Annotated in this window: 52 protein-coding genes (1 of these 52 only partly in view); 33 read left to right on the forward strand and 19 right to left on the reverse strand. The window is 70.9% G+C overall.

Going from position 1 to position 55,002, the window contains the following annotated elements:
• Positions 1–123: 123 nt before the first annotated feature.
• Entirely contained in the window at positions 124–1,626 is a 1,503-nt protein-coding gene (locus HHL10_RS25275) for a Ppx/GppA phosphatase family protein (RefSeq protein WP_169163186.1), read from the reverse strand.
• A 272-nt stretch (positions 1,627–1,898) separates the two neighbouring features.
• On the opposite strand from HHL10_RS25275, the gene pstS reads away from it, so the two are divergent.
• The 8 genes from pstS to HHL10_RS25315 all read left to right on the forward strand — a co-directional run bounded on the left by pstS (position 1,899) and on the right by HHL10_RS25315 (position 10,002).
• On the forward strand, positions 1,899–2,939 hold the full coding sequence (pstS, locus tag HHL10_RS25280; RefSeq protein WP_169163187.1) for a phosphate ABC transporter substrate-binding protein PstS: 1,041 nt from the start codon (positions 1,899–1,901) through the stop codon (positions 2,937–2,939).
• A 70-nt stretch (positions 2,940–3,009) separates the two neighbouring features.
• The gene (pstC, locus tag HHL10_RS25285) at positions 3,010–4,035 is read left to right on the forward strand and encodes a phosphate ABC transporter permease subunit PstC (RefSeq protein ID WP_169163188.1); all 1,026 of its coding nucleotides are present in this window, start codon (positions 3,010–3,012) and stop codon (positions 4,033–4,035) included.
• Positions 4,032–4,916 carry a phosphate ABC transporter permease PstA gene (gene pstA / locus HHL10_RS25290; RefSeq protein WP_169163189.1) on the forward strand — a complete coding sequence of 295 codons (885 nt, stop codon included), beginning with the start codon at positions 4,032–4,034 and terminating at the stop codon, positions 4,914–4,916. Before pstC ends, pstA begins: the two co-directional genes overlap by 4 nt.
• Before the next feature lie 14 nt (positions 4,917–4,930).
• Positions 4,931–5,737, forward strand: a complete 807-nt coding sequence (pstB, locus tag HHL10_RS25295) for a phosphate ABC transporter ATP-binding protein PstB (RefSeq protein WP_169160309.1) — start codon at positions 4,931–4,933, stop codon at positions 5,735–5,737.
• A 38-nt stretch (positions 5,738–5,775) separates the two neighbouring features.
• A complete protein-coding gene (gene phoU, locus HHL10_RS25300) occupies positions 5,776–6,483 on the forward strand; it encodes a phosphate signaling complex protein PhoU (RefSeq protein WP_169163190.1) in 708 nt (235 codons plus the stop codon).
• Positions 6,484–6,615: 132 nt separating this feature from the next.
• On the forward strand, positions 6,616–7,332 hold the full coding sequence (phoB, locus tag HHL10_RS25305; protein ID WP_169163191.1) for a phosphate regulon transcriptional regulator PhoB: 717 nt from the start codon (positions 6,616–6,618) through the stop codon (positions 7,330–7,332).
• Positions 7,333–7,336: 4 nt separating this feature from the next.
• Positions 7,337–8,692: a phosphate regulon sensor histidine kinase PhoR gene (gene phoR / locus HHL10_RS25310; RefSeq protein ID WP_169163192.1), complete on the forward strand. Its 1,356-nt coding sequence runs from the start codon at positions 7,337–7,339 to the stop codon at positions 8,690–8,692.
• 332 nt (positions 8,693–9,024) lie between these two features.
• Positions 9,025–10,002 carry a sulfite exporter TauE/SafE family protein gene (locus HHL10_RS25315; RefSeq protein ID WP_169163193.1) on the forward strand — a complete coding sequence of 326 codons (978 nt, stop codon included), beginning with the start codon at positions 9,025–9,027 and terminating at the stop codon, positions 10,000–10,002.
• A gap of 15 nt (positions 10,003–10,017) precedes the next feature.
• Here the strand turns inward: HHL10_RS25315 and HHL10_RS25320 are convergent, their stop codons facing one another.
• Positions 10,018–10,734: a winged helix-turn-helix transcriptional regulator gene (locus HHL10_RS25320; RefSeq protein ID WP_169163194.1), complete on the reverse strand. Its 717-nt coding sequence runs from the start codon at positions 10,732–10,734 to the stop codon at positions 10,018–10,020.
• 257 nt (positions 10,735–10,991) lie between these two features.
• Between HHL10_RS25320 and ppk1 the strand changes: the two genes are divergently transcribed.
• From ppk1 to HHL10_RS25345, 5 genes are all read left to right on the forward strand, one after another.
• Complete coding sequence (ppk1, locus tag HHL10_RS25325) at positions 10,992–13,115, forward strand: polyphosphate kinase 1 (protein ID WP_169163195.1); 2,124 nt, start codon at positions 10,992–10,994, stop codon at positions 13,113–13,115.
• Positions 13,116–13,119: 4 nt separating this feature from the next.
• Entirely contained in the window at positions 13,120–13,584 is a 465-nt protein-coding gene (sixA, locus tag HHL10_RS25330; protein ID WP_169163196.1) for a phosphohistidine phosphatase SixA, read from the forward strand.
• 206 nt (positions 13,585–13,790) lie between these two features.
• Entirely contained in the window at positions 13,791–14,621 is an 831-nt protein-coding gene (locus tag HHL10_RS25335) for a PPK2 family polyphosphate kinase (RefSeq protein WP_169163197.1), read from the forward strand.
• 107 nt (positions 14,622–14,728) lie between these two features.
• Entirely contained in the window at positions 14,729–16,942 is a 2,214-nt protein-coding gene (locus HHL10_RS25340; RefSeq protein WP_169163198.1) for a PhoX family protein, read from the forward strand.
• Between the two features lie 70 nt (positions 16,943–17,012).
• The gene (locus tag HHL10_RS25345; RefSeq protein WP_169163199.1) at positions 17,013–18,227 is read left to right on the forward strand and encodes a patatin-like phospholipase family protein; all 1,215 of its coding nucleotides are present in this window, start codon (positions 17,013–17,015) and stop codon (positions 18,225–18,227) included.
• 63 nt (positions 18,228–18,290) lie between these two features.
• On the opposite strand, the gene HHL10_RS25350 is transcribed toward HHL10_RS25345, so the two are convergent.
• On the reverse strand, positions 18,291–19,829 hold the full coding sequence (locus HHL10_RS25350; RefSeq protein ID WP_235971792.1) for a methyl-accepting chemotaxis protein: 1,539 nt from the start codon (positions 19,827–19,829) through the stop codon (positions 18,291–18,293).
• A gap of 347 nt (positions 19,830–20,176) precedes the next feature.
• On the opposite strand from HHL10_RS25350, the gene HHL10_RS25355 reads away from it, so the two are divergent.
• A complete protein-coding gene (locus HHL10_RS25355; RefSeq protein WP_169163200.1) occupies positions 20,177–21,058 on the forward strand; it encodes a PhzF family protein in 882 nt (293 codons plus the stop codon).
• Positions 21,059–21,062: 4 nt separating this feature from the next.
• Here the strand turns inward: HHL10_RS25355 and HHL10_RS25360 are convergent, their stop codons facing one another.
• Entirely contained in the window at positions 21,063–21,872 is an 810-nt protein-coding gene (locus HHL10_RS25360; RefSeq protein ID WP_169163201.1) for a GNAT family N-acetyltransferase, read from the reverse strand.
• Positions 21,873–22,008: 136 nt separating this feature from the next.
• On the opposite strand from HHL10_RS25360, the gene HHL10_RS25365 reads away from it, so the two are divergent.
• Both HHL10_RS25365 and HHL10_RS25370 read left to right on the forward strand, forming a co-directional pair.
• Positions 22,009–22,548 (forward strand): hypothetical protein, encoded by a 540-nt coding sequence (locus tag HHL10_RS25365; protein WP_169163202.1) that lies wholly within the window; start codon positions 22,009–22,011, stop codon positions 22,546–22,548.
• A 22-nt stretch (positions 22,549–22,570) separates the two neighbouring features.
• Complete coding sequence (locus HHL10_RS25370) at positions 22,571–23,047, forward strand: hypothetical protein (protein WP_169163203.1); 477 nt, start codon at positions 22,571–22,573, stop codon at positions 23,045–23,047.
• 16 nt (positions 23,048–23,063) lie between these two features.
• Here the strand turns inward: HHL10_RS25370 and HHL10_RS25375 are convergent, their stop codons facing one another.
• From HHL10_RS25375 to HHL10_RS25385, 3 genes are all read right to left on the reverse strand, one after another.
• Complete coding sequence (locus HHL10_RS25375; RefSeq protein WP_169163204.1) at positions 23,064–23,903, reverse strand: alpha/beta fold hydrolase; 840 nt, start codon at positions 23,901–23,903, stop codon at positions 23,064–23,066.
• A complete protein-coding gene (locus HHL10_RS25380; protein WP_169163205.1) occupies positions 23,900–24,919 on the reverse strand; it encodes a M14 family zinc carboxypeptidase in 1,020 nt (339 codons plus the stop codon). The genes HHL10_RS25375 and HHL10_RS25380 overlap by 4 nt, the downstream gene beginning before the upstream one ends.
• An 86-nt stretch (positions 24,920–25,005) precedes the next feature.
• Positions 25,006–25,605 carry a hypothetical protein gene (locus tag HHL10_RS25385; RefSeq protein ID WP_169163206.1) on the reverse strand — a complete coding sequence of 200 codons (600 nt, stop codon included), beginning with the start codon at positions 25,603–25,605 and terminating at the stop codon, positions 25,006–25,008.
• Positions 25,606–25,964: 359 nt separating this feature from the next.
• On the opposite strand from HHL10_RS25385, the gene HHL10_RS25390 reads away from it, so the two are divergent.
• Positions 25,965–26,180, forward strand: coding sequence for a hypothetical protein (locus HHL10_RS25390; protein WP_169163207.1), 216 nt, complete (start codon positions 25,965–25,967; stop codon positions 26,178–26,180).
• Positions 26,181–26,219: 39 nt separating this feature from the next.
• Here HHL10_RS25390 and HHL10_RS25395 read toward each other — a convergent pair whose 3' ends face one another.
• Positions 26,220–26,705: a BON domain-containing protein gene (locus HHL10_RS25395; protein WP_169163208.1), complete on the reverse strand. Its 486-nt coding sequence runs from the start codon at positions 26,703–26,705 to the stop codon at positions 26,220–26,222.
• A gap of 384 nt (positions 26,706–27,089) precedes the next feature.
• On the opposite strand from HHL10_RS25395, the gene HHL10_RS25400 reads away from it, so the two are divergent.
• From HHL10_RS25400 to HHL10_RS25415, 4 genes are all read left to right on the forward strand, one after another.
• Positions 27,090–27,509, forward strand: a complete 420-nt coding sequence (locus HHL10_RS25400) for a dihydrofolate reductase (RefSeq protein ID WP_169163209.1) — start codon at positions 27,090–27,092, stop codon at positions 27,507–27,509.
• A 19-nt stretch (positions 27,510–27,528) separates the two neighbouring features.
• A complete protein-coding gene (locus HHL10_RS25405; RefSeq protein ID WP_169163210.1) occupies positions 27,529–27,966 on the forward strand; it encodes a hypothetical protein in 438 nt (145 codons plus the stop codon).
• A 236-nt stretch (positions 27,967–28,202) separates the two neighbouring features.
• Entirely contained in the window at positions 28,203–28,451 is a 249-nt protein-coding gene (locus HHL10_RS25410) for a hypothetical protein (RefSeq protein ID WP_169163211.1), read from the forward strand.
• Between the two features lie 234 nt (positions 28,452–28,685).
• Positions 28,686–28,916 (forward strand): hypothetical protein, encoded by a 231-nt coding sequence (locus tag HHL10_RS25415; RefSeq protein ID WP_169163212.1) that lies wholly within the window; start codon positions 28,686–28,688, stop codon positions 28,914–28,916.
• Between the two features lie 270 nt (positions 28,917–29,186).
• Here HHL10_RS25415 and recD read toward each other — a convergent pair whose 3' ends face one another.
• From recD to HHL10_RS25435, 4 genes are all read right to left on the reverse strand, one after another.
• Positions 29,187–31,235, reverse strand: coding sequence for an exodeoxyribonuclease V subunit alpha (recD, locus tag HHL10_RS25420; protein WP_169163213.1), 2,049 nt, complete (start codon positions 31,233–31,235; stop codon positions 29,187–29,189).
• On the reverse strand, positions 31,235–34,879 hold the full coding sequence (recB, locus tag HHL10_RS25425) for an exodeoxyribonuclease V subunit beta (protein WP_169163214.1): 3,645 nt from the start codon (positions 34,877–34,879) through the stop codon (positions 31,235–31,237). Before recB ends, recD begins: the two co-directional genes overlap by 1 nt.
• Complete coding sequence (gene recC / locus HHL10_RS25430) at positions 34,872–38,273, reverse strand: exodeoxyribonuclease V subunit gamma (RefSeq protein WP_169163215.1); 3,402 nt, start codon at positions 38,271–38,273, stop codon at positions 34,872–34,874. Before recC ends, recB begins: the two co-directional genes overlap by 8 nt.
• A gap of 359 nt (positions 38,274–38,632) precedes the next feature.
• Entirely contained in the window at positions 38,633–38,986 is a 354-nt protein-coding gene (locus HHL10_RS25435; RefSeq protein ID WP_235971793.1) for an H-NS histone family protein, read from the reverse strand.
• Positions 38,987–39,083: 97 nt separating this feature from the next.
• Between HHL10_RS25435 and HHL10_RS25440 the strand changes: the two genes are divergently transcribed.
• The 5 genes from HHL10_RS25440 (at position 39,084) to HHL10_RS25460 (ending at position 43,481) form a co-directional block, all read left to right on the forward strand.
• On the forward strand, positions 39,084–39,764 hold the full coding sequence (locus tag HHL10_RS25440; RefSeq protein WP_169163216.1) for an SOS response-associated peptidase: 681 nt from the start codon (positions 39,084–39,086) through the stop codon (positions 39,762–39,764).
• Between the two features lie 484 nt (positions 39,765–40,248).
• Positions 40,249–40,467 (forward strand): hypothetical protein, encoded by a 219-nt coding sequence (locus HHL10_RS25445; protein ID WP_169163217.1) that lies wholly within the window; start codon positions 40,249–40,251, stop codon positions 40,465–40,467.
• Between the two features lie 963 nt (positions 40,468–41,430).
• Positions 41,431–41,907, forward strand: coding sequence for a VOC family protein (locus HHL10_RS25450; RefSeq protein WP_169163218.1), 477 nt, complete (start codon positions 41,431–41,433; stop codon positions 41,905–41,907).
• A gap of 129 nt (positions 41,908–42,036) precedes the next feature.
• Positions 42,037–42,510: a GFA family protein gene (locus HHL10_RS25455; RefSeq protein WP_169163244.1), complete on the forward strand. Its 474-nt coding sequence runs from the start codon at positions 42,037–42,039 to the stop codon at positions 42,508–42,510.
• Positions 42,511–42,608: 98 nt separating this feature from the next.
• Complete coding sequence (locus HHL10_RS25460) at positions 42,609–43,481, forward strand: SHOCT domain-containing protein (RefSeq protein ID WP_169163219.1); 873 nt, start codon at positions 42,609–42,611, stop codon at positions 43,479–43,481.
• A gap of 150 nt (positions 43,482–43,631) precedes the next feature.
• On the opposite strand, the gene HHL10_RS25465 is transcribed toward HHL10_RS25460, so the two are convergent.
• From HHL10_RS25465 to HHL10_RS25485, 5 genes are all read right to left on the reverse strand, one after another.
• Entirely contained in the window at positions 43,632–44,042 is a 411-nt protein-coding gene (locus HHL10_RS25465; RefSeq protein WP_169163220.1) for an FKBP-type peptidyl-prolyl cis-trans isomerase, read from the reverse strand.
• A gap of 163 nt (positions 44,043–44,205) precedes the next feature.
• Complete coding sequence (locus tag HHL10_RS25470; RefSeq protein WP_169163221.1) at positions 44,206–44,517, reverse strand: hypothetical protein; 312 nt, start codon at positions 44,515–44,517, stop codon at positions 44,206–44,208.
• 150 nt (positions 44,518–44,667) lie between these two features.
• The gene (locus tag HHL10_RS25475; protein ID WP_169163222.1) at positions 44,668–44,982 is read right to left on the reverse strand and encodes a hypothetical protein; all 315 of its coding nucleotides are present in this window, start codon (positions 44,980–44,982) and stop codon (positions 44,668–44,670) included.
• Positions 44,983–45,011: 29 nt separating this feature from the next.
• Complete coding sequence (locus tag HHL10_RS25480) at positions 45,012–45,689, reverse strand: Bax inhibitor-1 family protein (protein WP_375138982.1); 678 nt, start codon at positions 45,687–45,689, stop codon at positions 45,012–45,014.
• Positions 45,690–45,880: 191 nt separating this feature from the next.
• Complete coding sequence (locus HHL10_RS25485; protein WP_169163224.1) at positions 45,881–46,954, reverse strand: NAD(P)-dependent alcohol dehydrogenase; 1,074 nt, start codon at positions 46,952–46,954, stop codon at positions 45,881–45,883.
• Between the two features lie 271 nt (positions 46,955–47,225).
• Here HHL10_RS25485 and HHL10_RS25490 point away from each other — a divergent pair, with 271 nt between their 5' ends.
• The 7 genes from HHL10_RS25490 to HHL10_RS25520 all read left to right on the forward strand — a co-directional run bounded on the left by HHL10_RS25490 (position 47,226) and on the right by HHL10_RS25520 (position 53,730).
• The gene (locus HHL10_RS25490) at positions 47,226–47,711 is read left to right on the forward strand and encodes a TerB family tellurite resistance protein (protein WP_169163225.1); all 486 of its coding nucleotides are present in this window, start codon (positions 47,226–47,228) and stop codon (positions 47,709–47,711) included.
• Between the two features lie 177 nt (positions 47,712–47,888).
• Positions 47,889–50,702, forward strand: coding sequence for a monovalent cation/H+ antiporter subunit A (locus HHL10_RS25495; RefSeq protein ID WP_169163226.1), 2,814 nt, complete (start codon positions 47,889–47,891; stop codon positions 50,700–50,702).
• Positions 50,703–50,710: 8 nt separating this feature from the next.
• Entirely contained in the window at positions 50,711–51,070 is a 360-nt protein-coding gene (locus tag HHL10_RS25500) for a Na+/H+ antiporter subunit C (RefSeq protein ID WP_205833215.1), read from the forward strand.
• The gene (locus HHL10_RS25505) at positions 51,067–52,638 is read left to right on the forward strand and encodes a monovalent cation/H+ antiporter subunit D (protein ID WP_169163228.1); all 1,572 of its coding nucleotides are present in this window, start codon (positions 51,067–51,069) and stop codon (positions 52,636–52,638) included. The genes HHL10_RS25500 and HHL10_RS25505 overlap by 4 nt, the downstream gene beginning before the upstream one ends.
• Positions 52,635–53,120: a Na+/H+ antiporter subunit E gene (locus HHL10_RS25510; protein WP_169163229.1), complete on the forward strand. Its 486-nt coding sequence runs from the start codon at positions 52,635–52,637 to the stop codon at positions 53,118–53,120. Before HHL10_RS25505 ends, HHL10_RS25510 begins: the two co-directional genes overlap by 4 nt.
• Entirely contained in the window at positions 53,120–53,389 is a 270-nt protein-coding gene (locus tag HHL10_RS25515) for a K+/H+ antiporter subunit F (protein WP_375138983.1), read from the forward strand. The genes HHL10_RS25510 and HHL10_RS25515 overlap by 1 nt, the downstream gene beginning before the upstream one ends.
• An 11-nt stretch (positions 53,390–53,400) precedes the next feature.
• Positions 53,401–53,730, forward strand: a complete 330-nt coding sequence (locus tag HHL10_RS25520; RefSeq protein WP_169163231.1) for a Na+/H+ antiporter subunit G — start codon at positions 53,401–53,403, stop codon at positions 53,728–53,730.
• 108 nt (positions 53,731–53,838) lie between these two features.
• Here the strand turns inward: HHL10_RS25520 and HHL10_RS25525 are convergent, their stop codons facing one another.
• Positions 53,839–54,306 (reverse strand): nuclear transport factor 2 family protein, encoded by a 468-nt coding sequence (locus tag HHL10_RS25525; RefSeq protein ID WP_169163232.1) that lies wholly within the window; start codon positions 54,304–54,306, stop codon positions 53,839–53,841.
• A gap of 89 nt (positions 54,307–54,395) precedes the next feature.
• Positions 54,396–55,002, reverse strand: the 3' portion of a protein-coding gene (gene nhaR / locus HHL10_RS25530; protein WP_169163233.1) for a transcriptional activator NhaR. It continues 335 nt past the right edge of the window; the window shows 607 of its 942 coding nt (coding positions 336–942); the start codon falls outside the window, past its right edge; it ends in the stop codon at positions 54,396–54,398.

Raw genomic sequence — 55,002 nt, forward strand, 5'->3', positions numbered from 1 at the left:
ATGCCGGGCATGGCGGCCCCGGCGAGCGCCTTGCAGCCGTCCACGGCCCACCCGTGCACCGTCACGGCTGGCCGCGTCAGTACCGCTCAACATGCTCGGTGCAGGCAAATCGTTCACAGCTTCTCAGCCCTTGAGCACGAGCTGGAAGTGGCCCTGCTGGGCCCACAGCGCGATCTCCTCGCGCAGCAGGTGCAGCGTGCGCGGGTCGGGGGGCAGGGTATCGGGCTCCCAGCGCAGCATGTGGCGGCTGGAGCTCTGGACGTCGATGCGCAGGTGCGGCCCGCCGCTGTGGTCGCGGCGCGCATGGCACAGGATCGCGGCCAGCCGCAGGCACAGCGCCTGGCGCGCGAAGGAGCGTCGCGCCAGCGAGGCCTCCACCTTCTTGAGCCCGCCGCGCTGCGCCAGGATCAGCTCCCCGATGCGCCGCTGCTGGCTCTGAGAGAAGCCCGCCGCGTCCACATGCGCCATCAGGTAGGCGCTGTGCCGGTGGTAGTCATGGTGCGAGACGCAGCGGCCGATCTCGTGCAGCGCGCAGGCCCAGCCCAGCTCGCGGCGCTCGTCCAGGCCGGCGTCGCGGGCGATGTCGCGGTGCAGCGCCTGCGCCGTGTCGTGCACGCGCCGCGCCTGGGCCAAGTCGCAATGGAACTGCTGCTGCAGCGCCGCCACCGAGGCGTCGCGCAGGTCCGGCGTCTCGGCGCTGGCACTGCGCTGGCGTTCATGCAGGTCCACGATCACGCCCTGGCGCAGCGCGCCCTTGGCCGGCGCGATCTCCTTGATGCCGAACTCGCGCATCAGCGCCGACAGGATGGCCAGGCCGCCGGCAATCACCGGGCGGCGGTCGTCGCGCAGGCCGCGCAGCTGCAACCGGTCCACATGGCCGGCGTCGATGCAGCGCTCGATGCACCAGTTCAGCGCCGACGGGGTGATGCGCCCGTCGGTGAGGCCATGGCTGGCCAGCACCAGCGACACGGCGCCGGCCGTGCCCGAGGAACCCAGCGCCTCCTGCCACAGCCGCGGCTCGAAGCTCGTTTCGGCTTCCTCGAATTCGGCCTGGGCCGCCACGCGCGCCGCCTCGAAGGCCGCGGCCGTGAGCCGCCCGTCGCTGAAGTAGCGCATCGACAGCGAGACGCTGCCGACCTGGAACGACTCCGCCTCGCCCGGAACGTGGCCGCGCCCGATCACCAGCTCGGTGGAGCGTCCGCCGATGTCGATCACCAGCCGCGGCAGCATCGAAGGCTGCAGGTGCGCCACGCCGATGAAGATCAGCCGCGCCTCCTCGCGCCCGGAGATCACCTCCACCGGCGCGCCCAGCACGTCCGACGCGCGCACCAGGAACTCGTCGCGGTTGCGCGCCTCGCGCAGCGTCTGCGTGGCCACGGCGCGCAGCCCGCCCAGCTCGAAGCCCGCCAGGCGCTCGCGGAAATGCCGCAGCGTCTGCAGCCCGCGCTCGGCCGCCTCCTCGCGCAGGAAGCCCTGGGCATCGAGCCCGCCACCGAGCCGCACCACCTCCTTGAGGCTGTCCAGGCGCTGGTAGCGCCCGGCCTTGAGCTGCCCGATCTCCAGGCGAAAGCTGTTGGACCCCATGTCGATGGCGGCCAGGGGCAGGGAGGTTGCGGCGTCGTTCATGGGCGGGGCGGGCTTGGGGAAGTCTCCGGTGCGGGGCAGGCCGCATGCCATCCGGCGGCCCGTGATCAAGGCGTGGCGCACGTCCGTGGAAGGCGCGCCCACGCAGCCTAAGGCATTCACGTGACGCGTCCATGACAGCACTCAGGCCGCGTCGTCATCGTGGCTTGAACGCAGCGCCGCCATGGACCGCCAGCCACGGCGGCGCCGCTGTCACGGTTGTGACACATGCCGCAACTAGATTGCCGGCATTCGTTCTTCCACAAGGAGCCGTGATGAAACGCCTTGCTTTCTCCCTGCCGCTGCTGTGCGGTGCCTTCTTCGTCGCCACCACCGGCAACGCCGCCGCCCAGGACGTGACCGGCGCGGGCGCGACCTTCCCGGCCCCCATCTATGCCAAGTGGGCCGAGGCCTACCACAAGGCCGCCAGCGTGCGCGTGAACTACCAGTCGGTGGGCTCGGGCGCCGGCATCAAGCAGATCAAGGCCAAGACGGTGGACTTCGGCGCCACCGACATGCCGCTCAAGGACGAGGAGCTGGCCGCCGAGGGCCTGGTGCAGTTCCCCACCGTCATCGGCGGCGTGGTGCCGGTGGTCAACGTCAAGGGCCTGCAGCCCGGGCAGTTGAAACTCACCGGCCAGGTGCTGGGCGACATCTACCTGGGCAAGATCACCAAGTGGAACGACCCGGCACTGGCCGCCATCAACCCCGGCGTGTCGCTGCCCGACTTGCCAATAGCCGTGGTGCGCCGCGCCGACGGCTCGGGCACGAGCTTCCTGTTCACCAACTACCTCTCCAAGGCCAACGCCGAGTGGAAGTCCAAGGTGGGCGAGGGCACGGCGGTGAACTGGCCCACGGGCGCGGGCGGCAAGGGCAACGAGGGCGTGGCCGCCTTCGTGCAGCGCCTGCCCGGCGCCATCGGCTACGTCGAGTACGCCTACGTCAAGCAGAACAAGATGACGTACGCGCTGCTGAAGAACCAAGCCGGCAGCTTCGTGGCCCCGGACGACCTCAACTTCAAGGCCGCCGCCGCGGGCGCCGACTGGAACAAGAGCTTCTTCCAGGTGCTCACCGACCAGCCGGGCAAGGACGCCTGGCCGCTGACCGGTGCGACCTACATCCTCATGCACAAGACGCCGGAGAAGGCCGCCTCGGCCGCCGCGGCGCTGAAGTTCTTCGACTGGGCCTACAGCAGCGGCGACGCCATGGCCACCGAGCTGGAGTACGTGGCACTGCCCGCCAACGTGAAGGCGCTGGTGCGCAAGCAGTGGGGCGCCATCAAGGCCGCCGACGGCAAGACGCTGGCTTCGAACTGAGCCTTCAAGCCTGACTCCCCAAGTCCCCGGGCCTACTGACCAGGCTCGGGGCGGCTGAAAGGCACGCTTGATGAGCACTCCACTGCCCACCGCGCACGGCTTGCACGACATCGGCGTGCAGGCGCAGCGCATTTCCTCGACCAAGCCCCCCGTGCAGCCGCGCTTCTCGCCCTGGCCCGACCGCCTGTTCTCGGCCGCCGCGCATGCCGCCGCGGCACTGGTGCTGACGCTGCTCGTGGGCATCATCGTCTCGCTGCTCATCGGCGCCCGCCCGGCCATCGAGGCCTATGGGCTGGGCTTCCTGTGGAACAGCGAGTGGGACCCGGTACAGGAGCGCTTCGGCGGCCTGGTGATGATCTGGGGGACGCTGGCGAGCTCGCTCATCGCGCTGCTCATCGCCGTGCCCGTGAGCTTCGGCATCGCGGTGTTTCTCACCGAGCTGGCGCCCGGCTGGCTCAAGCGCCCGCTGGGCATCGCCGTGGAACTGCTCGCCGCGGTGCCCTCCATCGTCTACGGCATGTGGGGCCTGCTCGTGTTCGGCCCGCTGCTGGCCACCTACGTGCAGCAGCCGCTGCAATCGGTCTTCGGCGAGGTGCCGGGGCTGGGCCAGCTCTTCGAGGGCCCGCCCGTGGGCCTGGGGCTGCTGTCGGCCGGGATCATCCTGGCCATCATGATCATTCCCTTCATCGCCTCGGTGATGCGCGACGTGTTCGAAGTAACGCCGCCCATGCTCAAGGAGTCCGCCTACGGGCTGGGCGCCACGACCTGGGAGGTGGTGTCCAAGGTGGTGCTGCCCTACACCAAGACCGGCGTGGTGGGCGGGATCATGCTGGGGCTGGGCCGCGCCATCGGCGAGACCATGGCCGTGACGTTTGTCATCGGCAACATGAACCAGCTCGGGTCGCTGTCGCTGTTCGAGCCGGCCAACAGCATCACCAGCGCGCTGGCCAACGAGTTCGCCGAGGCCGGCGAGGGCCTGCACCAGGCCTCGCTGATCTACCTGGGGCTGGTGCTGTTCTTCATCACCTTCGTGGTGCTGGTGCTGTCGCGGCTGCTGTTGACGCGGCTGAAGAAGAGCGAAGGAGCGCGCGCATGAACACCCTGACGAGCCCTGCGGACAAGGCTCTGGACGACAGGCGCCTGGCGCGCCACCGCGCCCGCAAGCGCACCAATGCCGTGGCGCTGGCGCTGGCGCTGGCCGCCATGGCCTTTGGCGTGTTCTGGCTGATCTGGATTCTCTGGGAGACGCTGCGCCTGGGGCTGCCGGCGCTGTCCCTGGACGTGTTCACGCGGATGACGCCCGCGCCGCAGTCCGAGGGCGGGGGCCTGGCCAATGCCATCTTCGGCTCCTTCCTGATGGTGGGCCTGGCCACGCTCATCGGCACGCCCATCGGCGTGATGGCCGGCGTGTACCTGGCCGAGTACGGGCGCAAGGGCTGGCTGGGCGCGTGCACACGCTTCATCAACGACATCCTGCTGTCCGCCCCCTCCATCGTCATCGGCCTGTTCATCTACTCGGTGGTCGTGACGCAGATGCGGGGCTTCTCCGGCTGGGCCGGCGTGCTGGCGCTCACGCTCATCGTCATCCCCATCGTCGTGCGCACCACCGAGAACATGCTCTCGCTGGTGCCCAATGCGCTGCGCGAGGCGGCCTACGCGCTGGGCACGCCCAAGTGGAAGGTCATCGGCGCCGTCACGCTCAAGGCCGCGCGCTCGGGCGTGGCCACCGGCGTGCTGCTGGCGCTGGCGCGCGTCTCGGGCGAGACCGCGCCGCTGCTGTTCACGGCGCTCTCGAACCAGTTCTGGAACGCCGACCTCGGCCAGCCGCTGGCGAGCCTGCCGGTGACGATCTTCAAGTTCGCCATGAGCCCCTACGAGAACTGGCAGCAGCTGGCCTGGGCGGGCGTGTTCCTCATCACGCTGGGCGTGCTCGCGCTCAACATCGCCGCGCGCGTGCTGCTGCGGCAAAAGCATTGACAAAAGCCATCGACATGAACGCCGTCGCCGAGAAAACCGTGCTCGACTTCGAGCTCCCCGCCCACGAAAAGGCCAAGCTCTCCGTGCGCGACCTGCGCTTCTATTACGGCAAGTTCCTCGCGCTCAAGCACATCAACCTCGACATCCCGGAAAACAAGGTCACGGCCTTCATTGGCCCCTCGGGCTGCGGCAAGAGCACGCTGCTGCGCACCTTCAACCGCATGTTCGAGCTCTATCCCGAGCAGCGGGCCGAAGGGCAGATCCTGCTCGACGGCCAGGACATCCTCAAGTCCGGCCTGGACGTGAGCCTCATCCGCGCCAAGGTCGGCATGGTGTTCCAAAAGCCCACGCCGTTCCCGATGTCGATCTACGACAACATCGCCTTCGGCGTGCGCCTGTTTGAGACGCTGCCGCGCGTGGAGATGGACGAGCGCGTGGAGTGGGCGCTGCGCAAGGCCGCGCTGTGGAACGAGGTCAAGGACAAGCTGAGCCAGAGCGGCGCGGGCCTCTCCGGCGGCCAGCAGCAGCGCCTGTGCATCGCCCGCGGCATCGCCATCCGCCCCGAGGTGCTGCTGCTCGACGAGCCCTGCTCGGCGCTGGACCCGATCTCCACGGGCAAGATCGAGGAGCTCATCCACGAGCTCAAGAGCGACTACACGGTGGTCATCGTCACGCACAACATGCAGCAGGCCGCGCGCTGCTCGGACTACACCGCCTACATGTACCTGGGCGACCTGGTGGAGTTCGGCCCCACGGCGGAGCTGTTCATGAAGCCGCGCAAGAAGGACACCGAGGACTACATCACCGGACGCTTCGGCTGAGGCCGGTGTGGCCGCAACGGGTTCAAGGACACACTGCCATGCCTGACAAACACCTTTCCTCCGAATTCGACGCCGAGCTCGGCGCCATCTCCAACCGCGTGATGGAGATGGGCGGACTGGTCGAAGCGCAGCTCGCGCAGGCGATGTACGCGCTTTCGCACTTCAGCCAGGAAACGGCCAGCCAGGTGCTGGAGCGCGAGCTGGTCGTCAACCGCATGGAGCTGGAGATCGACCGCGACCTCTCCGGCGTCATCGCCCGGCGCCAGCCCACGGCGCGCGACCTGCGCCTGCTCATCGCCGTGAGCAAGACCATCGCCAACCTGGAGCGCGTGGGCGACGAGGCCGCGCGCATCGCCCGCACCGTGCAGCAGCTCATGAAGGCCGGGCTGTCCACGCGCATGCGGTTGCCCGTGGCGGACCTGGCCTACGAGGCGGAGCTGGCCATGGCCAGCCTGCGCAAGGCGCTGGACGCCTTCGCGCGGCTGGACACGGCGCGCGCGCTGGAAGTGCTCAAGCAGGACGACCAGATCGACCAGGAGTTCGACGGCCTGCTGCGCAAGCTCATCACCTACATGATGGAAGACCCGCGCACCATCTCCGCCAGCATCGACCTGGTGTTCGTGGCCAAGGCCATCGAGCGCGTGGGCGACCATGCCAAGAACCTGGCCGAGGTCATCATCTACGTCGTCAAGGGCACCGACGTGCGCCATGCGCCGATGGAGGCGGTTGAAGATGCGGTGCGTTGAACTTGCTTCCGTTCGGGCTGAGCCCTTCGACCAAGCTCAGGACAGGCCTGTCGAAGCCATGCCTCACAGCCAAATTGCAAGCCCTTCGACAAGCTCAGGGCGAACGGGGGATTTGATAGAGGAGCGTCAGCCATGAGCGACGTACTGGTGGTGGAGGACGAGCCGGCGATCGCCGAACTCATCGCGATGAACCTGCGCCATGCCGGCCATGGCGTGAGCGTGGTCGGCGACGCCGAGGCCGCCGCCGCGGCGGTGGACCAGGTGCTGCCCGACCTGGTGCTGCTGGACTGGATGCTGCCCGGACGCTCCGGCGTGGCGCTGGCGCGCCAGTGGCGCAGCGACGCCCGCACGCGCGAGCTGCCCATCATCATGCTCACGGCCCGCTCCGAGGAAGCCGACCGTGTCGGCGGCCTCGATGCCGGCGCGGACGACTACCTGGTCAAGCCCTTCTCGATGCAGGAGCTGCAGGCGCGCATGCGCGCCGTGCTGCGTCGCCGTGCGCCCGAGGCGCTGGAGGCGCCGCTGGAGATCGCCGGGCTGCGGCTGGACCCGGCCACGCGCCGCGTCACGCGGCCGGTGGACGGTTGCGTCCGCGACGTCAAGCTGGGGCCGACCGAGTTCCGGCTGCTGCACTTCCTGATGGCGCACCCGCAGCGCGTGCACTCGCGCCCGCAGCTGCTCGACCGGGTCTGGGGCGACCATGTCTTCATCGAGGAGCGCACGGTGGACGTGCACGTGAAGCGGCTGCGCGAGGCGCTGGGCACGGTGGAGTGCGCGGCGCTGATCGAAACCGTGCGCGGTGCCGGCTATCGGCTGGCGCAGTGGTCCGAGGCTGGCCTGGCGAGCTGAGCCCGTGCGCCACCTGTTCGGGCGCCCGCTGGCCGCGGTGGCAGCCTGGGCCGCGGGCTCGGGCACCGGAGCCCTGATCGGTGCGACGCTGGGCGAGACGCTGCCCGGCCTGGCCCTGGGCGGCGGCGCGGGCGTGCTGCTGCTGGCGTCGCAGGACGCGTTGCGGGCGCAACGCCTCATGCGCTGGCTGCGCCGCACGCCGGAGAAGGCCGTGCCCCGCGACCCGGGCTTCTGGGGCGAGCTCGGTTACTGCGTCGAGCGGGCGCTGCGCGAGCGCGAACGGCAACTGGCCCAGGAGCGTGCGCAGCATGCGCAGTTCCTCAACGCCATCGAAGCCTCACCCAACGGCGTGCTGCTGCTTGACGCAGGCGACGCCATCGTCTGGTGCAACCCGGCGGCGGCCGACCATTTCGGGCTGGACCCCGAAGGCGACCGGCAGCAGCGCATCACCAACCTCGTGCGCGCGCCGGGCTTCGTGGCGCTGCTGCATGCCGAGCCGGTGCCGGCGCAGCCCTGCCTGCTGTCGGACCTGCGCCGCCCGGGGACGCTGTCGGTGCTGCTGCAGCGCTACGGCCCGGACATGCGGCTGGTGCTTTCGCAGGACGTCACCGAGCGCGAGCACCACGAGGCCATGCGGCGCGACTTCGTGGCCAACGTCTCGCACGAGATCCGCACGCCGTTGACGGCGCTGTCGGGCTTCGTGGAAACGCTGCAGACGCTGCCGCTGTCCGAGGCCGAGCGCCGACGCGTGCTGGCGCTGATGGACCAGCAGACCTCGCGCATGCGCTCGCTGGTGGATGACCTGCTGACGCTGGCGCGCCTGGAAGGCAGCCCGCGCCCGGCGTGCGACGGCTGGTTCGCGCTGGACCCGCTGCTGGAGCAGATCGAGGCGCGCACGCGTTCCATCTCCGGCGGACGGCACGCCATCGAGTTCCCGGAGCCCGGCGGCCTGGAGCTGGCGGGCAACGAGGGCGAGATCGACAGCGCGGTGACGAACCTGCTGAGCAACGCCGTGCGCTACACGCCGCCGGGCGGGGGCATCAGCGTGATGCTGCGGCGCCTGGGCGACGGGCGGCTGGAGATCGGCGTGCGCGACAGCGGCATCGGCATCGCGCGCGAGCACCTGCCGCGGCTGGCCGAGCGCTTCTACCGGGTGGACGGCAGCCGCTCGCGCGACACCGGCGGCACCGGGCTGGGACTGTCCATCGTCAAGCATGTGGCCAGCCGCCATGGCGGCGAGCTGAGCATCGCCAGCAGCCCGGGCAAGGGGTCCACCTTCACTTTGCAGCTGCCCGCGGCCCGGGTACGGCAAGGTGGACGCGGCGCGTCACTGCGCCGCGTCCATGCCAATGCCGCTTAGGCGCTGTCTGACGACGCCAGGAGCTGCCGCCCCGGCACGGAGCCTGACGGGTTCGGCGCCGCTTGGAAGGCAATCCTGGGCGTGGCGCGCCGGCAGACATGCTCGTCGCTGCCCTGGCCAGGGCCCGCAGTGTCGCGGCCAGCGCGCTCGCGCGCTGCTGAGCACGCGCCGCGCCGGCTGAGCCGCGCGGCACGGCTCCGGAGTTGCCGGCAAGCACGGAACGCATATCCAAGCTCGCAAATCTTCTTTGGCCGAATATGCGCTGATCAGTATCTTTCGGGGCTTGCTTATACCGGCCTGTCATAAACGCAGCACGCAGGCCTGCAGCCCCCATGAAGATCCGCGACCTCGACCTCAGCCCCAGCCCGATCAACCTCCAGCACCAGGCGGCCGGACTGCCGCCGGTGGAGGACATCGTCACCCACCCCGGCGACCACCCGGTGCTGCGCATCGCGATGTGGGCGGCGGTGTCGGTGCTGGTGAGCCTGCTGGGCGTGATCGCCTGGCGGCTGTTCTTCGGCGACAACGGCGGGCACAGCGGCTGGGAGCTGATCGAGGGCGCGCTGACCAGCCCGACCTTCTGGAGCGCCGTGGCGGTGGGCTTCGTGGCGCAGGTGATCGACGGCGCGCTGGGCATGGCCTACGGCATCAGCGCCACCACCTTCCTGCTCACGGCCGGCGCCACGCCGGCGGCGGCCAGCGCCAGCGTGCACATCGCCGAGGTGTTCACCACCGGGCTGTCGGGCATCTCGCACGTCAAGCTGGGCAACGTCAACAAGTCGCTGTTCGTGCGGCTGCTGGTGCCGGGCATCCTGGGCGCGATCCTGGGCGCGGTGCTGGTGACGCAGTTCGACGGCAAGGTGCTGAAACCCTTCATCTCCGCCTACCTGCTGCTCATGGGCCTCTACATCCTGCGCAAGGCCTGGCGCAAGCACATCGGGCGCAAGGAGCCCAAGCACGTGGGCAAGCTGGCGCTGCTGGGCGGCTTCGTCGATGCCGCCGGCGGCGGCGGCTGGGGGCCGGTGGTGACCACCAACCTCATCGGCGCCGGCGGCGATCCGCGCACCACCATCGGCTCGGTGAACTTCGCCGAGTTCTTCCTGACGCTGTCCAGCGCCACCTCGTTCATCCTGCTCGCCGGCGAACCCAGCACCTGGATGATGGTGGCCGGCCTGGTGTTCGGCGGCATGTTCGCCGCGCCCTTCGCCGCGCTGCTGTGCAAGCGCATGGCCCCGCGCACGCTGATGAGCATCGTGGGCGTGCTGATCACGCTCATCAGCGTCTTCAACATCTACAAGGCGCTGCATTGAGCGCCCGGCGCTGGCTCAGCCCGCCGCCCCGTCCGGCCCGAAGTTGAGCCGGTAACCATAGCCGCGGTGGGTCTGGATCATGGAGCGGCCGCGCCCGCCGTCGAGGTGCTTGCGCAGCCGCTTGATGTTCTGGTCCACGGTGCGCACGTCCACCGAGTGGTCCGGCCCCCAGGTGGCGGCGATGATCTGCTCGCGGCTGACCACGCGGCCCTGGTGCTCCATCAGGCAGCGCAGCAGCTCCAGCTCGGCGCGCGGCAGCGAAACGATGTCCACCTTCTGCCCGCGCGTGATGCGCACCTCGTGGCGCAGCGTGTCCAGCGCCAGCGGCCCCAGGCGCAGCGTCGCCTCGGCCGGCACGGGCGCCGCGGGGCGGCTGCTGAGCTGCTCGCCCAGGCAGCGCACCACCTCGCGCGGCGCGAAGGGCTTGCTCATCCACAGGCGCCGCCCCGCCGCGCCGGCCGGCGTGCCGCTCTCCTGCCGCACCTGCGAGGACAGCACCAGCGTGGGCGCCGGGTCCTCGTTGGCGGCCTCCTGCGTGGCATCGAGCCAGGCCGCCGCGGCGGGTGAGTCCGCATCGACCAGCACCGCGTCGGGCCGCACCTCGCCGGCGAGCCGGCGGCCTTCCTGCGCCGACGCGGCCAGCAGCGGCAGCAGCCGCGCATGCTGCAGGTGCGAGGCGACCAGCTCGCGGATGGCGGGGTTCTCGATGATCACCAGGACGGACCTGGGCATGGGGCTGCGTGTCGTGGAAACGGCAGTTCCGGGCATGGTCGTGGGCTGCAAGGGCCTGTGGCGACAGGCGAAAAGTCCCGCCGGGCGGGACGCGAGGGGCCATGTTGAGGCTTCGATGTGACAGTCTCTTGACAGCCCCGGGACGCCAGCGCCCCGGCGTCAACGAACACTCATCCGGCCGGGCCGGCGCCCGACTTGCTCTGGTGGGGCGTGAGCCATGTCACATTGCTGTCGCAATTGGTTCATAGAGTGGGCTCATGAACGATTTCCACGCCGCCACCGCCGAGCCCGTGCCCCGGGCCGATAGCGTCGCCCCGGTACCGCCGCTGGTGCTGCTCGATCGCGAGAAGGCGATCCTGGAGTTCAACCGCCGGGTGCTGGCGCAGGCGCGGCGCGAGGACGTGCCGCTGCTGGAGCGGCTGCGCTACGTCACCATCGTGTCCTCCAACCTCGACGAGTTCTTCGAGGTGCGCTTCGCCGACGTGATGGAAGCGGCCCGGCTGCCCGGCACGGCCGTGACCGCCGGCGAGGTGCAGGGCGTGGCCGCGGCGGCGCACGCGCTGGTGCAGGAGCAGTACGCGCTGTTCAACGACGAGGTCATGCCCGCGCTGGAGCAGCAGGGCCTGGTGGTGCTGCAGCACAGCCAGCGCAACGCGGCGCAGCGGCGCTGGGTGGCCGCCTTCTTCGAGGAGCAGGTGCGGCCGCTGCTGGTGCCCGTGGGGCTGGACCCGGCGCACCCGTTCCCGACGGTGGCCAACAAGAGCCTGAACTTCATCGTGCAGCTCGGCGGCCGTGACGCCTTCGGGCGCGAGAACTCGATTGCCATCGTCAAGGTGCCGCGCGTGCTGCCGCGCGTGATCCGGCTGCCCGACGCGGTGGCCGAGGGGCGCCAGGCCTTCGTGCTGCTGAGCAGCGTCATCCGCGCCCACCTGGCCGAACTGTTCCCGGGCCGCGAGGTGCTGGCCTTCTCGCAGTTCCGCGTCACGCGCGACTCCGACCTGGAAGTGGACGAGGACGATGCCACCAACCTGCGCCAGGCGCTGCGCAGCGGCCTGTTCACCCGCCACTTCGGCCAGGCTGTGCGGCTGGAGGTGGTGGAGAGCTGCCCGCAGGCGCTGGTGCAGTTCCTGCTGCAGCAGTTCCAGCTGCCGGCCTGGGCGCTGTACCGCGTCAACGGCCCGGTCAACCTGGTGCGGCTGGCGCAGCTCATCGACCAGGCCGACGCGCGCACCCTGCGCTTCACGCCCTGGGAGCCGGCCTGGCCGGCGAGCCTGCCGCAGGGCGGCTCCATCTTCGAGCGGCTGCAGCAGGGCAACGTGCTGCTGCACCACCCCTTCGAGAGCTTCGAGCCGGTGGTGCAGTTCCTGCGCGAGGCAGTGGCCGACCCGGACGTGCTGGCCATCAAGCAGACCATCTACCGCACCGGCACGGAGTCGGCGCTGATGGAGCAGCTGCTCGAAGCCGCGCGCCGGGGCAAGGAAGTGACGGTGGTGGTCGAGCTCAAGGCCCGCTTCGACGAGGAGGCCAACATCAACTGGGCCGAGCGGCTGGAGGCCGTGGGCGCGCAGGTGGTGTACGGCATCGTCGGCCTGAAGACCCACGCCAAGCTGCTGCTGGTCACGCGCCGGGAGCGCGCGGGCGGCGGGCACGGCCGGGGCAACGGCGTGCTGCGCCGCTACGCGCACCTGTCCACCGGCAACTACAACGCGCGCACCGCGCGGCTCTACACCGACCTGGGCTGCATGACGGCCGACCCCGAGCTCACCGCCGATGCCGATGCCGTGTTCCAGCAGCTCACCGGCCAGGTGGAGCTGCCCACGCTGCACCGGCTGCTGGCGGCGCCCTTCGCGCTGCAGGCGGCGATGCTGGCGCACCTGAAGCAGGTGGCGCGGGCCGCGCGCGCCGGGCGGCCCGCGCGCGTGGTGGTCAAGTGCAACGCGCTCACCGACCCGCAGCTCATGGCGGCCCTGGTGGAAGCCAGCCAGGCCGGCGCGCGCATCGACCTCGTCATCCGCGGCGCCTGCATGCTGCCCCCGGGCGTGCCCGGCCAGACCGACAACATCCGCGTGCGCTCGGTGGTGGGGCGATTCCTGGAGCACACGCGCGTCTTCTACTTCCGCTGGGGCGGGAGCGAGCAGGACGAGGCCCTGTACCTCAGCAGCGCCGACTGGATGAGCCGCAACATGCTGCGCCGCGTCGAGGTGGCCTGGCCGATGCGCGACGCGGCGCTGCGCCAGCGCGTCATCGACGAATGCCTGGTGCCCTACCTGCACGACGCACGCGACGCCTGGGCGCTGCAGGGCGACGGCAGCTGGCGCAGCTTGGCCGAAGCCGGCGGCGCGGGCGCGCAGCCGGCGCTGATGAACCTGTACCAGGGGTGAACGCATGGACCTGATCCTGTGGCGCCATGCCGAGGCGCATGACCTGCGCGAGGGCGAGACCGACGACCTCGCGCGCACGCTCACGTCCAAGGGCGAGCGCAACGCCGCGCGCATGGCGCACTGGCTCAACCAGGTGCTGCCCGCCAGCACGCGCGTGCTGGTGAGCCCGGCCGTGCGCACGCAGCAGACGGCCGCAGCGCTGGAGCGCAAGTTCAAGACCGTGCCGGCCCTGGCGCCCGACGCCACCGTGGACGCGCTGCTGGACGTGGCGCGCTGGCCCGAGGCGCGCGAGCCGGTGCTGGTGGTCGGCCACCAGCCGACGCTGGGACTGGCGGCCGCCTACCTGCTCAGCGGCACCGCGCAGCCCTGGAGCATCCGCAAGGGCGCGGCCTGGTGGCTGCGCTGCCGCGAGCGGGACGGCCAGCAGCAGGTGGCACTGCTGGCGGTGCGCTCGCCGTCGCTGCTGTGAAGCACGCGTCGCCCGCCCCGGAGATGGCTGCGCCCGGCCCAGGGTAGGGTCGGGCCAGGGAACATTCCGCCCCCGGCACCCGGCCCGCGCCAGCCCGGGCCGTTGTCTTGCCTGCGGCAGAGACCACCCTCGCTGCAAGGAGACGCGATGAGCTCAGGAACCATAAGGACGACCCAGGGGCCCGCTGCCGTGGAGGAGCGGCACCCATGAGCAAGCCCCTCGACAAGCAGCTCGCGGCGCTGCAGCACCGCGACCCGGACACGCGATTCGAGCTGTCCAAGGTCGATCCCTCATCGAAACCCTTTTCCCAGGGCGACAAGGCCACGGACAAGGCGGCGGTGGAAAAGCTCGCCGTGCGCCTGGACGAGCTGCAGAACCTGTTCTGGGCCGACCGCCGCTACAAGCTGCTGGTGGTGCTGCAGGGCACGGACGCGTCCGGCAAGGACGGCACGCTGCGCCATGTCTTCGGCCGCATGAGCCCGCTGGGCGTGCACGCCGTCTCCTGGCGCGCGCCCACCGAGGACGAGCGCGCGCACGACTTCCTGTGGCGCATCCACCAGCGCGTGCCCGCCGCGGGCGAGACCGTGCTGTTCAACCGCAGCCACTACGAGGACGTGCTGGTGCCGGTGGTCAAGGGCCAGCTCACGGCCGAGCAGGTGCGCCAGCGCTACGCCCAGATCAACGACTTCGAGCGCCTGCTCAGCGAGACCGGCACCGTGATCTGCAAGTTCATGCTGCACATTTCCAGGGAAGAGCAGCGCCGGCGCCTGCAGGCGCGGCTGGACGATCCCGCCAAGCACTGGAAATTCCTGCTGGAGGACGTGGAGGCGCGCCGGCACTGGGACGACTACCAGGCCGCGTACGAGGCCGCGATCTCGGCCACGGGCACGCCCTGGGCGCCGTGGACCGTCGTGCCGGCGGACTCCAAGACGCACCGCAACCTCATGATCGCCACGCTGCTGGAGCGCAGGCTGCGCGAGCTGGACCTGCGCTACCCGGAAGGCGACCCCGCGCTGCGCGACCTGCGCATCGAGTAGCCGCAAGGCGCGGACGGCGCGCTTTCACACAACCGCCATGGCGCTGTCACGGCGGTGACACGGTGCGTCCGAAGAATGCGGTGGTTCTGTCAACCACGCGTTCACCGATGAACCAGCTTCCCATCGCCGGCAACGAGCCCAACGGTTACGACGACAACGAGATCGTCAATCCCAGCGCCAACACGCACATGAACGAGCTGCTGGCCGGGCGGCTGAGCCGGCGCCAGGCGCTCAGGGGTGGCGTCAGCGTCACCGCCGCCACGCTGCTCGGCGGCGTCTCGCTGGCGGCCTGCGGCGGCGGCAATGACGACCCGGCCCCGGCCGCCGCGCCGGCTCCCGCGCCCGCCCCCCAGGAGCTGCGCCTGGGCTTTGACGCCGTCGCCAAGAACCGCAACGACCTCGTCACCGTGCCCGCGGGCTACCAGGTCGGCATCCTGCATGCGCTGGGCGACCCGATGCACTGGGGCGACGCCTCCTGGGCCGACAACGGCAGCGAGAGCGCCGATTCCTACAACCGCCGCATCGGCGACGGCCACGACGGCATGCATTACTTCGGGCTGTCCGAGTCCGGCACCTTCCAGGCCGACCGCTCCGACCGCGGCCTGCTGTGCGTGAACCACGAGTACGTGGTCGGCCCCTATGCGCTGCACCCCAACGGCCGCACCGTCGTCGGCAACGTGCGCACCGTCGCGGCCGAGGTGGAAAAGGAGATCCACGCCCACGGCGTGAGCATCTGCGAGGTCAAGCGCGGCGCCACCGGCACGGCCATGAGCATGGTGCGCGGCTCGCGCTACAACCGCCGCGTCACCTCCGCCACGGAGATGGACATCGCCGGCCCCGCCAAGGGCAGCGCGCTGATGCTCACGAAGTTCTCGCCCACCGGCGCCAAGACCCGTGGCACCAACAACAACTGCGCCAACGGCTACACGCCCTGGGGCACCTACCTGACCTGCGAGGAGAACTTCCTCAACGTCATCGCCCGCGCCGCCGACGACGACGCCCGGCGCAGCGCCAAGGAGGTGATCGCGCTCAAGCGCTACGGCCTGCCGCAGAACCGCCGCAGCCCCTACCTCTGGGACACCGCCGGCAGCGACGACCTGTTCGCGCGCTGGAGCTCCTCCGTGACCGCCGCCGGCGCCGCGCAGGACTACCGCAACGTGTTCAACACCTTCGGCTGGGTGGTGGAGATCGACCCCTTCAACCCGGATTCCACCCCCGTCAAGCGCACCGCCCTGGGCCGCTTCAACCACGAGGGTGCCTGGCCGGCGCCGGCCGTGGCCGGCCAGCCCATCGTGCTCTACATGGGCGACGACGCGCGCAACGAGTACATCTACAAGTTCGTCTCCAAGGCCCCGTGGGACCCCGCGGACGTGGGCCGCGGCCTGGCCGCGGGCGCCAAGTACCTGGATGAGGGCACGCTGTACGTGGCGAAGTTCGGCGCCGACGGCCGCGGCCAGTGGATCGAGCTGACCCACGGCAAGAACGGCCTGGATGCCGCCAACACGGTTTATCCGTTCGCCGACCAGGCCGACGTGGTGACGCATGCGCGCCTGGCGGGCGACGTGCTGGGCGCCACCAAGATGGACCGCCCGGAGTGGGGCGCGGTGAACCCGCGCAACGGCGAGGCGTACATGACCCTCACCAACAACAACGCCGGCAACCGCGTGGCGCCGACGGCGGCCAGCCTCAGCGGCCGCCAGGCCAGGCCCGATGCCGCCAACCCGCGCTTCTACGACGACGGCGAGGGCAACACCGGCAACCCCAACGGCCACATCATCCGCTGGCGCGAGGACGGCGGCAGCGGCGCGGCCACGGCCTTCACCTGGGACATCTATCTCTTCGGCGCCGAGGAGGATGCCCCGGCCGAGGTCAACCTCTCGGGCCTCACCGCGGTCAACGACTTCTCCAGCCCCGACGGCCTGAGCTTCGACCCGCGCGGCCTGCTGTGGATCGAGACCGACGACGGCGCCTACACCGACGTCACCAACTGCATGCTGCTGGCCGCCGTGCCGGGGCAGGTGGGTGACGGCGGAGCGGCCACCGCCGCCGGCGGCACCGCCACCCTCAAGGGCGCCAACGCCACGGCCGACACGGTGCGCCGCTTCCTGGTCGGCCCGGTCGAGTGCGAGATCACCGGCATCGCCATCACCCCGGATGCCCGCACGCTGTTCATCAACGTGCAGCACCCGGGCGAGGACGGCAGCCTGGCCGCGCCCACCAGCCACTGGCCCGACAGCCAAGGCAACGCCGCCTCCACCCGGCGCCCGCGCTCGGCCACGGTGGTGATCACGCGCACGGACGGCGGCGCGGTCGGGGTGTAAGCCGCCGCGTGGGCCGGCCCGGCGGCCGTCGGCTGATGGCCCCGGGCATGCCCGTTGCTGCACTGCAGCAATGACCTCCGATTCCTTGTCCTCCACGGCCCGGGACGTCCACCGCGACGTGCCGGCCGCGTCGCCTTCCTCTTCCCGCCATGTCAGCCTGGCGCTGTCGGGCGGCAACGCGCTGGGCGCCTACGAAGCCGGTGCCTACGAGGCGCTGCACGAGGCCGGCTGCGTCGTGAACCGTGTCAGCGGCGCCTCCATCGGTTCCGTGAATGCCGCCATCCTGGCGGGCAACCCGCCGCAGCGCCGCATCGAGAAGCTGCGCGAGTTCTGGCAGCAGGCGGCGACATGGAGCCCCTTCGCGGCCGGCCAGGCCGGCGGGCGCCTGCGCGACGTGTTCAACAAGCTGCAGGCGATGCAGACCCTGATGACCGGCCGGCCGGGCATGTTTGCGCCGCGGCCCAGCGGCTTCCTCTCGCTGCTGCCGGGCACGCCGCCGGACGTCGGCCTGTTCGATGGCCGGCCGCTGCTGGCCACGCTGTCGCGCGTGGTGGATTTCGAGCTGCTGAACCAGGCGGCGCTGCCGCTGGTCATCGGCTGCGTCGATCTGGAGAGCGGCGAGCCGGTGTACTTCGACAGCCGCCGGCAGCGCATCGAGGCGAAGCACCTGCTGGCCAGCACCGCTTTCCTTCCCGGCTTCCCGCCGGTGGAGATCGACGGCCGGCTGCTGGGCGACCCCGGCATGCTGTGCAACCTGCCGCTGGACCCGCTGCTGGGCGAGCCGCCATCGGGCGAGCACCTGTGCTTCGCCATCGACCTGTTCGATGTCCGCGGCGGCCGGCCCTTCTCGATGGACACGGCGCTGGAGCGCGTGCAGGACATCGCCTTCGCCTCGCAGTCGCTGCGCACCATCGACGCCTTCCGCCGCGAGTACCGGCTGCGCCATCTGCTCGCGCAGCAGATGGGCCTGACCCGCAAGGCGCTCGCCGCCGACCGGCCCGACCAGGCGCCGTTGCCGCAGGAGACCCCTGAAGGCGAAACCACCGTCGTGCTGCTGGCCTACCGCCCACCCGCGCACGAGGTCTCGGCCAAGTCGCTGGAGTTCTCGTCGGCCTCGATCGAGGAGCGCTGGAACGCCGGCCGGGACGACATGCGGGCCGCGCTGGCGGCGCTCGAAGCCGGCCGCGCCACGACGCGCGACCCCGGCTTCAGCTTCTACGACAGCCGCCGCGCGGTGCCCCGGCCGGCATCGGCCGGCAACATTCCCGCGCCCCATCCCGCCTGAGCGGCGGCGCGAGGGCTTCGGCCCGCCCGGGCCGGTGACCCAGGGCAATGGCGGCGCGGCGGATCAGGCCGCCGCAGCGGGGGCGGCTTCGACGGCGGGCAGCTTGAACACGGCCACCGCTTCCACCAGCGTGTCGGCCTGGTGCTTCAGGTTGGTGGTGGCTGCCGCCGATTCCTCCACCAGGGCCGCGTTCTGCTGCGTCACCTGGTCGAACTTCGCCATCGCGTCGTTGACCTGGCCGATGTCCGCGGCCTGGTTGGCGACGGCGGCGCTGATCTCGCCCATCAGGTCCGAGACGCGCTGCACCTGCGCCACGATGTTCTCCATCGACTGCCCGGCGTCGCCCACCAGCCGGGTCCCGGACTGGACCTTCTCGACGCTGGCGCCGATCAGCGCCTTGATCTCCTTGGCGGCCTCGGCGCTGCGCCCGGCCAGCGCGCGCACCTCGCCGGCCACCACCGCGAAGCCCCGGCCCTGTTCGCCCGCGCGCGCCGCCTCCACCGCGGCATTGAGGGCCAGGATGTTGGTCTGGAAGGCAATGCTGTCGATCACGCCGATGATGTCGGCGATCTTGCTGGAGCTGGCATTGATGTCCTCCATGGTGACGACGACCTGGTTGACCACGTCGCTGCCCTGGGCCGCCGCGGCATGCACCACGCGGGCGATCTCGGTGGCCGCGTGCGCGGTGTCGGCGTTGTTCTTGACCGTGGCGTTGAGCTGACCCATCGACGCGGCGGTCTGCTGCAGGCTGGCCGCCTGCTCCTCGGTGCGCTGGGACAGGTCGGAGCTGCTGGCCGCGATCTGCGAGGAGCCGGTGGCGATCGAGTCGGAAGCCTTGCGCACCCGGCTCACGACGCGGGACAGCGACTCGTTCATGGACCGGATGGCCTGCAGCAGCTGCCCGATCTCGTCCATGCGCGAGACCTCGACCCGCGTCGTGAGGTCGCCCGCGGCCACGGCCTGCACCAGCTTCACGGCGTCGCCGATCGGGCGCGTCACGGAGCGCACGACCCAGACGGCCACCACGGCCGTGACCCCGGCCGCCAGCAGCATGAAGCCCAGCACGGCGGCCTCCCAGCGCGAGAGCGTTTCCCGGCCGGCTTGCGCGTCGTCCGTGCTGTCCTTGCGCTGCGCCTCGATCAGCGCCGCAAAGGCCTTCACCGTGGCCGCGCCCATGGGCGTCGTGACCGCGGCGCGCTCCTGGGCCGCCTCGTCGAGCTTGTCCTGCTGCATCAGCTGCAGCCACCGCGTGCGCGACGAGGAGTACTTGTCGAAGCTCTCGCGGACCTGGGCCAGCAGGCGCTGCTGCTCGCCGTTCAGGCTCGTGGCCTCGTACTGCTTCAGCGCGTCCGCCAGCTCGGCGATCTGCCTGGGGCTGTCGGCCACGATCTTCGAGCGCACCGCCTGGTCGCTGACGGCCACGAACTGCGCCACGCCCCAGCGCAGGGCCCAGATGGCACTCTGGGCATCGGCCAGCGCGGTGGCCGCCATCGTGGACCGGCGTCCCTGGTCGATCTGCTTCTCGCTGACGGCCTTCATGTTCCAGACCAGCACGATGCTGGCCAGCAGCAGCACGACGATGAGGCAGAACGCCCCATACATTTTTCTTGCCAAAGTCACTGTCGCTTCTCCTCGGTGGCCCGCTACCGGTGATCCGGTTGGATACATCCGCCAACTTTTTGAAACCGGGCATTTTCGTTTTGGCATCGGCCCTGCGGAGTCGGCAATGCTGAGCGCCGGCCTTCGGCAAGCGTGCAAACCCTGCCGGTTCGTGAACGATTTCACGCCTCGCCAAGCCGGTTGCTGCCGACATGCACGCCTTGCTCGCGCCGCCACGGAGTTCCTGCGCTGTACCGGTCGAGGTCAGGGCCGACTGCCCCTGTCGGCGTGTGCCGCGCCTGCCTAGCATCGGCGCCTTCGCAGCAGCGCTGCATCCGAACCGCCCTTCCATGCCGAGCACGCCCTTCAAGCAAGTCGACGTCTTCACCGCCGTGCCTTTCCGGGGCAACCCGGTGGCCGTGGTGCTCCAGGCCGAGGGCCTGGACACCGAGGCCATGCAGCGCATCGCGCGCTGGACCAACCTCTCCGAGACCACCTTCGTGCTGCCGCCCACCGACGGGCAGGCCCATTACCGGGTGCGCATCTTCACGCCGGGCGCGGAGCTGCCCTTCGCCGGCCATCCCACCCTTGGCACCGCGCACGCGCTGCTGGAGGCAGGCGTGATCGTGCCCCGCGACGGCGAGCTGGTGCAGGAATGCGGCGCCGGCCTGGTGCGGCTGCAGGTGGCGCACGGCGAGGGCGGCTCGTGCTGGATCGCCTTCGAGCTGCCGCAGCCGGTAGTCACGCCGCTGGACGAGGCGCAGGTGGCCGAGCTCGAAGCCGTCCTGGGCCAGCGCGTGCAGCGCGGCGAGGCGGCGCCGCGGCTGATCGACGTGGGCGCGCGCTGGATCACGGCGCAGCTGGCCGACGCGCAGGCCGTGGCGGCCTGCCGCCCGGACCTGGCACGCATGGCGGCGCAGGACCGCGCCGCCCGCGCCACCGGCGTCACGATCTGCGGCCTGCACGCGCCGGGCGCGCCGGCGCAGGTGGAAGTGCGCTCCTTCGCCCCCGCGCACGGCATCGGCGAGGACCCGGTGTGCGGCAGCGGCAACGGCTGCGTGGCCGTGCTGCTGCGCGACAGCGGCCAGCTGCGACGTTTCGGCACCGGCTACATCGCGGCGCAGGGCGCCGCGCTGGGACGCGAGGGGCGCGTGCGCATCGAGGTGGAGGGAGCGCGCATCCGCGTCGGCGGCCAGGCCGTCACGGGCATCGACGGGCACATGGCGCTGTGAGCCTTCAGGCTCCGAAGTGCCGGCTGTAGGCCGCGGGCAGGTCGCGCAGGCGCAGCATCAGCGGCAGGTCGGCGGTGTTGAAGTCGGGGTCCCAGGCCGGGGCGCCCAGCACGCGCGCGCCGCAGCGCAGGTAGCCGCGGATCAGCGGCGGCGCCTCCACCGCCAGGTCGCTGCGCAGCGACTCCAGCGGCAGCGGCAGGCGCGGGCGCACCTGCAGGTCCACCGGCGCCAGGTGCGTGCGGCGCAGCTGCTGCCACAGGCTGGCCGCGGCATGGCCGCCGTCGCGCATGGAGATGCTGGCGCAACCGACCATGTGCTGGAAGCCGTTGCGCTGCATGAACGCCGCCAGCGCCGACCACAGCAGCAGGATCACGCTGCCGCTGCGCCAGCGCGGGTCGATGCAGGAGCGGCCGAGCTCGGCCATGTGGCGGCGCAGCGGACGCAGCCGCACCAGGTCGAACTCCAGGTCGCTGTAGAGCCCGCCGGCCAGGCGCGCGCCTTCGGGCGTGAGCACGCGGTAGGTGCCCACTACCTGCGCGCTCGCGTCGGCCGTGGCCTGGGTGCGCACCAGCAGGTGTTCGCAGTAGCGGTCGAACAGGTCGGCGTCATGCCCCTCGGGCGTGCCCGGGGCGGGGCGCAGCCGCGCGCCCATTTCCTGCACGAACACGCGGTGCCGCAGGCGCTGGGCCTGGGCCACCTCGTCCTCGTGGCGGGCCCAGACGGCCTCCAGGCGTGCCGGGCGGGCACGCTCCACGGGTACTGCATTGGCAGGGGCGGAAGTCGCCGCGGACGGGAGGATGAGGGTCTGTTCCATGACCCGCCATGCTCGGCAGCGCGCGTGACGGCCGCGTGAAGCCGTGGTGACGGGGCGATGACGGCCCGGCCCTCCCGCCACCGCCCGGGGAACGCGTCTTGCCCGCGCCATGGCGCCACCCTTGACGGAGCGCTCCATGGAATTCGCACCCCAGACCAGCGCGGCCTACGCGCGCGGCATCGGCCTCGAGGCGCCCAATGAGCAGGGCGTCCATCCCGCGCAGACGCTGCCGCTCGACCGCACGCGCCGCCACACGGCGCGCGAGGTGCTGCGCCGCATCGACGAGGACACCGTGTCGAGCCTGGCGCGCTGCGCCGAGGCCGGCCCCGCGGCGATCACGGCCCGGCTGGGCGAGCTCGACCGCGAGTGGGACACCGACCGCGTGCTGGAGCTCGAAGCCGCCAGCATGGGGCTGCTGGGCGTGGCGCTGGCCGCCTGGAAGCCGCGCCTGCTGGCGCTGCCCGGCGTGGTGGCGCTGGCCCTGATGGTGCAGGCCACCACCGGACGCTATCCGCTGATGCCGCTGTTCCGGCGCCTGGGCGTGCGCACCGCCCGCGAGATCGAGCGCGAGCGCCATGCGCTCAAGGCGCTGCGCGGCGACTTCGCCGGGATGGACGCCCACCCGAGCGCCGCGCCGGGCACGCAGGCCCTGCCGCCGCGTGCCGATCTGCACTGACACCACCCCCAGGAGGTCCGCCATGACAGGACTCGCCCACCGCCTGCCGGCCACGAGCCGGCGCGTCGAGCTGCACACCGCGCCGCGGCTCAACCAGGCCATCCGCGACCGCGCCGATGCCGAGGTGCTGCGGCTGGAAAGCGCCGACGCCGCCACGCTCGCGTCCCGGGGCCGGGCGCTGCGGCAGGAATGGGATATCGAGCGCGCGCTGCAGCTCAACGCCTCGGTGGCCGCCACGCTGGGGCTGCTGCTGGCGTCGCGGGACCGGCGCTTCCTGCTGCTGCCCCTGGCCGTGTTTTCCTTCTTCGCCCAGCACGCGCTGCAGGGCTGGTGTCCGCCGGTGCCGGTGATGCGGCGCCTGGGGATGCGCACGGTGCGCGAGATCGAGCGCGAGCGCTACGCGCTCAAGGCCCTGCACGGTGACTTCGACGCGCTGCCGGGCCCCGACACGCCGGTGTCCGAGCGCGTGCGCGCGGCGCTGGCGGCGGTGGATGCCTGAACGGCCACCGCGCCGCTCAGTCCGCCGCCGACATCCGCGCCAGCGCGGCGTGCGGCACGCCGGGCAGCGTGTGCTCGTCCTGCCCCTGCAGCCAGGCCTCGATCCGCTCCACCACCCAGGCCTCGTCGTCCAGCGGCAGGTCGTGCCCGGCCTCGGGATGCAGCGCCAGCGGCAGGCCCCAGCGCGCGGCCAGGGCCTGCGAGCAGCGCGCGTCCACCAGCGCGTCGCCGCGCGCGGCCAGCAGCAGCAGCGGCACGGCCGGCGCGGCTGGCGGGGGGTGAAAACGGGCCGCGGCCACGAGCTGGCGCAGCGCATTGAGCCGCGACACCGGCCGCGCGCGGCGCAGCGCCAGCCAGTGCGGCGGCGGCGCGGTGAGGCGGCGGCTGGTCAGGCGCAGGATCGCGGCCTCGCGCGCCGCATCGTCGCGGCCCAGCAGCAGCGCCGGCAGCCGCGCCAGGCCGGCCGGGCGCAGCCGCTGTGTCCACGGGCTGACGCCGCGCAGGCTGGTGTTGATCAGCACGCCCGCCGCGATCTCGTCCCCATGGGCCCGGGCCCAGTCCAGCGCCACCATGCTGCCTAGCGACAGCGCCAGCACGTGGAAGGGCGGCCGCGCCCCTTGCGCGCGCAACTGCTCGCGGCAGCTCGCCACCATGTCCGCGACGCGCAGCGGGCTGGCCTGACGGTGCAGCAGGCCGTTGCCGGGCAGGTCGGGCGTGAGCACGCGCCCGGGCAGATGCCGCGCCAGCGCCTGCGGGAAGCCGCCCCAGTGGCCGGCCTCGCGCGTGAGGCCGCGCAGCAGCACCCAGGTGCGCCCGCATCCGGCGTCGGCAAGCCCGGGGCCGGGCCGGCCCGTCATGCCGCGTACCAGCGCCGCAGCGCCAAGTCCCGCTGGCGCTCGCGCTCCGCGCCCGCCGGGCACCAGGCGCGGTGGCTGCACGCGGCCCGGGCCACCAGCTCCAGCCAGGGCTGGTGGCGGCGCAGCACGCGCGCGTGGCGGTGCTCCGGCAGCGGGTTGAACAGCCCCTGCGCCGACAGCAGCTGGCGCGGGTTCTTGCGCACCCACAGCCACGAGCCCATCTCCAGCGTCAGCGGCAGGAAGGTGCGACCCGGGTCGCGGCAGGCCCGGCGGTAGAGGAAGTCCCACAGGTCGCCATGGGCCAGGTAATGGCGGCTCTGCGGCTCGAAGACGTAGCGGTGCTGCGGCAGGGCCTCGTCCAGCAGGCGGCTCAGCGCATGCAGCTCCGGCAGGTGCGGCACCGGCGCGCGCGTGCCGGCGTAGGGGAACCACAGCCGGTCGCGCAGCCCGAAGCCGGAGTGGCAATCGACGGCGATGCTGAAGGCGTGGCTCAGCAGCTCGGCCTCGACCACCGCGCACAGCGCCTGGCTCTCCGGCTGCAGCGGCGCATGGCGCGGGCCGCGGTACCAGGGCAGGCGGCGCGTGAGGCGCTGGCCGCCCACCAGCGGCGCCGCGGGCTCGCTGGCCTCCAGCGGCGCGTTGCGCATCAGGTCCACGCCCTGCGGGTTGGCGCGCGTGCCGGCCCACAGCCCGCCCGGGTTGACCACCGGCATGAACACCAGCCGCATGCGCTCGAGCTGTTGCTGCAGCAACGCGTCCCAGCGCAGGCGCCGCAGCACGCTGCCCAGGAAGCTCAGCACCACCGCCGTGCCGATGCGCTCCAGCCCGTGCACGCCGCCGAAGAAGCCCGCCGCCGGCGCCTGCGGCGCGGCATTGCCCAGCGTCAGGGCCAGCACCGGCCAGCGCCGCCCGCCGCTCTCGACCTCGCACAGGCTGCGCACCTGCAGCTGCGGCGTGGCGCCATCGAGCAGGCGCTGCAGCTCGACCAGTTCGGCGGGCTCGGCGGCGGGGCGCATGCGTCCTCCTCGTCACGCGGCGGGGCCGCGACATGCCGCCCCTGCCGCGGCCCCGGGGCAGCCGGCGGGCCCGGGCCGGGCAGGGCTCAGCCCTTCTTCGGGCGGCCCGCCTTCAGCGGCGCGAGGTCCTCCAGCGCGGCCTGCAGCTTGACGTCGTCCAGCGCGGCCAGCGCATGCAGCCCGGCGCGCAGCAGCTCGCTCTTCTTGGTCGGCCGCTTGAAGCCCAGCGCCCGGTCCTTCAGCACCGCGATGAGGGCGAAGTCGCCGCGCGGCATGGTGAAGCTGTCGCGCACCAGCTTGGGCTTCGCGGGGGCCTTGGCGGCCTCGCCGTCCTTGGCCGGCAGCTCGGCCGCCGCCGGCTTGCCGGGCTTCTCGGCCTTCGCCTTCCCGGGCTTGGCAGGCTTGTCCGCCTTGGCGGACTTGGGCGCGGCCTTGGCCTGGGCCTCCGGTGCGGCCACCGGCGTGACGGCCTTGACCAGCGAGCGGGCCGCCGGCTTGGCCGCGGCCTTGGCGGTCTTGAGCCGCAGCGTGGGCGCGACCGGCGCCGGTTCGCCCACCGCGGCAGCCGCCGCCGCGGCCACCGGCGTCACCGGCGCGGCCGGTACGACGGGCGCCGCCGCGGCGGCTTCCAGGACGGGTTCGGCCACCGGGGCGGCCGGCGGCGTGTCTGCGTGCTTGCGACCCATGACAGGCTCCTTGAATGGTGTAAATCGTTTATACCATTTTGCTCTCGGCTTGCGGCCCGCCAGGCGTCGCAGCCGGTCCTGATTGCTGCATGTTTGGCAATACCCCATTCGTGCGAAAGCTGCGCTCTTGAGGGGGAGGGCCAACCCCAGGAGCGCCGGCGGCGATGGCCGCTTCGAGACGAGGGATGTCCGAAATATTGCTTGCGACACGCTCGCCATCCCCTGCACGGGTGAAAGGCCGCGTCACCTTGACGCCACACAAAGCTTGCGTTACCGGGCGGGGCGTTGTGCACGGGAGCAGGTTCGGCCGCACAGTGGTTGCAACCGCAAGGGTCGCGGGGGACGACCGGAGAACCTACATGCACACCCTCAATGCCATGGCACTGATCGCGCAGGCGGTGCACCTGGCCGACGCGCACTTCGACGGCGATGCGCTGATGGAGGCCTGCCGCTGCGCCTCCTGGGAGGACCGCCAGGCGGTACTGTGGATCGTGCGCTCGCGCCCGGCGCTGTCGCTGGAAGCGCACCCGACGCCGCAGATGGTGCTGCAGGCGCTGCGCGAGATGCTGCAATAGCAGCGCCGGCACCGGCCCGCTGGCGGGGCCGGCGGCGCCTCAGAACGTCAGCGCCGCCTGGCTGCGCCGGAACGCGGCGGCAGACAGCCCGCCGTACACGGTGATGCGGTTGCTCAGGCCCAGCAGCCCGGTGACCTCGCGCATGGCCTCCTCGACGCGCTTGCGCTGCGCGGCGCGGTCGAGCTCGCCTTCCAGCGTCAGCCAGCCCTGGTCCACGCTCAGGCGCACCTCGTCGGCCAGCGCCGGCACGTGCCACCGCAGCGCGTCCTGCGCCGCTTCCAGGATTTCCTCGTCGCTGCGCCGGCATTCGGGCGGCAGCTTCACCTCCAGGTCGAGCCTGATGGCGCTGGCGCCGTTGATGCGCTGCAGGGCTCGCTCCAGCGCGCAGCGCTCGCTGTAGGCCTCCACGCTGCCCTTGAGCGTCACCACGCCGCTGCGCACGCCGACCTTCAGGCCCGCGACGTTGACCGCCTCCCAGGCCAGCTCGGCCTCCACATCACGCTTCAGATCGGCATCGGTCTCCATGTCTCGCTCCTTACTCCATTGGGCTTTGCCGCCAGCGTGCAGCGCCAGCTTTGCGGCGGGCTTACTTCACGGGTCCACGCCACCCAAACTTGAGACAGGGAAAACCCTTGGCTTCAGCACCCGGCCGGTGGTGGCGGCGCCTTCAGACGCGAACTCCAGAGAAATGGCCGGGCCGCGTCCAGCGCCGGCGGGCGGATTCGGGCGGCACCGCGGCGGCGCCCGTCGCAATTCCCATCCCCCATCCGCGACAAGGACGCTGCACCACGCCGTGGTACCGCACCACGGCGGTCCTGGGGCAGGCGCCGTCGTCCGCCCACGGAGGGCGCATGCCGAATCGCGCGGCATGCACCGTGGCGGCTACCCTGGCGGCAGGAGGTTCCTGCCATGAGCACCGACGTTCGAGCCATCTGTGCCATCGGCCTGCGCGGCCAGCTCGGCCTGCACGGGCGCATGCCCTGGGAAGGCGAGCGCGGGCGCGTCTTCCGCGAGGACGTGGCGCGCTTCTTCGAGATCACCAGGGGCCATGTGCTGCTGGCCGGGCCGCGCACCATCGCCAGCGTCCCGGAGTTCGCGCGGCAGGACCGCACGGTGGCGGTGATCCGCTCGTCCGAAAGGCCCGAGGAGGTGCTGGCCCGCTACGCCGGCCGCGTGGTGTTCATCGGCGGCGGCCCGGCGGTGTGGGAGGTGTACGCGCCCCACATCCGGCACTGGGACATCAACCGGCTGCCCTACGACGGGGACGCGGACCGCTGGTTCGATCCGCAGTGGCTGGTGAAGGGCGGTGCCGCGCGGGGCAGGCCCTGAGCCGGACAGCCGGACCGCCATGAACGGCCCGAACCCTTCCAAGCCCGCCAGGGCCTGCGACAGCGAAATCTTCGACGTGCTGCTCCAGGCGATGGCGCAATACAACCAGCGCTTCGTGTCCGGCGCCCTGACCACCACCGGCGCCTTGCTGGTGGCCATCGGCTGGCTGCTGACCTCTGCGGATGCGCAGAAATACTTCGCGCAGAACCGCACCATTGCCGCGGTGTTCGTCGGCGCCATCGTGCCCTTGATTTATATATATTGCTCCGCCCTGTACCGCGCCTACCGGGTGAATCACGAAGCGCACAGGCAGCTGCAAAACCTGAATTATATGGAAAAGAAATATTATTCCTTCCACCTGCTGCCCCCACGCTTTCTCGTCTTCGGCATATTCCTCAATGTCTGGCATTACTTCGTGGTGGCTTGGCTGGTGGCGCAGCATGCAAAGCTGTTCTAGGCCGCGGCCGGCCGCTCGGGGCGAGGCCCAGCCCATTCCCACGACCGGGCGGTGCCTCAATACTGCAGGCGCGTCAATTCCAGGTTTTTCCCATCAGGCCCGGTACAAAACTCCTATTGAGCGCCAAGCTGCCCAAAACTACGGTTTCCTCCAGCAGCTGGCCATGCAAAACCAGGCAATTCATGGCCGGCTTTCCGACCCAAGCTTTCGCAGTGCGAGGACAGGGCAGGCCTTCCATGAAGCAGCGCGGAGATCGTCACCACGGCCGGCCGGGTTCCTGGCCCGGCGCTTCGGACAACATCGCGCAGCTGGCGCGCGCCGACTGGCGCATCCGGCTCTACGTCTGGTTTCTGAGGGCCTGCCTGGGCGTGGCGGCCGGATTCGTGCTGTGGCTGGTCTTCGAAACCCTCCGGGCCGCCGTGCTGGAGAGCCAGAACGCCGCCATTCCGGCCCTGGCGCCCAGGCCGCTGGCCCTGCTGGGCTGAGCCCGTCCCGGACCGGGCCAATGGCAGGCCGCGGGTGCGCGCCTCACGCGCCGGTGCGGCCGGGCTGCCCGGAGTTTCGTATCGGGCATTTTTCACGCGCCCGGATTCCCGATTTGCCGCCCCTTTGAGGGCGCCGAATTCCCGTGACAAAGGTCCCATGGACCTCCATCAGATCGACATTAAAGTGGCAGATTCGCCCCTCGATTCAACCGCAGCCAGGCCCTGCATTTCACTTTGAACTCGACATTCGAAGAACGCGCCGCCGAAGCCTCCCCGCCCCAAGGCGTGCGCCGACGCTCCGATACCGTTTACCCGCAGGAGCCGGAGTTGCCCGTGCAGCCGGTTTTCTGGCGCAAGGGCACGTCGATACCGGTGTGGCGCGGCGCCCTGACCGCGGGCCTGGCTTTCGCGGTGATTGCCACCACGTTCATCGGGGCTTACTGGATGCTGCGCTCGGGTTTCTGAATCCGTGATTTTTCGTTATCTTGCCGGCGCGTCCGAGGCCCGGCCGCCACAGGGCCGCAGTATCCAATTTGTAAGATACGAATGACGCCGGCCACGGCGTCCGCATGAATTTCCAGCCGATCCGGGCAAGGTTTTTTGCTTGCGCCATCCGGGAATCCGAACGGTCCATTGAATCTCCGGAGCGGCCGACAGCGCCAGCCCTGCGGAGAATGGGCCGGCGCGGTGGCCTGGCATCGAGGCGCCGAACCGCTCCCAGTCCCGCCAGGGATTTCAACCCGCCAGCGCCTCCCTCAACCCGCTCGCCCGCTTCGTCTTCCTCTCGATCGCCGCCGCCAGCACGCCCGGCTGCGGCGACACCAGCGTGAAAGCGGTTCGCGCCCGGGTGATGCCGGTATAGGCCAGCTCGCGCGTGAGCACCTGCGAGGAGCCCTGGTCCGGCAGCGCCAGCACCGTGTGCTCGAACTCCGAGCCCTGCGACTTGTGCACCGTCAGCGCGAAGGCGGTTGCCACGTCCGCCAGGCGGCTGGCCAGCACCGAGCGCAGCTGCGGCCCCTCCAGGAGGTACACCCGCAGCGCGCCGCGCGCGCCCGGCGCCCGCAGCACGATGCCGATGTCGCCGTTGAACACGCCCAGCGCCGGCTGGTTGCGCGTCACCATCACCGGGCGGCCCTCGTACCACTCGCCCGTCTTCCTCAGCCAGCCCGCGCGCAGCAGCGCGGCCTCGATGGCAAGGTTGAAACCCTCCACGCCCCAGTCGCCCTCGCGCACCGCGCACAGCACGCGAAAGCGCTCGAAGGCCGTCAGCACCCGCGTGGCCCATTCGGCATGCGCGCCCTCGTCCTCGCCCTGGGGACGCTCGCGCAGCGCCTGCAGGTAGGCCGCGTAGCCCCCGGGCGCGCCGGGACGGCCTTCCAGCGCCAGCCGCACCACCGCCTGCGGCGAGGCTGCCTCCAGCCAGTGCACCTCGGCACCCTGCGCATCGCGCAGCACCCGCTGCGCCGCCGCCACCTTGCCCTGGTTGACGGCCAGCGCCAGCTTGCCGATCGGGCCGCCGAAGCGGCGGCTCTCTCGCAGCATCACGATCTGCTGCGCCAGCGCGCCGCTGCGCGCGCCGCCGTCGTCCTCCGGCAGCTGCGTGCCGCAGGTGGCCTGCACGTAGGCACGGCATTCCGCGTCGTAGCCGCCTGGGTCGGCGTCCCCGCACAGGTCGCCCAGCACCGCGCCGGCCTCCACCGAGGCGAGCTGGTCCTTGTCGCCCAGCAGCACCACGCGCGCCGTCTCGGGCAGCGCCTCCAGCAGCGCGGCCATCATCTCCAGGTGGATCATGGAGGCCTCGTCCACGATCAGCACATCCACGTCCAGCGGGTGCGAGGCGTCGAAGGCGAAGCGCCGCGTGTCCGGCCGCCCGCCCAGCAGGCCGTGCAGCGTGCGCGCCGCGCCGATCCGCGCGGTCAGGGCGGCCAGGTCCAGGGCGTCGCCGATGCGCCCGGCCAGTGCCTGCAGCGAGCCCTCGATGGACTGCTTCAGCCGTGCCGCCGCCTTGCCCGTGGGCGCGGCCAGCGCGATGCGCAGCCGCTCGGGGTGAGGCGCCGTCGCCAGCAGCAGCGCCAGCAGCCGCGCCACGGTGTAGGTCTTGCCGGTGCCGGGGCCGCCGGTGATCACGGACAGCCGCCCGCGCAGCGCCACGGCGCAGGCCACCTTCTGCCAATCGGTCTTCGGCGTTCTCTGCCCGGCCTCGGCCGCGAACAGCCGTTCCAGCCAGGCGCGCGCGCTCGCCGTGTCCACGGCCTCGCGCAGCGCGCCACGCAGGCGCACCTGCGCTGCCACGCGCTGCTCGTAGTGCCAGTAGCGGCGCAGGTACAGGCGCGTGCCGCACAGCACCAGCGGGGCGGTGTCGCTGTCCGCCTCTTCGCCGTGGCCGTCCACGGCCTCGGCGTCCTGCACCAGCGCGCAGCCGCGCAGGGTGTCCAGCCAGGCCGGCAGCTCGCCGGGCAGCCGCTGCAGCACGGCCCTCAGCGCCTCGCGCGGCTCGGCGCTCCAGCTCAGCAGTTCATCGGGACGCTCGTGCAGCTCCTCCAGCAGCAGGCAGCTGTGGCCGCGGCTTTCCATGTGCGCCACCAGCGCGCCGCACAGCAGCACCAGTGGGTGCGCCCCAGGCTCCAGCTCCAGCGCGAAGCGCGCCACGGCACCGTCCAGGTGCCGGAGCCAGCCCGCGCGCGCCCAGCGCAGCAGCTCGGCCAGCAGCTCATCGGCCGGCAGGGGCTCGCGCTCCATGGCCTCGATCCAGTCCAGCGTGTTCGCGTCCTTGCGGGATTTCATCAGCGCGGGTCCTCCTCTCCCGCCAGCGCCTCATCCAGCGCCTCCAGCAACGCCATGTCCGGCGCCACCCACAGGCAGCCGCGGCGCGGATGGCGGATGCCGCGGATGAAGAAGTACAGCGCGCCGCCCAGCTGCTCGGCCGGGTCGTAGTCCTCGCCCAGGCGCGAGCGCAGCTGCCGGTGCAGCGCCAGCAGGTACAGCGCGGCCTGCACGTCGTAGCGGTGCGCCGCCATCGCGGCTTCCATCGCGTCGGGGCCGTAGTCGGGGTCCCGGGGGCCCAGCGCGTTGGACTTGTAGTCCAGCACCCAGTAGCGCCCCTCGTGCTCGAACACCAGGTCGGCAAAGCCCATCAGCATCCCGCGCAACTGGCGCTGCGGCAGAGAAGGGCGCTCGCGCCCGGGCAGGAGGTATTCCCCACACAAGGCATCGATCCGCGCCGCGTCCAGCCCCTCGCTGGGCAGCCAGAACTCCATCTCCGGCAGCGTGTGCGCCAGCGCCGACAGCGGCACGCCCAGCGGCGGCAATTCCACATCCACCGCCGCCGACAGCCAGGCCAGCACCTCCTCGGCGCGATTCCCCCAGCCCTGGCGCTCGCAGCGGCGCAGCAACTGCTCACGCAGCGGCTCGTTGTCGCGCAGCGCGAAGTCTTCCCCCGCCAGCCACTCCAGCTGGTCATGCAGGAAATTGCCGGCAAAGGCGCCGCGCGGGAAGCGGTGCCAGGGCTCGCCGTTCGCCGGCGCCAGGGGTAGCGGGCCGGGCGCGAACTCGTCGCTCTCGCGCACCGGCGCCTCCTCCAGCCGCTCGGCCGGCAGGGTGGGCAGGCGCTTCACCAGCTTGCTGAAGCTGCCGATGCTCCAGTCGCGCTCGAAGCGGGCCACGTACTCGGCGCCCGGCTGCAGCGCCGGCGCGTCGTCGCGCGGCAGCAACGGCGTGGTGGCGCAGTTCACCGGCGGCTCCAGCAGCGCGATGGCCTCGTCCTCGCCGCAGGCCGCTTTCAATCGCGCCAGGATCTCGCTCTCGCTGATGGCCTCGCCGCCACCGATGAGCTGCCCCAGCGCGCAGCGGTGCATCACGCACTGCTTGGCCTGGCCCTTCTTCAGCGCCGCCACGCCCAGCCACAGCGCATGGCGCGCGCGGGTGAGCGCGACGTACAGCAGCCGCAGGTCCTCGCGCAGCCGGTCGCGGTCGGCCTGCTCCAGCAGCTCGGCGCTAAGGTTGAACTGCAATTGCCGGGAGCCATCCTCGCCCGCCAGCTCGATGAAGCTGCGCCCCTTCTTCTCCACCGGCCGGAAGTCGCAGATGAAGGGCAGGAACACCAGCGGGTACTCCAGGCCCTTGGACTTGTGGATGGTCACGACCTTCACCAGGTCGGCGTCACTCTCCAGCCGGACGATGCGCTCGTCGCCCTCGGTCGCGTCCTCGTTCTCGATCTGCTCGGTGAGCCAGCGCACCAGCGCCTGCTCGCCGTCGAGCTGCGCGCTGGCGGCCTGCAGCAGCTCGGCGATGTGCAGCACGTTGGTCAGGCGCCGCTCGCCATCCGGTGCCGACAGCCAGCGTGCCGGCAGCTCCAGCCGGTGCAGCGTCTGGCGCAGCATGGTCAGCACGCCCTGGCGCTCCCACACCGAGCGCAGCTCGCGCAATTGCTCCAGGCGCTGCTCCCAGGCCTCGTCGTCCGCGGCCAGCCGCGCCAGCTCCGGGAGGCTCAGGCCGACCAGCGCCGTGGCGTAGGCCGCGCGCGCCAGACGCATGTCCAGCGGCGCCGCCACCGCGCGCAGCCAGCGCAGCAGGTCGCGCGCCTCGGCGCTGGCGAACACCGAGTCCTTGTCCGAGAGGTAGACCGAGGCGATGTCACGCCGGCGCAGCTCGCGCCGCACGCAGTCCGCCTCCACGCCGGTGCGCACCAGCACCGCGATGTCGGCCGGACGCAGGCGGGTAAAACCGTCCTCGGGATGCTCGAAGCCCGCCGCCGGGTCGTTGAGCAGCGTGACGATGCCTTCGGCACAGCGCTCGGCCGCGCGGCGGCGGTGGCTCTCGGCATTGCCCAGCTCCACGTCCACGCACAGCGACAGCGCCGGCACCTCGCCCTCGTTGCACACGAAACGCTCCGGCCGGCCGCGCGCCTCCACGACCTGGAAGGGCAGCGGGTCGTCGAACTCGCTGCGGAACAGGAAGGCGCCGGCGCCTTCGGCCCGCTCTTCCGCCTGCCTGAACAGCTGGTTCACCGCCCGCACCAGCGCCTGCGTGGAGCGGTGGTTGGTGCCCAGCACGTAATGGCGCCCGGCGGTGGCGCGGCGCGCGCCCAGGTAGCTGTGGATGTCGGCGCCGCGAAAGGCGTAGATCGACTGCTTGGGGTCGCCGATGAGCAGCAGCGCGCTGTCACGGCAGCAGTCGGCCGTGCGGTAGAGCCGGTCGAACAGCCGGTACTGCAGCGGCGAGGTGTCCTGGAACTCGTCCACCAGCGCCACCGGGTACTGCGCCAGGATGCGCTCGCGCAGCCGCTGGCCGGCGGCTTCGTCATGCAGCGCCTGGTCCAGGCGCACCAGCATGTCGGCGAAGCCATAGGCGCCGGCCTGCGTCTTCAGCTCGGCCAGGCGCCGCGCGATGCACTGCGCGGCGTGCTGGCGCAGCTGCGCTTTCAAATCGGGCAGGGCGGCCAGCGCCTCCAACAACTGCTCGATGGCCTCGAAGTGCGAGGGCAGCACCAGCTCGGGCTTGACCGCCTCGCGCATGCCCTCGACGCTGAGGCGGTGCCGGCCGGCGTCGGGCAGTTCCGGATCGAGCTGGCCCGGCGTGGTGGCCCAGGCTTCCAGCTTGTCCAGCCAGGGCTCGTAGAAGCGCGGCTGCAGCTTCTTGCGGTCCAGCAGGCAGACCTTGCGCGCCTGCTCGGCGGTGAACCAGTCGCGCAGCGCCTGCACACGCTCGGCCCACCCGTCCTTGAGCCGCGCCAGGTGTTGGGCCTGCTCGGCCAGCACCCGGGTGCAGAGCTCGCTCAGCGCTGGCGGTACAGCAGCGCCCGGACCGATGCGTGACACCAGCGCCGCCACGTCCTGGTACAGCGCACCCACGTCGGGCCAGAGCTCGAACACGGCGTCCAGCGCCGAGTCGTCGAGCGGGTAGACATGCTGGCGCCAGTAGTCGCGCACCGCCTCTTCCTGCAGCCTGCGCTCGTCGGCCAGCAGCTCCTCGTCGAAGAGGTTGCGGCTGTCGAAGGCGTGCTCGCGCAGCATGCGCTGGCACCAGGCGTCGATGGTGTGCACCGCCGCGTCGTCCATGGCCTCGGCCGCGCAGGCCAGGCGCCAAGCGGCGCGGGTGCGCTCCGGGCCATCCGGGTAGCCGGCCAGCAGCTCGCGCAGCAGCCGGTCGCCCTCCTGCGGCTCGGCCTCGCCGCGGAACACCTGCGCCGCCTCGATGAGGCGGGCGCGGATGCGGTCCGACAGCTCGCGCGTCGCGGCGCGCGTGAAAGTCATGACCAGGATCTCGGCCGGCAGCAGCGGGCGGTGAAAGGCGCCGTCCTCCGGCCCATGGCCCAGCACCAGGCGCAGGTACAGCGCGGCGATGGTGTAGGTCTTGCCGGTGCCGGCGCTGGCCTCGATCAGGCGGCTGCCCCACAGCGGCAGGCGCAGCGGGTCGAGCAACTCAGTCATCGCCGTCCTCCGCGCCGTCACCCTGTTCCAGCACTTTCACGCTGCCGCGCGCCCAGGCCTCCAGCGGGCCGTAGAGCTGCGGCGCCAGCGCCTCGAACTGCCCATCCGCGATCAGCGTCTCGAAGTCCGGATAGAGCCGCGCCAGGCAGGGCTCGGCGCCCTCGGGTGTGACCGGGCTGAAGCCGCCGCCCTCATAAACCTCCTGCGGCTTGCCGTCGCTGACGAAGGCCAGGGCGGTGCGGCAGGCCAGCGGCAGCGGCGCCTCCATGCCCTGGCGCCACAGGCCCAGCAGCGTGCGCAGCGTCTGCTGCGCCTCGTCCTGCGGCAGCGGTTCCAGCGCCAGCACCGCGTCGCGCGACACGATGCGGCCCTGCAGCGCCACGCCGCAGGCGCTGGCCACCAGGTGGCGCACCCAGTCGTCGATGAGCTTGTCGGTGCGCGCGGTGCCCTTCTTCTGCAGCACGCTGGGCGAGAGTTTCAGTTGCACCGGGCCGGATGCGCCGTTGCGCAGCTCGGTGAGCCAGTCTTCCAGCCGCACGCCCTCGTGCTCGAAGGCCAGCGTTTCCTTGGGCACCACCGCGGCGAACTCGCGCTGCAGATTGAGCCAGCGGCGGTGCATCCATTGCGCCGGCGCGAGCAGGGCGTCGCGCTGGCGTGCGCCGATGCCGTTCATCGGCAAGCGCCCGCTGCGCTGGATGCGCTGGGCCCGGCGCACGATCTCCTCCGGCGCGCAACGGTGCGCGTCGGCCAGCAGTTCGCTGATCAGCACCCACGCTTCCAGCCCGTTGATGCCGAAGGGCTCGTCGTCCTCGCCCGGCGGTGGACCCTCGTCGAAATTCACGCCCAGGCGGCGCATGAAGTATTCCGACACCGGGTTCTTCACGAAGGCGGCCAGGCGCGACAGCGTCAGCACCTGGTTTTCCACTTCGAAGCGCGGCGCCTCGACGCCAGCGGCGGCCGTGTCGGCGTGGTGCGCGGCGCGCCACTCGCGCGCCCAGGTGCGCAAGCCGCCGGCCTCGAAGTAGCGGCGGCTGAAGGGCTGGAGCGGGTGCTCGGTGGTGAGCGTCTTCGCCAGGCCCTGGCCCCAGCCGGCGTCCAGGTAGTCGCGCAGCTGCGACACCAGCACCGAGGGCGGCTGCTCGCTGTTGTCGCGCACGCTGCGCCCGCTCCAGCTCACGACCAAGCGCTGCCGGGCCGACAGCAGCGCCTCCAGCATCAGGTAGCGGTCGTCGTCGCGGCGCGAGCGGTCGCCGGGACGGCGCTGGCCAGGCAGGCCCATCAGGTCGAAATCGGCGCGGTGCGTGCGGCGCGGGTAGTCGCCGTCGTTCATGCCCAACAGGCACACCACCTCGAAGGGAATGGCGCGCATGGGCATCAGCGTGCAGAAAGTGACGCCGCCGTCCAGGAAGCGCCGGCGCAGCGTGGGCTCGTCCAGCCCGGAGAGCCAGCCTTCGCGCAGCACCTCCAGCGGCACTTCCTCCTCGAAGCCGCCGGCCTGGACCGCCTCCAGCCAGCTTTCCAGCGCCTCCTGCAGCAGGGCGAGCTGCTGGCGCTCGGCCTCGTCCACCGGCTCGAAGAAGTTGTCCAGCAGCTCGCGCGCGCGCTCGGCCCATTGCGCGGGCGTGGCCTCGGACGTGGCCCGCTCGTGCCAGCGGTGCAGCTCATCGACCAGCACGGCCAGCGAGCCCGCGGCGGCCGCTTCCAGGCCGCCGATCTCGCCGTAGGCCTCGATGTCGGCCCAGGCCGCGCCGTCGCCGGCGGCGTAGCCCAGCAGCATCCGGCGCAATCCGAAGATCCAGGTGTTCTGCGCACCGCAGGCTTCCAGGCCCAACGCGGCGCGGTGCCGCGCATCCAGGCCCCAGCGCACGCCGGCGCCATTGAGCCACTGCGCGATGCGCGGCAGCTCCTCCTCGGTGATGTCGAAGCGCCGCGCCAGCGCCGGCACGTCCAGCAGGTCGCGGACCTCGGTGAGCCGGCAGCGCTGCTGCGGCAGGCGCAGCAGCCATTCCAGCGCCACGAACAGCGGCACATGGCCGCGCTGCTGCTGGTCGGCGATGCCGAAGGGAATGTGGCGCGGGTCGCCCGGCGGGTACTGACCGAACACGGCGCGGATGCAGGGCGCGAAGCGGTCGATGTCCGGGACCATCACCAGGATGTCGCGCGGGCGCAGCGGCTGCCCGCCCGGCGGCTCGGCCAGCAGGTGCAGCAGCTCGTCGTGCAGCACCTCCACCTCGCGCTGCGCGCTGTGCGCGACGTGGAAGACGATGGAGCGGTCGCGCTCCAGGTTCAGCTCATCGGGCCGGCGCGGATGCTCGGCCAGCGGCTGCAGGTCGCGGATGGCCGCCTGCACGCGCGCCAGCAGCGTCGTGCCCGGCTCGCTGTCGAACAGGTCGATGCGCGGCAGCGCCGTCTCCTGGCCCAGCGCGTGCGCGTCGAAGGCGTCGAGCTGGCGCACGAAGTCGCGGCCCTGGCGTCCCCAGGCCGCCAGCAGCGGATGCGCGTGCGCGTGCATCTCCTCCAGCGACACGGCGGCCAGGTCGCGGTCGGCGCGGTGCTGGAAACGGCGGCGCTGCATCTGCAGCAGCTCGCGGCCGTCGATGATGTCGGCCCAGTGGTACTGGCAGGGATTGACCACCGCCAGCAGCACCTGCGTGTGGCGGGAGAGGGCGCTCAGCGCCTGCAGCATCTGCATGGGCAGCTGCGACATCCCGAACACCACCACGCGGCGCGCCACCGGGCTGCGCGGCGCCGCGCCCGACGCCAGCGTGGCCAGGAAGCGGCGATGGATGGCCGGGCGCACCACCAGGCGCTCGGCCTCGCTCAGTTCCTCCAGCAGCTCGCGCCACAGCAGCGGCTGCCAGCGCTGGTCCTCGGGGAGCTCAGTGGACGTGCCGTCGGCGCGGCCGAGCCGGTCACGCCCGGCGGCCCAGTCCTCCAGCCAGTCGGCCCGGTAGACCTGGTACTGGTCGAACAGGTCGGCCAGGCGCTGCGCCAGCTGCAGGCGCCGGGCCACGTCACCGCCGTCCAGGAAGCGTGCCAGCGGCGCGAACTCGGCGCGCCCCAACTGGCCGGGGAGCAGGCGCATCAGGCGCCAAGTCAGTGGAATCTCGTCCAGCGGGGACAGGGCGGGCACGGACTGGCGTCCCAGCACCTGCCGGTAACTGCGCCACAGGAAGCGCGCCGGCAGCTCCACCCGCGTCGCGGCGCACACGCCGCGCGACTGGGCCAGCGCCATCTTCAGCCACTCGGCCACCCCGTTGCTCTGGACCAGGAACACCTCGGCCTCCAGCGGTGCCAGCGGCTGGCGCTGCAGCCAATCCACCACCGCCTCCTTGAGCAATTCGAGCCGGTTGCCGTGCAACACCAGCAATCCTGTGCCGACTTCGGCGCCCATGAGGCCGACCTCCCCGTCCAGTTTCTTCACGCGCCGCCGGCCCCATACCGGCAGGCGGCGATTCTCGCAGCGCTCCCCGCCCGCGCCTGTGGCCGATGTCGCGTTTTGGCCTCAATTCCCCAAGCTCCACTCGGCCATGAGCCGTCAGGATTAGGTCGCGGCACAAGGCTCATTAACCCGAATTCAATTCAGGCCAGGACAAAGGCCCCAGTTTCCGCACCGATTCCCCGGCGGCCAGCCCGCCCGTGGCGCCAAGGCGTGATATGGCAGGCATGCGACCAAAAGCAAAAAGCCCCGCAGGGCGGGGCTTGGAGAGCGGCCGGTGTGGAGCCGCTTTGAATTCGGGTCCGAACCCGGGATCAGGCCTTGATGGACAGATCGTCCAGCGTCTTGCCGCTTTCCAGGGCTTCGGTCACCCATTTCGGCTTCAGGCCACGGCCGGTCCAGGTTTTGCCAGAAACCGGGTCACGATACTTGGGCGCCACGGTACCGGTCTTGCCGCCGGATTCACCCTTCTTGCCGCCGCCGCGCGTGCTGGTCAGATCCTCAATCGACAGATTGTTCTGCGCCATCAACTCTTTGATCGTGTTGATGGCTTCCGAACGGGAGTTGTCCTGCAGTTGCTTGATCTGACGCTCGAGTTCTTCGCGCTGCTTGAGGAGGTCTTGAATGTTTGCCATACGCTTTGCACCTTCTGTGAATGTCTTGGACATTTCTGATCTATGGCGTGGCGCTTGAAGTGCGATACGGGCCGGGCCTTGGGCAACACCGGTATCTACTGCAAGCTCCCGCGGACCGGATAATGCCACAATGTGCGCGAACTATGAACCTCCGGCCCCAAAGAATTTTCAGGCCCATCTCGGAAGCGAGGAACCGCGCTTCAACTACACGAATGGGGCATATCCCGGTTCCCGGGCAGTGTTCATCACTGCGGGCGAAGAGAATGAATCTGTTTTCTCGCGCTGGCCCGGCATCTTCGGACCGCCGCCGCCGTGGGTCCCGGACCGCAAGTCGGCCCGCTTCACCGACAACGCCCGCTCGGAAACGGTGGATTCCAGGCCGAGTTTCAAAGCGGCCTGGAAGGCACGCCGGCGGTGCCTGATTCCCGCCCAGGCCCGGTTCGAACCCAAGTATGAATCGGGCCGTGCCGAGCGCTGGCGTATCGCCCGTGCCGATGGCCTGCCGTTCTGCATGGCGGGCATATGGGAGGAAGGCCACCATGACAGCATTACTGTGTGGTCGTATTCCATGCTCACGATCAACGCAGATACCCATCCATTGATGCGGTACTTTCATAAGCCGGGAGAAGAAAAACGCTGCGTCGTGATGGCGCCGCCTGCGCATTACCGGGATTTGCTGTGTGCCGATGCGCGCGGGGCCCGCATGTTGCTGCGGCCCTGGCCCGCCGACGGATTCACGGCAGCGCCCGCACCCTGGTCTTTACAAACAGTTGCCAAGGTGCAAACCGTACTGGCCTGTGACAGCCTTTGAAGGCGCCGTACCTACCCAACGCGGCGCCGCGCTCCTCGTGCAACCCTCGTCATGCCCAAGTTGGGGCGCATGTTAAGTCGCATAATTAGTAACAGACTGCAACTGCTGTTTGTAACATTGGCTTTGGCTTGGTGCAGAACGAGCACCGGGAACCGGCAGGGCAACACCAGGACGGGAGCGTGCATAAGTCACATCTTCTTCACATGACTTGAACCAAGCCGGACGCATCGACCAATGAATTTGCCTTGAAGAGTTGATCTCTTCATTCAATGCTGATAGGCGCTGGGATGGAGTTATGTTTCATTGGACTCACACGCCGTCACACATTCCCAGGCAAGCCCGCATGAGTCCACGCCGGTGTTACCGATACTGCTTTGACAGAAGCGTACGGAGCTTATGAGCCTGGGAGTACACAGCGTCGCGTATTCGATGCCAGGCTGCCGTCGCAACCGGGGTTACGACGCAGAGGAAAACCATGCGGAGCATGGACAAGAGGGCTTGGACCGCCGGCTTTATGGCTGGCGGGGTTTTTGCAGCGCAATGTCCCTATGTACGGGGCTCGTTCGAAGCCTTGGATTGGTATGGCGGTTGGATCGAAGGAGCAGCAAATGCTCTGGGTCAGAGCCATGATGAACTCACTCCCGGTCATGGCGAACTGCCGTCCCTGGAGTACGCCGGGTTTACCCATATGCCGCTGCATTGAAGCGGCCCCACCGTCCATCAAGTCCGCCAACCCCGGCCGGGTCGCTGTCCATACTGCGCTGCAACATTTCTGCTTTTGAACAGCCTGTTACGGTATGGCAGCGCATGTCGCCGAGCTGATATCTGGACGAGGAATTGGGCAAACCGGTGCGGCACGGGCACGACACACCCGCCCCAGGGGCCAGAGGAATCGGGAGCAATTTGTGAAGATTTCCCGAAAACCGTATCACTGATGGCGGCTGGCCAGGGACTGCAGATACGGCGCATGCCGTGTCCACGACCCAGGGCGTGGGACCGCCCATGGCCTGCAAGCCATAGGACCGCAGCAGCTTCCTCGAATTCCGTGTAGCGCGCCGGATATCAGCGCAAGCGCCGGGGCGACAATGCGCCAAAGGCCAAACCTTCGGCGCACGGGAATTCCGGCATTGACTCGCCCGGTAACGGGCTGCGCGCAAAGGCGGCTGCATTAGGGGCGCTTGGCTGCCATACCCGCCTTGACCTGCACGCCGGAAAAAGCCTTCGCACTCGGTATCCCAGCAGATCACCCTGTTGCCATCGGACAAGAAAGAAGGCAGTCCGACCCAGGTACCGGGCGGGCGGCGGATTTCCAGCGTGGTGGCTTCGGCGGTGCGGTGAATTCCCGGCGCAATGCCCGGCTCTTACGGCCGTACGTCATGCGGCGCTACAGGAGCGGCATTGGCCGGCGAACCCGGCAGCACTGCGGCATCGGGTTTGAAACAGAAACTGTCGCCCATACTCACCACCGTCAGTCAGCCCGAAATGTTCGCGCCGGGCGGTGCGGTACGGCCGTGGTCCCACACCGCGCTTCTGAAGCCGGTTCCCGAAACGCCTTGAAAACCGGCTCGGGGTCGCTATGCTGTGTTTTCATACAGTTCTTCGCGTAGCGTCGCGCATTCGGGCCGGTACGGCGCTACGGTTCACCCCAAGCCCGAAAGGACGCGTGATGGCAAATCCGGTCAAGAAGATCCCCGATGGCTACACGGCCGTGACGCCCTACCTGACGATCCGGGGCGCCGCCCGGGCCATCGAGTTCTACAAGCAGGCTTTCGGCGCGGAGGAGGTGATGCGCCTGGCCTCGCCCGACGGCCGCGTGATGCACGCCGAGATCCACATCGGCGGCGCCGTGCTCATGCTTCACGACGAGGCGCCGCAGTGCCAGGCCTTCAGCCCGCAGACCCTGGGCGGCTCGCCCTGCAGCGTCATACTGTACGTGGAGGACGTGGATGCCGTGGTGAAGCGGGCGGTCGAGGCCGGCGCGACGCTGACCATGGAAGTGGCGGACCAGTTCTATGGCGACCGCGCGGGCGCGCTGCGCGACCCCTTCGGCCACCGGTGGCATGTGGCCACGCATGTACGCGACGTGCCGGAAGAAGAAATCCGCGGCTGCGTGGCCCGGATGTTCGAAACGGCCCAGACCTGAAGGCGGCACGCTTGCCGGCGCGAACACGTGGACACACTTTGCGCCCGATGGCATCACCCGCGGGCGCTGGCACGGGCCATGGTGCAGGGCCGCGCCGACGTGGCGCGCCAAGCGACGGGAGAAGAGGGCGTGCGACTCGAAGGTTCCTGCCACTGCCAGGCCGTGCACTTCTCGGTGGAGTCGCACGAGCCGGTGCCCTTCATGCGCTGCTACTGCTCCATCTGCCGCAAGACGGCCGGCACGGGCGGCTTCGCCATCAACCTCGGCGCCGACCACCGCACGCTGCAGGTGCGCGGGCACGAGCATGTGTGCGTCTACCGCGCGCTGATGGAAGACGGCAGCCGCAGCAGCGGCGAGCGCCATTTCTGCAGCCTCTGCGGCACGGCCCTGTGGCTGTGGGACCCGACCTGGCCCGAGCTCGTGCACCCGCATGCCGGCGCCATCGACACCCCGTTGCCCGAGGCGCCGCACAGTACCCACATCATGCTGGGCTCCAAGCCAACCTGGGTCGAGGCCCATGTGCGCCCCGGCGACCAGCGCTTCGACGCCTATCCGGACGAGTCGCTGGCGCAATGGCACCGCCGCCATGGCCTCGCGCGCTGAGCGCAACCGGCACGACCGCCGCGTGGCCGTCCCCGGCGGCTGCGGCGGGGGGCGAGAGGGCCCGGGCACAATGGCCCGGCAACCCTGAAAGGTTTCCCATGCAACAGCTCTCGCCCGCCGGCCGGCAGGCTCTTGACGACATCGCCCGCCGCCACGGTTTCAGCAGCGAGGCGGTGACGTCCATGCTCTGGGCCGTGGTCCAGGGACACGGCAGCATGGCGCAGTTCGGCCATCCCGAGTTCGGCGGCGCTGGGCAGTGGATGCGTGGCGGCATGACCATGGTGTCGGACATGTTCAACAACGCCCTCAAGGCACGCGTGGACGGCCTGTGCAGCGAGCTCGCCGCGCTGGTCGCCAGCCAGCCCGAGCTGCTGCAGGGCGGCAGCTTCCAGTCGCAGAGCCAGGGCGGCAGCGGTGGCCACGAGCAGCAGCAGTCGTCATGGAGCCACGCCCAGCCGCCCGCCGGCGCGGTGCAGTCCGGCACGGCGAGTCTGTTCATTCCGGCCTCGGGCGGCGACTGGTGGGGGCCGAGCCTGCGCTGGCCCGACAGCACCGGGTCGCAGAACGGCGTGCGCTACGCCTACTTCGCGCAGGCACGGCGGCTGGCCATCGAGGTGCACGGCCGCGTCACGATCTACGACACGCTGGACCACCACATCGGCGGCTTCTCGCAGCAGCAGTCCGGCAGCGGCTCATTGAGCTTCACCAGCCAGTACGGGCTGGTGGACGTGGCCAGCCTGCCTGTGGTGTCGATCGACGGGCAGCCGCCCGCCGGCACCGCGGCACCCGTGGCGGCAGCGGTGCCGCCGACGTCCAGTACACCAGCGGTGCCGCCCACGGCGACGCCGGGCGGCCCGCAGGGGTTGGACGTGTTCGCTGCCATCGACAAGCTCGCTGAGCTGCACGCCCGCGGTGTCCTGACGGCCGAGGAGTTCTCGGCCAAGAAGGCCGAGCTGCTGAGCCGGCTCTGAAAACGGCAGAGCCCGCCGGATGGCGGGCCCTGGAGAAGAAGGCCGTGGTGATCAGCTGCGGTGCGGAACCAGCGGCCGCGGCCTCACGCAAGGTCGTTCGCACACGCTGTGCGCTTCAATGTCAGTTATGTCAACAAGGTGATTTTCGCGTCAACGCGCGGCCACGGCCAGGAGCTCGACCTCGAAGGTCAGCGTGCTGTTGCCCGGGATGACGCCGGGAATGCCGCGGGCGCCATAGGCGGTGTCGGCCGGACAGGTCAGCTTGGCCTTGCCGCCGACCTTCATGTGCTGCAGCCCCTCGGTCCAGCAGGGAATGACGCGGTTGAGCGGGAACGTGGCGGGCTGGCCACGCTTGTGGGAGCTGTCGAACTCCTTGCCGTCGGCCAGCGTGCCGCGGTAGTGCACCTGCACCGTGCTGGACGCGGCGGGCTGCGCGCCCTGGCCCTTGGTGCTGTGCTCGATCACCACCCCGGAAGGCAGCTTCTCGGTGTCGGATTGGGCCAGGGCGTGCTGGGCGCCGGCAAGCAGCAGCGCGGCGCAGACGAAGAGATGTCGTTTCATGAAGAAAAAGGGCCTGGAAGGTTGCGCAAGCCGCGCAGTGTCGCCGCTTTCGTCCCCGGTGGCCCTGCGGTCGCGGACCGGGTCGCGGCGGGATGAAAGGCTGAAGTGGTTGAGCCGGCAACCGCGCGGCGGCTTCCGGCCGTTCAGCCCTGGCATCCCGGGTTCAGGCGTGCCCGGGAGCGTAGGAAAAGCCGCCGCCGCGCTCCTGCTCCAGCCGCGTTTCCTCCATCAGGTCTTCCTGCACCGGATCGGGCGCGCCGCCGCGCTTGAGATGTTCCTGGTACCACGCCGAGATGAGCGCGCAGATGATGGGATCCGGGCCCTTGACCAGTTCTTCCATGTCGAAGCCGCTGGCCTGGCAGATGGCTTCGATGGGCTGCGTGTCGAAGATCACGGAGCCGTCGCGAATGTCCCGCGACAGGCGCAGGTCTTCGAAGTTGACGCCGTCGGGAATGGTTGCCTGCAAATGGATCAAGCTGCCTCCTCTGGAGCCCGCGAAGGGAGTGAAGTCATTGTGACCGGTTTACAAGGCGCCGGCCGCTCAGCCGGCCCTCACCCCTAGCAGCCGGCGGGCCCGGGGGACTCCTCCGGGCGCCTGGTGCGGAAAACGGCAGGTCCGGGCGCTTCAGCCCCGGATTTCCCGCACCTCGACATCCACCACCTCGCCCGCGCCGGATGCGGCCCGGCCCGGCCGACTCCCCCCAGCGGGCCGGAATCCTCCCCGCTGCGGCCAGGCGAAGCGCAGTCCCCCGCGCTCCAGGCGCCGCCGTGCCACCAGCGCCACCACCAGCAGCACACCGGCGGCAGCCAGTCCGGCCAGCAGCGTGAAGACCATCGCCGCCAGGCCCACCAGTCCGAAGGCCACGCGCCGCAGGGCCGCGGCCACCGTTGCAAGGACGCGCTCCACCGTGGTGCCGCGCGCCGAGTGAGGAAGATGCATCAGCTTTCTTTTGTCTTTCGCGAGAGGGTTCAGTCGTCGTTGCCGCCGAAAATGCCCAGCAGCGCCAGCAGCGACTGGAACACGTTGAACAGGCTCAGGTACACGCCCAGCGTGGCCGTGATGTAGTTGGTCTCCAGGCCGTCCTGCACGCGCTTGAGGTCATGCAGGATGAAGGCCGAGAAGATGCCGATGGCCAGCACCGACAGCGTGATCATCAGCGCGCTGGACTGCAGGAAGACGTTGGCGATGCCCGCCACCATCAGCATCACCACGCCGACGAACAGCCACTTGCCCATCGACGTCAGGTCGCGCTTGATGACCGTGGACAGCATCGCCATGCCCAGGAAGATGCCGCCCGTGCCGGCAAACGCCGTCATCACCAGGCTGGCGCCGTTGGACAGGCCCAGCACCGTGCCCACCAGGCGCGACAGCATCAGGCCCATGAAGAAGGTGAAGGCCAGCAGCACCGGCACGCCGGCCGCGGAGTCCTTGGTCTTCTCGATGGCGAACATGAAGCCGAACGCGCCGGCGAGGAACACCACCAACCCCACCATGGGCGACATGGCGCTGCTCAACCCGGTGGCGACGCCCAGCCAGGCGCCGGCCACCGTGGGCACCATCGACAGCGCAAGCAGCCAGTAGGTGTTGCGCAGCACGCGCTGCTGCCGCGCAGCCAGGCCCGGCGCACCAGCGCCACGGGCGGTCATGTCGATTTGCTGAAGATTCATATGGGCTCCCAAGGATCGTCGCCGCCGCCCGCAGCGAAGGCTGCAAGCCACGGCGGCAAACGTAATCTAAGGGCGCCCATACATCGGGACAATCAGAACGTTGCGATGCGTTTGATCGAAAAAACCAGAGCATCGACACCCTGCCCGGGCCGGCCTCAGCATCGGGAGTCTCAAGGCGTGATCGCCACCTTGAGCACGCCGTCGCGCTGGTGGCTGAACAGCTCGTAGGCGGCCTCGATGTCGTCGAGCCTGAAGCGGTGCGTGACCATGGCGCCCAGGTCCACGCGCCCGGCCTCGATCACCGCCATGAGCCGGCGCATGCGCTCCTTGCCGCCCGGGCACAGCGAGGTGACGATGCGGTGGTCGCCCAGCCCGGCGGCAAAGGCGTCCAGCGGGATCTTCAGGTCGGTGGAGTACACGCCCAGGCTGGACAGCGTGCCGCCCGGCCGCAGGCAGCGCAGCGCCGCCTCGAAGGTGCCCTGCGTGCCCAGCGCCTCGATCGAGGCATCCACGCCGCGCCCGCCGGTCAGGCGCAGGATCTCCTGCACCGGGTCCTGGCGGCTGAAGTCGATCACCACGTCGGCGCCCAGGCGCCGCGCCATCTCCAGCCGCTCGGGCACCCGGTCCACGCCGATCACCAGGCTGGCGCCGCTGAGCTTGGCGCCCGCGGTGGCGCACAGCCCGATCGGCCCCTGCGCGAACACCGCCACGCTGTCGCCGATGCGGATCTTCGCGCTCTCCGCGCCCGCGAAGCCGGTGGACATGATGTCCGGGCACATCAGCACCTGCTCGTCGCTGAGCCCGTCGGGTACCGGTGCGAGGTTGAACATGGCGTCCGGCACCAGCACGTACTCAGCCTGGCAACCGTCGATGGTGTTGCCGAAGCGCCAGCCGCCCAGGGGCTTCCAGCCCTGCGCGGTGCCGGCGCCGTCCTGGGCGCAGAAGCCGCACTGGCAGGCGTTGCTCCAGCCGCTGGGCGTGATCGCGCCGGCAATGACGCGCTGGCCCTCGCGGTAGCCCTTGACGGCCGAGCCCAGCTTCTCGATCACGCCCACGGGCTCGTGGCCGATGGTCAGCCCGCGCGCCACCGGGTACTCGCCCTTGAGGATGTGCACGTCGGTGCCGCAGATCGTGGTGGTGGTGACGCGCACCAGCGCATCCAGCGGCCCAACGTCGGGAATCGGCTTGTCGTCGAGCACGATGCGGCCCGGTTCAACGAAGACAGCGGCTTTCATCATCGGCATGGGAACTCTCCTGGCAGGGGTCCGGACCCGCAGGCTACGGCGCTGCCCTCCCCGCGACTTGAGCCAGCTCAAGCCTGCAGCGCGAATTCATCAGGTTTTTCCGAAGTTGCGTTCCACAACATTCGAATTCCCGCGTCAATGCGGGCCGCCTACAGTGCCCTGTCCCGGCGCCATGCCGGGTTGGGCCACCCGGGCGGCTTTCGCCCCTGGCACGCAGCGGCTGCCGTCGGCGCCGCGCACACCTCCATCCGATTGGGGAAAGGAACCGACCATGTCGCGCCACACCATTGCTTCCCGCGCCTACCCGCTCAACAGCCCGCAGGCGGCCGGCCGCCTCGTGGCGCTGGCCCTGATCGCCAACGGTGAGATCAAGGCCAAGGAGTGGGCCGCGCTCAGCGCGCTGCGCGCCTGCGAACAGCTCGGCCTGAGCGATGAGCACTGGCACGACCTGCTGGACGAGCTGTGCCACGACCTGCTGGCATCTCCGGATGCCGCGGGTGACTGCCTGGTCGATGCGCCCCTCCTGGCGTGCTGGCTGGCCGAGGTGGACGACCCTGCCCTGCAGCACCGCGTCATGCGGCTGTGCGCGGCCGTGATCGGGGCCGACGGGCATGTCGATCCCGGCGAGTCGGTGGTGTTGCGCGGCATGCTGGCGCAGTGGGTGCTGCCCCAGGAGGAGCAGGCGGGCGTGGAACCCCTGCTCTACGGCCTGGACTTCCAGGTGCAGCCGCGCCGCCCGCAGCCCGTGGCCGGTTGAGGGCCTGATCCAGTCCCCGGCAGCGCCAGCGGCGGCGCCCCCGGGACTGCGGCAGGCCGGTGCGAGTCAACCGCCTTTCGGCTTCACGGAATGGCGCAGCCAGCGCACGTTGCTTGCCCTGCTTGCGCGGCCTGAGCCCAGGCCGCCTCCAAAAGCAAATTCAAACAGCTGCCACCCATGCCTTTTCTGCCCCTGGCCATCCTGCTGCCGCTGCTGCTGGGCCCCCTGTGCGCCTGGGCCGGTCGTGGCGGCACCGCGGCGGCCAGGCGGCGCGCGGCGTGGCTTGCGGCGGCGCTGACGGGCGCCGTGCTGGCGCTGCTGCTGTCCGGCGCCGGTGCCGTCCTCGACGGCCAGACCCTGCTGTGGCACCAGCCCTGGATGCCGGAGATCGGCTTCAACCTGGGCCTGCGCCTGGACGGGCTGGGCCTGATGTTCAGCGGCCTGATCACCGGTATCGGGCTGCTGGTGATCCTCTACGCCGCCTACTACCTGGGCCCGCAGGACCCGCCCGGCAAGCTCTACGCGCTGCTGATGCTGTTCATGGCCGCCATGCTGGGCGTGGTGCTGGCGGACAACCTGCTGCTGCTGGTCGTGTTCTGGGAGCTCACGAGCCTCGCCTCCTTCCTGCTGGTGGGCTACTGGAGCCACCGCGCCGAGGCGCGCGCCGGCGCGCGCATGGCGCTGGCGGTGACGGGCGCGGGCGGGCTGGCGCTGCTGGCGGGCGTGGTGCTGCTGGGCCAGATGGCGGGCACGTACGAGCTTTCGCAGCTGCTGGGGCAGCGCGAGCGCATCCAGGCCGATGCGAGCTATCCCGTGGCGCTGCTGCTGATCCTGCTGGGCTGCTTCACCAAGAGCGCGCAGTGGCCTTTCCACTTCTGGCTGCCCGAGGCCATGGCCGCGCCCACGCCGGTGTCGGCCTACCTGCACTCGGCCACGATGGTGAAGGCGGGCATCTTCCTGCTGATGCGGCTGTACCCGGTGCTGGGCGGCACGCTGCTGTTCGAGGTGGTGGTCGCCGCCACCGGGCTGCTGACCATGGGTTTTGCCGCCTACGTGGCCGTGTTCAGGCATGACCTCAAGGGGCTGCTGGCCTACTCGACCATCAGCCACCTGGGGCTGATCGTGTTCCTCATCGGGCTGAGCAGCCCGCTGTCGGCTGCTGCCGCGGTGTTCCACGTGCTCAACCACGCCACCTTCAAGGCCTCGCTGTTCATGACCGCCGGGATCATCGACCACGAGACCGGCACCCGCGACATGCGCCGCCTGGGCGGCCTGCTGCCCCTGCTGCCCTGGACTGCCACGCTGGCGATGGTGGCTGCCGCCGCGATGGCCGGCGTGCCGCTGGCCAACGGTTTCATCTCCAAGGAGATGTTCTTCGCCGAGGCGGCGGATCTGGCCGAGGCGGTGCCGGGCTGGGGCCTGCTGGTGCCGCTGGCGGCCACCTTCGGCGGCATCTGCTCGGTGGCCTACTCGCTGCGCTTCGTGCACGACGTGTTCTTCAACGGCCCGCCCGTGGACCTGCCGAAGCCGCACCCGCACGAGCCGCCGCTGTTCATGAGGCTGCCGGTGGTGCTGCTGGTGGCGGTGTGCCTGGTGGTGGGCATCCAGCCCGGCGCCATGGAGCCGCTGGTCCGGCTGGCCGCCGGGGCCGTGCTGGGCGCCCCGGCGCCCGAGTTTCATTTGGCGCTGTGGCACGGCGTCAACCTGCCGCTGCTGATGAGCCTCGTCGCGCTGGCCGGCGGCGTGGCGATGTACTTCGCGCTGCTGCGCCGCTTCGACCTGCACCTGAACCACCCGCGGGGCTGGACCGGGCGCCTGTTCTTCACTCGCGCCCTGGACGGGCTGTTCGAGGGCGCGCAGCGGCTCATCGCCCGGCTGGAGAGCGGCTCGCTGCAGCGCTACTTGGCCTGGCTGATGGGTTCGGCCCTCGTGCTGGGTGCACTGCCCTTCCTGGGCAGCGACGGGGTGTCTGCGGGCACGCGCGAGCGCCTGCCGGCACCGCTGCCGGCGCTGGTGGCCTGGGTGCTGTTGATCGCCGCCGGCCTGGCGCTGCTGCGCGGCCATCGCGACCGGCTGCTGGCCGTGGTGCTGGTGGGCGTGATCGGGCTGGTGACGGCGCTGGCCTTCGTCGGCCTGTCGGCGCCGGACCTGGCGCTGACGCAGCTCTCGGTGGAGCTGGTCTCCACCGTGCTGCTGCTCATGGGCCTGGCGCTGCTGCCGCGCCACACGCCGCGCGAGTCCGGCCGGGCGCGGCAGCTGCGCGACGCCGTGCTGGCCGGCGCCGGCGGGCTGGGCATCGGCGCCCTGGCCTGGCTGCTGCTCACGCGCGACCACGCCTCCATCGCCTGGTACTTCCTGGACCAGGCGCTGCCCGGCGGCGGCGGCAGCAACGTGGTCAACGTCATCCTGGTGGACTTCCGCGGCTACGACACCTTCGGCGAGATCACGGTGCTGGCCATCGCGGCGGTGGGCGTACTGGCCCTGCTCCAGGGTTTTGCTTTGCAGCGTGCGCCGGTCGATGCCGAAGGGCGGCCCTGGAGCTTCCCTCGCCCGCCGCTGATGCTGCGCCTGGCGGCGCGGCTGGTGCTGCCGCTGGCCCTGGCGGTGAGCCTCTACCTGTTCTGGCGCGGCCACAACCTGCCCGGCGGCGGCTTCATTGCCGGGTTGGTGACGGCGGTGGCGCTGGTGCTGCAGTACATGGCGCAGGGCCAGGCACGGGCGGAAAAGCTGCTGGGCGCTGCAGGCGGCGGGCGCTACGTGCGCTGGATCGCGCTGGGGCTGGCCGTCGCCGGGCTCACCGGCCTGGGCGCCCTCTTCTTCGGACATCCCTTCCTCACCAGCGCGCACGGTCATCCCAGCGTGCCGGTGCTGGGCGAGCTGCCGCTGGCCACGGCCACCCTGTTCGACCTGGGCGTCTACGTCACGGTGGTGGGCGCGACGCTGCTGACCCTGTCGGTGCTGGGCGCGGCCAGCCGGGAGCCCCGGACATGACGATCTCGATGGAATTCCTGTTCGCCAGCGGCATCGGCTGGGTGACGTTCTGCGGCCTGTGGCTGCTGCTGCGCGGGCGCAGTTTCAGCGTGGTGCTGGGGCTGACGCTGCTGGGCTACGCGGTGAACCTCTTCATCTTTTCCACCGGGCGGCTCTGGCGCGACGCGGCGCCGATCCTGCAGGGCAACGGTCCCTTCGCCGACCCGCTGCCGCAGGCACTGGTGCTCACGGCCATCGTCATCGGCTTTGCCACCACCGGCTTCGTGATCGAGCTGGCGCTGCGCAGCCGGCACGACAACGGCAGCGACCATGTGGACGGCCGCGAGCCCGGCGCGGCCGGCGGCGTGGTTGGCAAGGAGCGCGCGTGAGCTGGCGCGAGCACCTGCCCGTCCTGCCGGTGCTGCTGCCCGTGACCACCGCGGTGCTGCTGCTGGCCCTGGGCGACGCCCGGCGGCATGCGGCGCGCACGCTGGCGCTGATCTCCACCGCACTGGGGCTGCTGCTGGCGCTGGCGCTGCTGCGCCAGGCCGATACCGGGGCGCTGGAGGTCTACCGCGTGGGCGACTGGCCGGCGCCCTTCGGCATCGCGCTGGTGGTGGACCGGCTCTCGGCGCTGATGCTGACGCTCACCTCCGCGGTGGCGCTGCCCGTGCTGCTCTATGCCAGCGCGGGCTGGGACGCGCGCGGGCGGCACTTCCACGCCCTGTTCCAGTTCCAGCTCATGGGGCTGAACGGCGCCTTCGTCACCGGCGACCTGTTCAACTTGTTCGTCTTCTTCGAGGTGCTGCTCATCGCCAGCTACGTGCTGATGCTGCACGGACTGGGCCACCAGCGGCTGCGCGCCGGGCTGCACTACGTGGTGTTGAACCTGGCGGCCTCGGCGCTGTTCCTCATCGGCGTGGCGCTGATCTACGCCGGCACGGGCACGCTCAATCTGGCCGACCTGGCGCTGCGCGTGCCGCGGGCGGCCGGCACCGAGGCGCTGCTGCTGCGCGCCGGCGGACTGATCCTGCTGGCGGTGTTCGGCTTCAAGGCCGCGCTGGTGCCGCTCTCACTCTGGCTGCCCGCGACCTACTCGGCGGCCAGCGCCCCGGTGGCGGCGCTGTTCGCGCTGATGACCAAGGTGGGTGTGTACGCGATCTGGCGCGTGCACGGCGTGGTGTTCGGCGCCGGCGCGGGCGACTCCGCGCTGCTGGCGCAGCCGCTGTTGCTGCCGCTGGCCCTGCTCACCTGCGGGTTGGGCGTGGCTGGCGCGCTGGCCGCGCGCAACCTCGCGCGGCTGGTGGCGTGGCTCAACGTCGCCTCGGTGGGCACCATCCTGGCCGGGCTGGGGCTGTACGGCAACGACGCCTGGGCCGCGGCGCTGTACTACCTGCCGGGCAGCACGCTGGTGGTGGCGCTGCTGTTCCTGCTGGCCGAGCTGCTGGGCCGCCAGCGCGGCGACGCGGCGGATGCGCTGGAGCCCGCCCCGGCGGTGGCGCAGCCGGCGCTGCTGGGGCTGCTGTTCCTGGTGGCGGCCGTGACCATCGCCGGCCTGCCGCCGCTGCCGGGCTTCCTCGGCAAGGTGATGCTGATGCAGGCCGCCTCGGGCCACGCCGGGGCCGCCGGCGTCTGGGCAGTGCTGCTGCTCATGGGCCTGGGCTCGCTGCTGGCGCTGGCGCGCGCGGGCAGCGTGCTGTTCTGGCAGGCGCACGGTGCCGGGACGGCGGCGCGCGCTCCGGCATGCGGGCTGGCCGCCGTGCTGTGGCTGCTGGCCGCGGGCGTGGCGCTGAGCGTGGGCGCCGGCCCGGTGCAGCGCTACACCCAGGCCGCCGCGCAGCAGCTCGGCGACGTGGCGGGCTACGCCCAGGCGGTGCTGCCCGAGGCCGGCGGCGCCAGCGCGCACAGCACCCGGCCCTACACCGGCATTGTCAAGGACCGGGAGGTTCACCCATGAAGCGCTGGCTGCCTCATCCGGTGCTCTCAGCGCTGCTGGCCGCGGTCTGGCTCCTGCTGCAGCAGAGCATGGCCCTGCCCCAACTGATCACCGCCGCGGTCCTGGCGCTGGGGCTGCCGCGGCTGCTGCACGGCTTCCTGGGCGAGCCGGTGCGTCCGCGCGCCTGGGGCACGGCGCTGCGGCTGGCCGCGACCGTGCTCTGGGACATCGTGGTGGCCAACCTGGCCGTGGCGCGCCTGGTGCTGTCTCCCGGCGCGCGCCCGCGGCCGGCCTGGGTGCGCCTGCCGCTGCGTTTGAAACATCCGAGCGGCATCACGCTGCTGGCGACCATCGTCACCACCACGCCGGGCACGGTGTCGTGCCTGGTGGACGAGCAGCGCGGCGAACTGGTGGTACACGCCTTGGACTGTCCTGATCCGCAGGCGTTGGCGGACGAGATCCGCCAGCGCTACGAGGCGCCGTTGAGGGAGATCTTCGAATGATTCTGGATTGGGCCCTGAACTTCGCGCTGGGCGCCGTGGCGCTGGCGATGCTGCTGTGCGGCTGGCGGCTGCTGCGCGGCCCGACGCTGCCGGACCGCATCCTGGCGCTGGACACGCTCTACATCAACGCGGTGGCGCTGGCCGTGCTGGCCGGGCTGCAGGCGCGCTCGGCGCTGCTGTTCGAGGCGGCATTGATCATCGCCCTGCTGGGCTTCGCCTCGACGGTGGCGCTGGCACGCTTTGTCAGCCGCGGCGACGTGATGGAGTGAAGGAGAACGCCATGGCGCCTTGGATCGAGTGGATCGTGGCCGCGCTGCTGGTGGTGGGCGGCGCCTTCGCCCTGATCGGGGCCATTGGCCTGGCGCGCTTTCCGGACTTCTTCATGCGGCTGCACGCGCCCACCAAGGCCACGACGCTGGGCGTGGGCGGCGTGCTGCTGGCCAGCATGGTGCACGGCTGGGCGCAGGGCCTGCCCGGCCTGCACGAGCTGCTGATCGCGCTGTTCCTGTTCATCACCGCGCCGGTGTCGGCGCAGCTGATGGCGCTGGCGGCGCTGCACCTGCGCGTGGCCTCGCGGACCGAAGTCCCGCAGGAGCTGCCCCGAGAGTGAACCGGATTGTCAACCGCTTTGGGACAGTCTCCTCACTCACTAGCCTTGGTTGAGGACACTGTCAACAACCAGTAAACAATCCTCCGGCAGCGCCAGCCCGGTGGCCGATCACAACCCCAGCTCGCTGAGACCAGGGTGATCGTCCGGCCGGCGGCCCAGCGGCCAGTGCATCAGGCGTTCGGACTCGCGGATCGGCAGATCGTTGATGCTGGCAAAGCGCCGTGTCATCAGCCCGTGCTCGTTGAATTCCCAGTTCTCGTTGCCGTAGCTGCGGAACCAGTGTCCCGAATCCTCGTGCCACTCGTAGGCGAAACGCACCGCGATGCGCGCGCCGTCGCAGGCCCACAGTTCCTTGATCAGCCGGTAGTCCAGTTCGCGCCTCCACTTGCGCACCAGAAAGGCGTGCACCTGCTCCCGGCCCACCGGGAACTCGGCGCGGTTGCGCCAGCGCGTGTCCGGCGTGTAGACCTGCACCACGCGGTCGGGGTCGCGCGAGTTCCACGCATCTTCGGCCAGCCGCACCTTCACGGCGGCGGTCTCGGGAGTGAAGGGCGGCAGCGGCGGGCGGGTGGTCATGGCGTCAGGCACGGGTGAAGAAGCGGCCATGATGGCAGCGGCCCTGCTCTGCCCGCCCGGTGGCTGCCGGCCGACGGGCTGAAGGCGGTTCAGGCCATGGCCCGGCGCCGCGCCGGGCCGGCGCGCGGGGCCTTGTCCGCCATCTGGAACAGCTCATTGCGCGCGGTCTGGGTGATGGCCACCACGCAGGGATGCGTGATGCGGCGCTCCACCGAGATGGCAAAGAAATCCTCCTCCACGCCTTCGGCCACGCCGATGGCCTGCACGCCGAACTGGGTCTGGACCTCGTCGGCCAGCACATCGGGCGCAGCGAAAAAGCCCGCGCTGCGGCGGCCGAACTCCTGGATCAGCGCGCTGTCGTCGAACTCGCCCACCACGCGCGGGCGCACGCCCTGCGACTGGAACCAGGCCCGCAGGCGCTGGCCCACGGCGGAATCCTCGCCCTGCATCAACACCGGCGCGGCGTCCAGACAGGCAGGAAAGTCGCCCGGGTGGCGCTCGCGCAGTGCCGCGGTGCCGAAGAAGCTCAGCGTGGAGGCGCCCAGGCGGTGGCTGAAGGCCTTGACGCTGACCGAGGACGGGATGGGCGCGTCCGAGATCACCAGGTCCAGCTTGTGCAGCGCCAGCTCGGCCAGCAGCAGGTCCAGCTTCCACTCGCGGCACACGATGCGCACGTCCTGCACCGCGAAGGCCGGC

This window comes from Azohydromonas caseinilytica, from assembly GCF_012927045.1.
Classification (GTDB): Bacteria; Pseudomonadota; Gammaproteobacteria; order Burkholderiales; family Burkholderiaceae_C; genus Azohydromonas; species Azohydromonas caseinilytica.

Excerpts from the sequence above, each read along its gene's own strand:
- HHL10_RS25275 (WP_169163186.1), bottom strand. The coding sequence starts at position 1,626 with ATGAACGACGCCGCAACCTCCCTGCCCCTGGCCGCCATCGACATGGGG.
- pstS (WP_169163187.1), top strand. The coding sequence starts at position 1,899 with ATGAAACGCCTTGCTTTCTCCCTGCCGCTGCTGTGCGGTGCCTTCTTC.
- pstC (WP_169163188.1), top strand. The coding sequence starts at position 3,010 with ATGAGCACTCCACTGCCCACCGCGCACGGCTTGCACGACATCGGCGTG.
- pstA (WP_169163189.1), top strand. The coding sequence starts at position 4,032 with ATGAACACCCTGACGAGCCCTGCGGACAAGGCTCTGGACGACAGGCGC.
- pstB (WP_169160309.1), top strand. The coding sequence starts at position 4,931 with ATGAACGCCGTCGCCGAGAAAACCGTGCTCGACTTCGAGCTCCCCGCC.
- phoU (WP_169163190.1), top strand. The coding sequence starts at position 5,776 with ATGCCTGACAAACACCTTTCCTCCGAATTCGACGCCGAGCTCGGCGCC.
- phoB (WP_169163191.1), top strand. The coding sequence starts at position 6,616 with ATGAGCGACGTACTGGTGGTGGAGGACGAGCCGGCGATCGCCGAACTC.
- HHL10_RS25315 (WP_169163193.1), top strand. The coding sequence starts at position 9,025 with ATGAAGATCCGCGACCTCGACCTCAGCCCCAGCCCGATCAACCTCCAG.
- HHL10_RS25320 (WP_169163194.1), bottom strand. The coding sequence starts at position 10,734 with ATGCCCAGGTCCGTCCTGGTGATCATCGAGAACCCCGCCATCCGCGAG.
- ppk1 (WP_169163195.1), top strand. The coding sequence starts at position 10,992 with ATGAACGATTTCCACGCCGCCACCGCCGAGCCCGTGCCCCGGGCCGAT.
- sixA (WP_169163196.1), top strand. The coding sequence starts at position 13,120 with ATGGACCTGATCCTGTGGCGCCATGCCGAGGCGCATGACCTGCGCGAG.
- HHL10_RS25335 (WP_169163197.1), top strand. The coding sequence starts at position 13,791 with ATGAGCAAGCCCCTCGACAAGCAGCTCGCGGCGCTGCAGCACCGCGAC.
- HHL10_RS25340 (WP_169163198.1), top strand. The coding sequence starts at position 14,729 with ATGAACCAGCTTCCCATCGCCGGCAACGAGCCCAACGGTTACGACGAC.
- HHL10_RS25345 (WP_169163199.1), top strand. The coding sequence starts at position 17,013 with ATGACCTCCGATTCCTTGTCCTCCACGGCCCGGGACGTCCACCGCGAC.
- HHL10_RS25350 (WP_235971792.1), bottom strand. The coding sequence starts at position 19,829 with ATGTATGGGGCGTTCTGCCTCATCGTCGTGCTGCTGCTGGCCAGCATC.
- HHL10_RS25355 (WP_169163200.1), top strand. The coding sequence starts at position 20,177 with ATGCCGAGCACGCCCTTCAAGCAAGTCGACGTCTTCACCGCCGTGCCT.
- HHL10_RS25360 (WP_169163201.1), bottom strand. The coding sequence starts at position 21,872 with ATGGAACAGACCCTCATCCTCCCGTCCGCGGCGACTTCCGCCCCTGCC.
- HHL10_RS25365 (WP_169163202.1), top strand. The coding sequence starts at position 22,009 with ATGGAATTCGCACCCCAGACCAGCGCGGCCTACGCGCGCGGCATCGGC.
- HHL10_RS25370 (WP_169163203.1), top strand. The coding sequence starts at position 22,571 with ATGACAGGACTCGCCCACCGCCTGCCGGCCACGAGCCGGCGCGTCGAG.
- HHL10_RS25375 (WP_169163204.1), bottom strand. The coding sequence starts at position 23,903 with ATGACGGGCCGGCCCGGCCCCGGGCTTGCCGACGCCGGATGCGGGCGC.
- HHL10_RS25380 (WP_169163205.1), bottom strand. The coding sequence starts at position 24,919 with ATGCGCCCCGCCGCCGAGCCCGCCGAACTGGTCGAGCTGCAGCGCCTG.
- HHL10_RS25385 (WP_169163206.1), bottom strand. The coding sequence starts at position 25,605 with ATGGGTCGCAAGCACGCAGACACGCCGCCGGCCGCCCCGGTGGCCGAA.
- HHL10_RS25390 (WP_169163207.1), top strand. The coding sequence starts at position 25,965 with ATGCACACCCTCAATGCCATGGCACTGATCGCGCAGGCGGTGCACCTG.
- HHL10_RS25395 (WP_169163208.1), bottom strand. The coding sequence starts at position 26,705 with ATGGAGACCGATGCCGATCTGAAGCGTGATGTGGAGGCCGAGCTGGCC.
- HHL10_RS25400 (WP_169163209.1), top strand. The coding sequence starts at position 27,090 with ATGAGCACCGACGTTCGAGCCATCTGTGCCATCGGCCTGCGCGGCCAG.
- HHL10_RS25405 (WP_169163210.1), top strand. The coding sequence starts at position 27,529 with ATGAACGGCCCGAACCCTTCCAAGCCCGCCAGGGCCTGCGACAGCGAA.
- HHL10_RS25410 (WP_169163211.1), top strand. The coding sequence starts at position 28,203 with ATGAAGCAGCGCGGAGATCGTCACCACGGCCGGCCGGGTTCCTGGCCC.
- recD (WP_169163213.1), bottom strand. The coding sequence starts at position 31,235 with ATGAAATCCCGCAAGGACGCGAACACGCTGGACTGGATCGAGGCCATG.
- recB (WP_169163214.1), bottom strand. The coding sequence starts at position 34,879 with ATGACTGAGTTGCTCGACCCGCTGCGCCTGCCGCTGTGGGGCAGCCGC.
- recC (WP_169163215.1), bottom strand. The coding sequence starts at position 38,273 with ATGGGCGCCGAAGTCGGCACAGGATTGCTGGTGTTGCACGGCAACCGG.
- HHL10_RS25435 (WP_235971793.1), bottom strand. The coding sequence starts at position 38,986 with ATGTCCAAGACATTCACAGAAGGTGCAAAGCGTATGGCAAACATTCAA.
- HHL10_RS25440 (WP_169163216.1), top strand. The coding sequence starts at position 39,084 with ATGTGCGCGAACTATGAACCTCCGGCCCCAAAGAATTTTCAGGCCCAT.
- HHL10_RS25445 (WP_169163217.1), top strand. The coding sequence starts at position 40,249 with ATGGACAAGAGGGCTTGGACCGCCGGCTTTATGGCTGGCGGGGTTTTT.
- HHL10_RS25450 (WP_169163218.1), top strand. The coding sequence starts at position 41,431 with ATGGCAAATCCGGTCAAGAAGATCCCCGATGGCTACACGGCCGTGACG.
- HHL10_RS25460 (WP_169163219.1), top strand. The coding sequence starts at position 42,609 with ATGCAACAGCTCTCGCCCGCCGGCCGGCAGGCTCTTGACGACATCGCC.
- HHL10_RS25465 (WP_169163220.1), bottom strand. The coding sequence starts at position 44,042 with ATGAAACGACATCTCTTCGTCTGCGCCGCGCTGCTGCTTGCCGGCGCC.
- HHL10_RS25475 (WP_169163222.1), bottom strand. The coding sequence starts at position 44,982 with ATGCATCTTCCTCACTCGGCGCGCGGCACCACGGTGGAGCGCGTCCTT.
- HHL10_RS25480 (WP_375138982.1), bottom strand. The coding sequence starts at position 45,689 with ATGACCGCCCGTGGCGCTGGTGCGCCGGGCCTGGCTGCGCGGCAGCAG.
- HHL10_RS25485 (WP_169163224.1), bottom strand. The coding sequence starts at position 46,954 with ATGCCGATGATGAAAGCCGCTGTCTTCGTTGAACCGGGCCGCATCGTG.
- HHL10_RS25490 (WP_169163225.1), top strand. The coding sequence starts at position 47,226 with ATGTCGCGCCACACCATTGCTTCCCGCGCCTACCCGCTCAACAGCCCG.
- HHL10_RS25495 (WP_169163226.1), top strand. The coding sequence starts at position 47,889 with ATGCCTTTTCTGCCCCTGGCCATCCTGCTGCCGCTGCTGCTGGGCCCC.
- HHL10_RS25500 (WP_205833215.1), top strand. The coding sequence starts at position 50,711 with ATGGAATTCCTGTTCGCCAGCGGCATCGGCTGGGTGACGTTCTGCGGC.
- HHL10_RS25510 (WP_169163229.1), top strand. The coding sequence starts at position 52,635 with ATGAAGCGCTGGCTGCCTCATCCGGTGCTCTCAGCGCTGCTGGCCGCG.
- HHL10_RS25520 (WP_169163231.1), top strand. The coding sequence starts at position 53,401 with ATGGCGCCTTGGATCGAGTGGATCGTGGCCGCGCTGCTGGTGGTGGGC.
- HHL10_RS25525 (WP_169163232.1), bottom strand. The coding sequence starts at position 54,306 with ATGACCACCCGCCCGCCGCTGCCGCCCTTCACTCCCGAGACCGCCGCC.